Genomic DNA, 53,691 nt, shown 5'->3' with positions numbered 1-53,691 from the left:
TAATTCCTATTGGAATCATCAAGGGCTCAAAAGTTTATCATCACGTTATGAAGTTTTGCGTCATCAATCTTAATTGAACCGCCGTATACCGAACGGTACGTACGGTGGTGTGAGAGGTCGGGAGTTAATCACTCCCTCCTACTCGATTCCTTCAATTTTTACGAGTTGATATATTCCTTAGTGTGCCTTATGTATAAAGGGAACGAGGATCAACAGCGTTACCTGAATTATAGTGTATGCAACAGGGCTGAGGAATTACTTATTATGTTATGTCAGGAAATTAACGTAGCTCTGGAAATGAGGATCCGTTTATTCGTTGGAATCTCCTGATGCATTCTCTTTCTAACATGACACCTAACGCAACTTGGCGTTCGATTGTTGCTGGAGAAGCATCTAGGTCAATAGTTTGATTGAATTCCATGTGAACCAAACATCCCTTTTGGCTTTTTTCAAAATTTATAATAGCATGAAGAAATATCCAGACATTTTGGTCGGATTCTGCTGACATCATTGGTAAAGCTATAATCGGCAATCCATTATTGTATGCGACTATAATTGGCAGTTTGTGTCGATTTTTCAGGAATTTTTTCGAAATGTTGCTGGTTCCGCGATATGAGGTCCCGTAGTGTCGACAAGATTTATAAAGGTAGTGTTTTGGTTTCAGTGGGACATTATATACTTGGTGCCTTTCATAGATCCGCGTAACTAATCTACTTTCAATTAAAACAGGTTCTAGTACAAGAGTATCATAAGAAATAACAGATGATGAAATACGAATATTATCGTACAAGTTTAACCACCCCTTACTAATATTTTTAATGCAAATCTAAATATATATGAATCTTCTGAAAAATACAAGTACTTTCGACATAATATTTACACTATTATAAAAAATGGGTGATGAATATTGATCATTTGATAGCTGAAAAGTAATGAAAAAAGCCCTTCCCCGCTATGAAGGGAAGGGCTATACTACCTAATTTAATTTTGGGAATCAATTGCCGCTGCGCCAAGTAATTTAGCGGCGGTTAGCATGGCATTTTCATCAAAGTCGAATTTTGGGTGATGATGCGGATAAGGTTCGACAGGTTTTGCGCCGGTGAAGAAAAATGTACCGGGCACCCTTTCAAGAAAATAACCGAAGTCTTCTCCACCCATATGCGGATTTGTTTCAAGGACTTTATCAGTACCTAGAATTTCTTCCGCAACTGTTTTTAGAAACAAAGTTTCATCTTCGTGATTTACAACAGCTGGATACCCTCTTTGATAGTTAAAGTTGATTGTGCAATCATTTGATAGTGCGGTACCCTCAACGATTCGTTTCATTTCGCGTTCTATTAACGTGCGAATTTCCGGATTGAATGTACGAACAGTCCCGGATAATTTGGCTGAGTCTGCGATAACGTTAAAAGCATTTTCCGCGACGAAAGAGCCGACAGACAATACCGCAGATTCAGTAGGGGTCGAACGACGTGAAACAATTTGCTGCAAGTTCATGACAAGTTGAGCGCCGATTACAACCGCATCTTTAGTCTCGTGTGGAGATGCACCGTGTCCGCCAGCACCTTGGACGGTAATCTCGAATTTATCGGCAGCAGCCATGGTTGGCCCAACTCTATATTCGATCGTTCCCATCTCTGTCTGCGACCAAAGGTGAGTTCCGAAAATAACATCGACACCGTCAAGACAGCCATCTTCAATCATCGGTTTAGCGCCACCTGGTGCAGTCTCCTCAGCATGTTGGTGAATAAAGACATATTCACCCGCCAAATCCTCTTGCATTTCATGAATTGCTTTAGCAAGTTGTAGAAGTGTTGCTGTATGTCCATCATGTCCGCACGCATGCATGACACCAGGCACAGTAGATTTGTAAGGTACATCTTTTTCATCTTGTATTGGAAGAGCATCGAAATCGGCCCGCAGCGCGACTGTTTTACCAGGTCTTCCGCCTTTTACGCGTGCGACCACACCATTGCCGCCAACACCCGAGCGCACCTCAACGCCTAAATCTGCGTAGAAATCAACAATATATTTGGCAGTGTTTTCCTCTTGAAACGATAATTCTGGATTCATATGAAGGTACCGGCGGATAACAACCATATCTTCATAGGCGCTTGTCAGTTTCTCGAATAATTTTTCTTTCAAAAATATACCCCTCTCGGAAAATAAAGTAGTTTGCAAGTTAATTGTAGCAATGTAACACCGTTGGGGCAATATAAAGAAAACTCGGTGATTGCCGAGCCGAAGGCGAAAGCAGAGCCGTAGTTGCGCTTATAAGGTCGCCATTGAACTAGAAATCACTTGACGTTATAAAGAAAACTCGGTGATTGCCGAGCCGAAGGCGAAAGCAGAACCGTAGTTGCGCTTATAAGGTCGCCATTGAACTAGAAATCACTTGACGTTATAAAGAAAACTCGGTGATTGCCGAGCCGAAGGCGAAAGCGGAGCCGTAGTTGCGCTTATAAGAAAACCATCATAAGGAAATAAAAAAAGTGACTCAATTAAGAGTCACAATTCGACAGTGCTTATTTTTTTTCGTCTTCTTTAATTGTTTTATAAGTCGTAACGTAGGCGGCGCTAGAAAAAATATGGGACATCTTATCTAGTCCGGCTCCACTTTGATTGCTCTCATGTACTTTCTTGTAACCAGATGAATCTTTCCAAGAATTGAACACCTGTTGATTTGTCCACTGCGTTAATAGGATATAGGTATCCGAGTCGAGCGGACGGAGTAACCGGAATGCTATGAAGCCTGGTTCGTTCTCGATTACGTCGATTCTACTTAAGAGACGGTGTTCAAAAATTGGGCGGCCTTCATCAGTCACCGGGATATTGTTAAAGGCGAAGAATCCTTTTTCCTTCAGTGTTCCGGACGAACTAATTACTTCAAATCGACGAGGTGTTTGGAAAGCTGTTTTTCCCTCTGTTTCATGCAGCAAGATAGAGTTACCAACACCATTCATGACAATCATCGTTTCATTAGGATGCCGTTTTTTTACTGTTTCCATAAAGTCCATTGTTCCAGACGTTAAATAAATATTCATCCTAAAAACCTCCTTAGTCTTACTAGTATTTTCCCTTATTTCGAAAATTAAAACAAACATTGTCGAAAATGTGGCGAGAACAAATTACAATTGTATGACACTTAAACCATTCGTCTATACAATGAACAGTAAAAGAACTACTATTTAAGATGGATATAGACGAAATTTAAAAATGAAAGCGGGAATAGCGATATGACTAAATTCAATGATACACTTTTACGTGCAGCACGTGGCGAGAAAATAGATCACACACCAGTATGGTATATGAGACAGGCAGGTCGTTCACAACCAGAATATTTGAAAGTTAAAGAAGAACATGGTTCGTTAGAAAATATTGTACGAAACCCGGAACTTTGCGCATACGTTACAAAACTTCCAGTCGATCAATATAACGTAGACGCAGCAATTTTATATAAAGACATTGTGACACCACTTCCAGCCATTGGAATCGATGTAAAAATCAAGGCTGGGGTTGGTCCGGTTATAAGCAATCCAATCCGTTCAGTACAAGATGTTACTAATCTTGGTGAAATTTCCCCGGAAGATGACATCCCATATGTGTTAGAAACAATTAAGATCTTGACACAAGAACAATTAAACGTTCCATTAATCGGTTTTGCAGGTGCTCCGTTTACACTTGCGAGCTATATGCTTGAAGGCGGTCCTTCAAGAACATTCAACTTGACGAAATCGTTCATGGTGTCAGAACCGAAAGCATGGTTTGCATTAATGGACAAACTTGCGGATATGACTGTGACATACGTTACTGCACAGGTTAACGCAGGAGTGAAAGCAATCCAAATATTCGATTCATGGGTAGGCGCGCTAAACGTTGAGGATTACCGCATTTTCGTTAAACCGGTTATGACACGTTTGTTCACTGAGCTTCGTGAATTAAATGTACCACTTATTACATTCGGCGTTGGTGGAAGTCACCTTGCGAATGAATGGCATGACCTTCCAGTCGACGTTGTTGGTCTTGACTGGCGTCTACCGATTGCAGAAGCATCAGGCAAACGCGGCATGACTAAGCCTTTACAAGGGAACTTAGATCCTTCATTGCTACTTGCGGACTGGAGCGTTATTGAAGAACGCGCAAAAGTAATCATTGAGCAAGGGGTAGAACACGGTAGCCATATCTTTAACCTTGGTCACGGCGTATTCCCAGATGTAAAACCTGCAACACTTAAAAAACTAACTGAATTAATTCACACGTACAGTGCAGAATTGCGAAAAGCACGCGGTTAAGTTAACTTTTTTCGATGTATGATAGAAAAATTATAGAGGTGAATAACATGACGAAGAAGAAAATGGGTTTATTGGTAATGGCATACGGGACACCTTACAAAGAAGAGGATATTGAACCGTATTACACACATATTAGACGCGGTCGACCGCCAGCACAAGAACAGCTGGAAGACTTGCAAAATCGATATGCGGCAATTGGCGGTATTTCTCCACTTGCAAGAATTACCGAAGACCAAGCCAATGCGCTAGGCAATCGTTTGAATGAAGTGCAGGATGCGATTGAATTTAAAGTATATGTTGGGTTAAAGCATATTACGCCATTCATAGAAGACGCAGTCCAAGAAATGCATAATGACGGCATAACTGAAGCAGCGTCAATCGTTCTTGCACCACACTTCTCAACGTTTTCAGTCAAGTCGTATAACGGTCGTGCGAAAGAAGAAGCGGAGAAATACGGCATTAAAATTGCATCTGTTGAAAGCTGGTACAAAGAGCCGAAGTTCATCCAGTTTTGGGTGGATAAAGTACGCGGAACCTATGACGGCATGAGTGAAGAAAATCGAGCGGGCGCATGTCTAATCGTTTCTGCACATTCACTTCCTGAAAAGATTATCGCGGCGGGCGATCCTTATCCAGAACAATTACAAGAAACAGCGGATCTAATCGCAGCAGCAGCTGGCATTGAAAATTACGAGGTTGGTTGGCAAAGTGAAGGACAAACGCCTGATCCATGGCTTGGTCCTGATGTACAAGATTTAACACGTAATTTGTTCAATGAAAAAGGTTACAAAACGTTTGTTTATATACCAGTAGGATTTGTTTCGGACCATCTTGAAGTACTTTACGACAATGATTATGAATGTAAAGTTGTTTGTGATGAGGTGGGCGCGAACTATTATCGTCCAGAGATGCCAAACACAGATCCACTATTTATCGATGCGATGGCAGATACTGTACTAGCGAAAATCGAAGAAGAGAAATAAGGTCGAAGGAATGTGATTAGGGCATGAACGAACAACGTAAAAAAGTCGTCATTATCGGCGGGGGGATAACGGGGCTTTCTGCGGCATTTTATTTGCAAAAAGAAGCACGCGAAAAAGGACTCCCGATTGATGTTCTTCTCGTTGAAGCAGCGAATCGTCTTGGTGGAAAAATTCAGACGGTTCGTCGTGACGGTTTTATCATTGAACGCGGTCCTGATTCATTTTTAATACGGAAGAAAAGCATTGGAATTCTCGCGAAAGAACTTGGCATTGAGGATCAACTAGAAAAAAACGCGACGGGCCGGGCATATATCTTTGTTAATGGTAAACTCCATCCAATTCCAGGAGGTTCCATTATGGGAATTCCTACGGAAATAGGTCCGTTTTTAAAAACTGGTTTGTTTTCCTTGTCAGGTAAACTTCGTGCAGCAGGCGACTTGGTCTTGCCGAGTAAGCCTGTCGATGGCGATCAGTCACTCGGCAAGTTTTTCCGCAGGCGTTTAGGTGCGGAAGTTGTTGAGAATTTGATAGAACCGCTGTTGTCTGGGGTTTATGCAGGTGATATTGATCATATGAGTTTGCAGTCGACGTATCCTCAGTTTTCTGAAGTAGAGAAAAATCATAGAAGCCTTATACTTGGGATGAAAAAAACAGCACCGAAAAAAGTGCCAACAACGAATACTTCTAGCGCTAAAAAAGAAGGGGCTTTCCATACATTCCGTAATGGACTTGAAACGTTAGTTGAAGCAATTGAGCAGAAACTTGAACCGGGAAGTGTGCTCAAAGGAGTTAGACTCGAATCGATTGAGCGTATCGGGGACAAAAACTACCTTGAATTGAATAATGGACAAAAAATCGAAGCGGATGCTGTCATTATGACGACAGGACATGCGATGGCTAGCCGTTTATTTGCCCCGCATGGCTTGCTGCAAGATTTAGGGGAGATTCCATCGACTTCTGTTGCGACAGTGGCATTGGCATTTCCTGAAGAGTCCGTTGTGCAAGATAAAGAAGGAACTGGTTTTCTCGTTTCCCGAAGCGGTGATTACTCAATCACGGCTTGTACATGGACACATCGAAAATGGCCCACGTCAACGCCGGAAGGTAAAGTACTGATTCGTGCATTTGTGGGGCGGGTTGGCGATGAGGCGATTGTCGATCTTCCGGACGCTGAGATTGAGAAAATCGTCCTCTCCGATTTGAGTAGTATTATCGATATTAAAGGGGAACCAGATTTCTCTGTAATCACACGCTGGAAGGAAGACCGACCACAATATAGGGTAGGTCACAAACAACGGATTGAGTTGGCCCGAAAAGAGCTAGCCGAGAACTTTCCGCTTGTGAAGCTAGCCGGAGCTTCTTATGCAGGTGTGGGTTTGCCTGATTGTGTTGATCAAGGAAAAGCAGCAGTAGCAGAAGTAATAGAAGAATTATTTTGATTGAGGAAAGGGCCATTTCGCCAAGTTGCATTTATTTGCGGCCAAAGCGGAATGGTCTTTTTTTATTTATATATAAACAAAAAAAGAGCAACTGTCGGATAGTGTTAATCTCCACAGTTGCTAATAATTTTTATAACCCATTACATTTATCACACTTATTGCCGTAGCATTCATGTTGCTCGACAATGTTGTCGCCACAAGTCGCACATTTTTTTGGCGGCAAGTTTTTAAAGAATTCGATGATGTTTACAAGCATTCGGTTCATCTCCCTTTTCATTTTGTACTAATGGTCATATGGCATAGGACAATCTCTATGTTCTATAATACGTTGCACTTGTCGCATTTGTTACTGTAACAATCGTGTTGTTCAGTTATTTCTTCACGACAAGTCGCACAAGTTTTAACTGGTAGGTTCTTGAAAAATTCGATAACGTTAATTAACATTTATCCACATCTCCCTTTTTATTGTACTAGTACTGTACGTTGTAATAACAGTGTATTATAACAGGCAATCAAATGTCAACACAATTCCGAACTTTTAAGTTAAAATAGTAAGTGAACTAATTGATGAGGAGCGATTTAGATGCATTTCGTAGATAATAAAGGCATTACAGATCCACAAATTAACTTAGCAATTGAGGAGTATCTGTTGCGGACGATGGATACGGAAGAGGATTCATTTCTGTTGTTTTACATAAACGAACCATCAATCATTATTGGGAAAAACCAAAATACAATTGAAGAAATTGATACAGACTTTGTCGAAGAGAACGGCATTAAAATTGTGCGTCGCTTATCTGGGGGAGGGGCTGTCTTCCACGATCTTGGAAATTTAAATTATAGTTTTATTACAAAGGATGACGGCGAGTCATTTCGTAATTTCAAGAAATTTACTGAACCGGTCGTTGCAGCACTCGCGAAAATGGGGGTAAAAGCTGAACTAATTGGTCGTAATGATCTTCTCGTTGACGGTCGTAAGATTTCAGGGAATGCACAGTTTTCAACACAAGGCCGAATGTTTAGCCACGGAACACTGATGTTTGATACAGAAATAGATACAGTTGTATCAGCGCTTAAGGTTCGAAAGGATAAGATTGAGTCTAAGGGAATTAAATCTATCCGAAGCCGCGTTGCAAATATTACTGAATATCTAGAAACACCAATGACGATTGAAGAATTTCGTCTAGAAATTTTGAAATCGATTTTCGATGGCGAAGAAAATATTAAGTACAAAGTGTTAACAGATGAAGACTGGGATAATATCCATGCATTGTCGAAAGAACGCTATGCAAACTGGGATTGGAACTACGGAAAATCTCCGAAGTTTAATATGCAACATTCGCACCGATTCCCAGTTGGCGGCATCGATGTACGGTTGCAAGTAAATAAGGGGATTATTGAAGATGTCGTTATTTTTGGTGACTTTTTCGGTGTCGGAGAAATTGATATTGTGACCGAGAAATTGAAAGGTATCCAATATGATCGCAAATCAATTAGCGACGCGCTTGAGGAGATGGATATTCCAACGTATCTCGGTGGCATTACGAAGGAAGAGTTTTTACAGCTGATTTATTGATTAATGTGAAGGCATAACTAAGGGAAGCTGCTGGAAAGTTCTATATAACTTCGATCATGTTGATTTCCGTTCCGAGCGGCGCTTTCCGTGGGGCGTGAGGAAATGCGGAAAGATACAGTTCAATCTTTCCCTACCGCTTCCTTCGCTTCGCTACGTCCAGGGTCTTACCTGTCACGCTTCATCCCACAGGAGTCGCCGCTCTGCACTACAATCAACTAGGTTTGTTATATATATAATGGGAGTTTTATGTGACCTGACTATCGTCGGGTCTTTTTTGTTGTGTTGAAGGTTAATTGGAGAATAATATGTAGCCCGAAGGTCACGACTTGCAAGCAAATTTACTTGAGTGCAAGCAAACCGCTAACGAGTGCAAGGAAAAAGGTGGTGGGTGCAAGCAGATTCATTTGAGTGCAAGCAAATCACCAACGAGTGCAACCAAATAAAAAAAGTGGACAATTCTTTAGTTAATTGTGAAAGAAGCATTTGTTTATAGCGTTCCACGCCCGTAGATTCGATGCGCATTTTACCTTACTAAGTTATACTTAACGTAACGACGAAAGGGGAATGCCGGATGGAGAAACACCGAATATTTATAGTTGAAGATGATCGAAAGATTGCTCAGTTGCTCGCAGACACGCTACGGAAATACCAGTATGACGTTGCCATGGTTGAAGACTTTGACCAGGTAACTAATGAATGCCTCGCCTTTGATCCACATCTTATTCTTCTAGACATTAACCTACCTTCGTATGACGGTTATTATTGGTGCCGCCAATTGCGTACACATACGACGTGTCCAATTATCTTTATATCCGCACGTTCCGGAGATATGGATCAGGTATTTGCGCTTGAAAATGGCGGTGACGACTTCATTACGAAACCTTTCCACTATGAAATCGTCCTTGCTAAAATAAGAAGCCATTTACGCAGATCATTTGGTGAATACGCGTTAACACAGTCAGAACGTACGATAAAACTTGGTGCATTGAATTTATATGTTGAACGGATGGAGTTGCATATTCAGGATGAAATTGTGCCACTTCAGAAAAAGGAGTGTGTCATCTTGGAATTATTACTTGAAGCTTCGCCAAAAATTGTGTCACGAGAAGTATTATTGGAAGAGTTATGGGACGATCAGTCGTTCGTAGATGAAAACACATTAAATGTAAATATGACGCGTGTTCGAAAAAAACTTGCGGATTACAACATCAAATCAACCATCGAAACAGTTAGGGGCGCTGGTTATCGCTTTATTCCCGCCCCGGAAGAATTATGAAATCCATCCGGCTTTACTTAAAAGACCATGTATCATTTCTATTGTTTCAAGGGGTACTCGTTTTGTTTCTCCTTCTGTTATTCTGGTTGGATGGATTTCGAAATTATGATACAGCGATATATGCAATCATCATTAGCTTCATATTAACGATGGGATTTCTCAGTGCAAAATTTATCATGCGGCGCTATTTTTACAAGGCAATAACTGTGAAGCCAAAAAAGATGGAAGACGCACTTATTCGTCATACACAAGGCCCTGAACATATAAGAACAGCGGTGTTTACAAGAAGTTTATATAGGATTTATCAAGATGAAGTCCAAACTTTATATTCTGCACAAAATAGACAACTTCAATTTATGAATCATTGGGTCCATCAAATGAAAACGCCTATTTCAGTCATTAATCTTTTATTGCAGGAAGAGGACCTTGACCGCGAAAGTATAGCAGAGGAAATCGAGCGGATCAAAAGTGGGCTCGATACGGTCCTTGTCAATGCGAGCCTAGAAACATTCGAACGGGATATGAGAATTGAACGGGTGGTATTGAAGAAACTAGTGCAAGAAGTTGTGAACAGTAATAAAAAGTTGTTGATTACGAATGGTGTATTTCCTGTGGTTTCCGTCGAAGAAGACTTTATTGTGGCGACAGACGAAAAGTGGCTTAGGATTGTACTTGAACAATTTATTACGAATGCGGTGAAGTATACATTTGAAAAAGGAAAGAAGGTTTATTTAACTGCAGAGCGAACGGGAAAAGGTATTGTGCTTACTGTACGTGACGAAGGTATCGGCATTCGGCCCTCGGACTTAAAACGTGTTAGGAATGCATTCTTCACCGGTGAAAATGGCAGACTAACGGGTGAGTCTACGGGTATGGGGTTGTACATTGCTTCTGAGGTGTGTCGTAAACTCGGGCACGGCTTAGATATCGATTCAGAGTTAGGCGTTGGAACGACGGCTACCGTACTGTTTGAGAATGGTGAATCAGGAGGGGATGAGTGACGGTGAAAACAATTGTAGAGTTGAATGAAGTAACGAAAATCTATGAAGGGAAAGTAATGCACCGTGCTTTGAATAGGCTTAGTTTTGAAGCGATGGAAGGCGAATTTGTCGCTGTCATGGGACCCTCGGGAAGTGGGAAAACAACGCTTCTCAATTTGATATCGTCAATAGATTTGCCAACGTATGGTCGACTGGTGATTGGGGGAATTGAACCCGAATTATTGTCTGAAAACAAGTTAGCTTTATTTCGTAGACGAAACTTAGGTTTTGTATTCCAAGAATTTAACTTGCTGAATATGTTGACCGTCGAGGAGAATATCATATTGCCGCTCACGCTTGATGGCTTACCGCTCGATGAAATGGAAAAACGTCTTGCAGTATTATCTGAAAAACTTGGATTAGCTGAATTTCTCGATAAGCGTCCAGATGAATTATCGGGCGGACAAGCACAGCGCACAGCAATCGGACGGGCACTCGTACATAAACCAAAAATTATTTTGGCAGATGAACCGACTGGAAATTTGGATTCAAGGTCTGCAAAAGAAGTGTTAGAGTTGTTGAGTGAAATTAATGAAGTCGAGCGAACGACTATCATTATGGTGACACATGATCCGATAGCTGCAAGTTATTGTGACCGGGTGTTGTTTATTAAAGATGGAGAATTTTTCAACGAAATTTATAAAGATGAGCAAAGGCAAACATTTTTTCAACGCATATTAAACGTACTTTCGCTACTGGGGGGCCACCATGACCTTTCGTCAGTTCGCTTACCGTAACGTTGTTCGTAATCGGCGTATATATGCCGCATTTTTTATGGCCAGTGTTTTTTCGGTCGCAGTATTCTTTATCTATTCGATGCTGTTGTTTCATCCATCGATTGAAGACCGTTTTATTCAAGAAGTAGCCATTATGGGTATGGGTGTCGCAGAAGTTTTATTATATATATTTACTGCATTCTTTTTATTTTATTCAATGCGGGCATTCCTCCAAGCACGGTCAAAAGAATTTGGTGTCCTTCTCCATTTGGGTATGAGTAAGCAGCAATTAAATCGCCTAATATTTACTGAAACGATGTTAATTGGAATTACGTCAATTATTGTTGGAACGGTAATTGGCTTTACCTTCTCCAAGTTCTTTTTCATGATTGTACGCGAAATCGTAATGTTGCCTGCGTTACCACTTTATATGTCCTGGAAGCCATTTGCGCTTACGATTGGGGCGTTTTTGAGTTTATTTATTATTATATCTTTCGTTGCGCCAGTGTTTATAAAGTCGGGGAAAATCGTGGATCTTATTCACGGTGATGTAGGTGGGAAAGAAGTTTACGGGTACTCGAAAATACGAGGCTATATGGGGCTTGTTTTTTTAGGACTATCCTATACTATGGCTACCCTAACGTCCAATTCCATTATTATTACGCTTGTATTGTTCTTGCCGCCACTTGCAACAATAGGGACATTTTACTTTTTTAAAGATTCTGTCCCGATGCTGCTAGATTTAATAAAGGGCCGTCGACGAGTATATTGGCGAAATCTTCGTTTGCTGTCGGTGTCAACGTCAATTGTTCGCTTGCGTGAAAATGCACGTATGTTTTTTATCGTAACGATTGTGTCAACAGTGGCATTTATGTCTGTCGGCACACTAGCTTCGCTTACATCATTTGCGTCTCAATATCGCGAAGTGAATCCACTAGGACTAGTGTATATTAGCGAAACGGAAAACGAACTTGAGGCGGAGCATATCGCTCAACTTACGGACGAACTCCATGAAAAAGAGATTGACTATGCGCTAACGGAAATACAGATTTTGCAGCAGGTGTCATCGTTTACTGGGAAATCCGTCGATATACTGAACCTGTCGGATGTTAATAAGCTGGCAAAGGAGTTTGGTCATCCCTCATTAGAGCTGACTAAAGGGGAGGGGTTGTTTTTACCACCATCACCTTCATCTTATGAGAGTTTGAAAAACCGAATTGTTCGGACGACACTCGAAGAAAGTGATGTAAGTATTACGATTGATGGTGCCTATCCTTATCAGCTATTTGCCTCTTATTCAATTGCTACGAATGCCATTATTTTGAACGATGAAGATTATAAAACCGTATTAGCGGATGAATCAAAAAGTCATGTGGAGTCCTTTATGTATTACGCATTTTATGTTCCTGAATGGCAATTGACAAAAGATGTAGGGCTGTCAATTGATGAGACAATTAATGAATCATTTATTTCGAGCAAGATTAATGTATTACCCTATACATTTGATAACCCTGGGCTAAATTACTCGATTATCCGCACAACCTTTTCACTGTTACTATTTATAGGGTTATTACTTGCGGCTGTCTTATTTCTAGCGGCGGGAAGCTTTATTTATTTCCGGTTGTATACAAGGCTTGACCAAGACCGAAAACAGTTCAATGTATTAAAACGCTTGGGGCTAACGGATCGTGAATTGAAAAAGGTTGTAAATCGTCAATTAATCCCACAATTTTTCTTGCCATGGGGTGTTGCGATGCTTCATAGTGCGTTTGCATTTTTAACGTTGCAAGTCATTTGGGATTCGCTCGCGGAAATCTCTATTGTGAAAGAGCTTGTCATTGTTCTGGCTGGATTTACATTGATGCAGTTGCTGTACTTTTATTTAATTCGCTGGCGTTATCTAGCTCATATTAAATCGCCGAATTAGATCATTAAAAGTCCGAATTCCTTCAATCACGTTGATTTCTGTTCCGATCGGCGCTTTCCGTGGGGCGGGAGGTAAGCCTCCTCGTCGCGAAAATCGCGCTCCTGTGGGGTCTAACCTGTCCCGCAAATCCCACAGGAGTCGCCGCTCTGCACTCCAATCAACTAGTTTTTGTTGAGTACAGGCTATTTTTCAGTGGCAGAATTAAAAGCGTTTGAAATCTACTAAAATGAATACTCCTAAACTCTCACTTGCAACGACTTGATAGTCCTTTTCGCTAGATATGTTGATGTTTCCGTCAATATAGATTGTAATATCCAAACTATTCTTATATAATAAACATTGACAACTAAATGAATAGTCATTCATTTAATAGTGAAGGGGATGGGAAGTATGAATTTAGTTTCAAGTGTTCACGAGATGGCTACATCGCAACCGGAGAAAACGGCTTATCATTTTATGGGGAAAGATACATCGTATGCAGAGTTCGATGATTCGGTGTCGAAGTTTGCATCAGCGCTACAAGGGTTAGGGATTGAAAAAGGGGACCATGTGGCATTTTTATTGGGGAATTCTCCACATTTCCTCATATCTCTTTATGCGACGATCCGTGTTGGGGCAATCGTAATACCAGTCAATCCAATTTATACGCCGGCTGAAATTTCATACATCATACATAACAGTGATGCCAAAGCGGTTATTGCGCTAGATGCACTGTTACCACTAGTTGAACAAGCGTCGGGTGCATTTCCGACTGTAACAAGTTATATTATTTGTGAAACAGATCCTTCGGCAGCGGAAAAAATGGCCGCATTGCCTGCTGGACTGCAAGAGAAAGTGCATTCCTTTACACAGCTTCTCGCATCTGGGAAATCAGATGTAAAGCCTGCTGCTGTCGATGAAAATGAAACCGCTATCATTTTGTATACTTCAGGAACAACGGGAAGTCCAAAAGGTGCGATGTTGACGCATAAAAATATTTACTCCAACGCTCGAGATGTTGCTGACTATTTAGGGTACGCCAATGATGATCGTATTGTCGCAACGCTTCCTGTGTTTCATGTATTTGCGCTAACAGTTGTTGTCAACGCACCATTGTTAAGTGGGGCAACAATATTACTTGTTCCGCGATTCAGTCCGGGGGATGTATTTAATATCGTCAAGGAACAAAAGGCGACAATATTTGCTGGAGTTCCAACGATGTACAACTTTATGAATCAATTCCCAGGAGCAGTATCCGAGGATTTTGATACGGTTCGATTATCAATATCCGGGGGATCGGCAATGCCAGTCGCGCTACTTCATAGTTTTGAAGAGAAATTTAAGGTTCGGATTTCTGAGGGCTACGGGTTATCTGAAGCATCGCCAGTTACATGTTTTAACCCGTTTGACCGTGAGCGTATTCCAGGTTCAATTGGGACAAGTGTCACAAACGTTGAGAATAAAGTGGTCAATGAACTAGGCGAGGAAGTCGGCGTTGATGAAGTGGGAGAACTTATTGTCCGCGGGCCAAACGTTATGAAGGGTTATTACAAAATGCCTGAAGAAACGGAAGTTGCATTACGAAATGGTTGGCTGTACACGGGTGATATGGCCCGTCGAGATGAGAATGGCTACTTTTACATCGTCGACCGCAAAAAAGATCTTGTCATTGTGGGGGGCTATAACGTCTATCCCCGCGAAGTGGAAGAAGTTTTGTTTGAGCATAGAGATGTCGTCGAGGCGGCGGTTATCGGTGTGCCAGACGCTGATTTTGGCGAGGCAGTCCATGCATTTGTCGTATTGAAAGACGGTGCAGAAGAGGATATTGAGTCACTAGAAAGATATTGTGCTTCAAAACTCGCGAAATATAAAGTTCCGAACAAGTTCGAGTTTTTGGATGAACTACCAAAAAACACAACAGGTAAGATATTAAGACGCTCATTGAAAGAACATGTCACAATCTAAATAGAAGAAGGACCTTCCCGGTTGTAGTGGGGAAGGTCCTTTTATAATCTGCGTAGTGAAATGGGTTGAACAAATCGTTGTTTGGTTTCCTTACGATTAGAACCAGAAGTTAGATCCGAAGAATGAATTTCTACGTCTGTGGCAGTGGTTATAATGCGAGTGGTGATGAACTCGGCATGTACATTTTAGTTGCTGGCTAGTACAACACTCTCTAGTTTCGTGGCAGTGAGAGTCTTGATGGGTCGGATACCAAATAGTACCTCTTCCTATCTCTTTACAATAAAAAACATTTGAATGTTGATGATGACAACTAGAGCGATGTTTGCAGGAGTCACATCCACAATTGTGTTTGCGGTTTTGATTACAAGAAGACTTTTGACATTTGCATTTGTCTGAGCCTCTGTGATTTTGAGAATATCCTGACATAGTAAAAACCTCCTTTCTTAATAAGTTGAGAAAGTGGTTCAATCTTTTGATGTTCAAATTATACCTTTCCCTCCTTATACAATACGCAAGAGGACGCGCCCAGGAAGGGACAACCGCTTACTTTTGAATAATAAAGGCAGTAAAATATCGTTTATTGTCAATCAGCTGTATGTTAATTAGAGCGAAAGGGTAAAGGTTCAGAGAGGATACGTGTGAACCTAGAGATAAACATATTAAGATACCAGTATTTATATAGAACCATAGAAATTAGGGTATAATAGTGAACAATTAGTAACGTTAGCATGACTTGGAAAACTATTTATCTCTAAAATTAATATTTATTTTTCACTTAAATAAAGGGAAAATTCTACGGTTGTCGAAATAATTTAAGGTGTACGATTTGAAGGGGGAATTATAGTTGGGTAAACGCAAATTAGAGGTAAAGGATTTATTTAAATTAAAATCCGTGACAAATCCGCATATATCGCCAAATGGCAAGGAAGCGGTATTTGTCCGCACGCATATTGAGGAAGAAGACAATAAATATGTCGCGAATTTATATCACGTAGAACTTGAGACGAGCGAAGTAACGCAGTGGACGCATGGGAAAGATCGTGTATCTTCGCCAACATGGTCAGCAGATGGGACGCAATTGGCCTTTTTGTCGAACCGTGAAGAAAAGAATCAAGTGTACATATTATCTGCCAAGGGCGGGGAAGCAAAGCAACTGACATCGTTTGAAAATGGCGTATCCAGTTTTCTATGGTCGCCTTGTGGGAAGAAAGTGTGGGTCAATGCTGTTGTTAAAGAAGGCAAGACATTCACAGATACAGAAGAAAAAAATGAACAGAAAAATCCTGAAGTGTATCGTGTGACTACAATGAAATATCAGATGGATGGAATTGGCTTACTTCCGCAAGATTCTTATCAACAAATAGGTATTGTGGAGATTGAAACGGGAGAGGTCACACAGTTTACAGAAGGAAACCATCATTATGGACTTCATGCCGTTTCGCATGACGGAAAAAAACTGGTTATGGGCGTAAATCGTAAAGAAAATCACGACTTCGAGTTCAGCCAACCCCTTTACATAGTTGACATTGAGACGAAAGAGGAAACAGTACTGGTTGACGAAGATGGCTTTTACGGAGGTGCTGCATATTCCTATGATAATCGGTACATAGCCTATGTCGGTGCACCTCCAACATATCAAAATGTGACGCAACCGGAACTCTATATATACGATACGGAAGATGGAAGTCGTATGTGCTTGACGGAGGGGGTTGATGCACCGGTTGGTGATCATGTCGTTGCGGACCATCAACAGGGCGACGATGCACCGGCTGTTGTCTGGACAAAAGATAATCATTTGTATTTCCAACTGTCAACGATGGGTGATGTTCGGCTTTACTTTGCTTCACTTGACGGTGGAGTTTATCCAGCATCTCAGGAAAATGAACATATTTACGGTTACGATGTGTCGATGGATGGTGAATTTGCAGTTGTTGCAGTAAGCAATGCAGTGAGCCCTGGTGAGTTATTTAAGCAGACAATTGCAACTGGACAGCGTGAAGCACTTACTTCTTTCAATGAAAAGTATTTAGAAGAAGTGGCTCTCATTGAACCTAAAGCGATTGCTTATAAGGGTGCGAAAGATTGGGGTGTGCACGGATGGTTAATGAAACCGGCGGGCTATGAAGCAGGGCAGAAATATCCGCTAGTTATTAATATCCATGGTGGTCCATTTGCGATGTATGCGAATACGTTTACCCATGAAATGCAGTTGTTGGCGGCACAGGGATATGGTGTCTTATATGTAAATCCACGTGGGAGCCACGGCTATAGTCAGGAATTCGTAAACGCAGTTCGTGGCGATTACGGCGGTGCGGACTATGAAGACCTTATGGCGGGGCTTGATTATGCCATTGCTGAAAATGATTGGATTGATACGGACCGGCTAGGAGTTATCGGTGGCAGTTATGGTGGTTTTATGACGAACTGGATTGTCTCCCATACAAATCGCTTTAAGGCGGCGGTAACGCAACGTTCAATTTCCAACTGGATTAGTTTCTTTGGTGTATCTGATGTCGGTTATTACTTTAACGATTGGCAGCACGGTGCAGATATGAATGATGTAGACAAGTTATGGGATATATCTCCACTGAAATATGCGAAGGACATTGAAACACCGCTACTAATTATACACAGTGAAGATGATTATCGTTGTCCAATTGAGCAAGCAGAGCAGTTATATATCACTTTGAAAAGTATGAAAAAAGAAACAGAATTTGTACGGATTCCAAATTCTGATCACAATTTAACACGGTCCGGTCTCCCAAATTTGCGCGTAGCAAGTTTGAATGAAATTACAAACTGGTTGGCAAAGTATTTATAAGAGAGATAAAAAAAACAGCAATTCCACTAAATCGGAATTGCTGTTTTTTACTTTATTTATTAAACGTACGCATGAATACTGCTGGTACCTTTGATTCGAAACGCATCTTCTCGCCACTTGTTGGATGTATGAAGGCAATGGCATGTGCATGAAGGCCAAGGCGACCAAGCGAATTATTACGTGAACCATATTTTTTATCGCCGACAACTGGGTGATCGATATCCTTCATATGAACACGGATTTGGTTTTTGCGGCCGGTTTCTAAATTAACTTGCAGCAACGAAAAATTACGATTGGACTGAAGCACTTTATAATGAGTAATGGCTTTTTGACCATCGTTCTCGCGTTGGCTTGAGTAAACCATAAATGTTTTATTTTCCGTTAACCAAGATATCACCGTACCATCTTCTTTAACAGTACCTTCAACAAGCGCGACATAGGCCCGTTCGGGAACGGATTCCTGCCATGAATTTTGTAGGGTTTGTTGGACTTCCTTATTTTTGGCGAAAATCATGATGCCAGAAGTATCTCGGTCCAACCGATGGACGACAAAGATTCGGTTTTCAGGACGAACGTTTCGTACATAGTTTGTCAGTTGGCGGTAAGCCGTCAGATGCTTCTCGTCATTGGAGGCAATGGATAATAATCCTGCTTCCTTTTCAATTACAATCAAATCTTCATCTTCGTGGATAATTGTGACACCTGTCATAGATACGCTTTCAGTAGCAACGCGCGTGTGAATTTGAACACGATCACCGGGCGCTAACGGATCATTAAACTGTGTGGTTACTGTGCCGTTGACGATAACTTGTCCGCGATTTAATATTGCTTTGACAGAATTACGGCTTCGACTCGCCATCACTTCATATAAATACTTCAGTAATTCTGTTGATTCTTCGACAATCCATTCATCATTTCTAGTCATATGCAACATCCTTTTTCGTTTGATAAAACTGTTCGGCAGTCATAGATACTATACAGGCAATGTTATAGTGCTGAAGAAGATATTACAAATCATTATCTATTATGGTACAGTTTATTTATTAAATAATTTATTAAAGGCGGAATGAATAATGGACTTTTCACAAATAAGTATTTTCGCAATTTTACTCGCTGTTATTGCAAATATGATTATCGGGGCGCTTTGGTACTCTCCCGTTTTATTTGCGAACGTGTGGCTTAAAAGCCTAGGGAAGAGCATGGAAGAACTTCAAGAGAGCAGCGCAAATATTGGTTATGCCTACACGACTATTGCTGGCGTCATTTCCGCTATTGTATTATCGTTATTTATTTCGTTGTTAGATACGGTCACAATAGGCGAAGGTGCCCTGATTGGATTTTTGGCAGGTGCTGGTATTGCGAGCGCACGAGAATTGTCTCCAACCTTTTTTGAAGGTAGAAAGTACACACTGTTTTTCATTAGCGCAGGCTACCATATTGTATCTTTAACTGTGATGGGTATTATCATTGCATTCTTTGCAAAATGAAAAAGAGAGGGAATGAAAACCCTCTCCTTAAAGATTTATTTTCCTTTAAATATAGGTTTGCGTTTCTCCCCAAAGGCAGTTAACGCTTCAATACGATCTTCTGTCGGAATTGTAATTTCATAGGCTTTCCGTTCAATTGCGAGACCGGTATGTACATCTGCGTTCATACCTTGTTTAATCGCAAATTTCGCTTGTTGCAATGCAATCGGAGCGTTTGCTAAAATAGATTCCGCAAAATCCGCGGTTACTTCGGTTAAACTTTCAATAGCGACAACTTTCGTCAATAAACCAAAGTCGAGTGCTTCTGCTGCGGTTAACCGACGGGCTGTTAAAATAAGTTCAAGGGCTTTCGTTTCTCCAATTAGTCTTGGAAGACGCTGTGTTCCACCTGCGCCTGGAATAATGCCAAGGCTTGTTTCAGTTAACCCCATTACTGCCGAATCAGCTGCAATGCGGAAATCACAAGCCAGCGCAAGTTCCATACCCCCACCAAACGCAAAGCCGTTCATCATCGCAATTGTTGGTTGTGGCAACGCGGCAATTGCTGAAAATACTTCCCCAATTTTATAGAGATTTCGTTTCACTTGTAAATCGGTCAAGGTCTTGCGCTCTTTCAAGTCAGCCCCCACACTGAATGCACGATCCCCTGATCCCGTAAAGATGACAATGTGAATATCTGGATTGATTCGAATAGAATCGGTGATTTGACCCAATTCGACAAGCATGTCATAATTAAAAGAATTCATAGTCCCTGGACGGTTTAGTGTCACGAAAGCAAGATTCTTCTTTTGTTCATAGCTGATTAATTCCATACATAATTCCCCCTAATAGAAGCTATTGATTGAATAAAACATACCATTAATTACACCCTTATGCTATTTAAAATAATCTTTCTCGTGCAAAATTACTTAATCAATCGGTGCAAGAGAAGGGACTGTACCTATTAATTTCACTTTGTACCAACTTTCCGAAGAAGCAAATCGGTGGTCACATGCATAAAATGATTGTTTTTCCTAAATAACTATATTCCAATTTCCATTGAAGTTAGGTAGAATGGAAATAGGAGTTGAATGACACGAGATGAAAACAGCAATTGTTACAGATAGCACAGCTTACTTGTCGCCAGATACAATGAAAGAGTTAACAATCCACATGATTCCGCTAACGGTCACATTTAACGGTGCTGCATTTGATGAAGAAATCGACATCACTTCAATAGAATTTTACGATAAGGTACGTGGCGATGGGCCTCTTCCTAAGTCATCACAGCCGCCAATCGGTAAATTTGTTGAACTGTTTGAGACATTGTCTAAAGAGAGTGATGCAGTTATTTCGATTCATCTATCCAGCGGAATTAGCGGCACAATCGCGGGAGCCGTGCAAGCAGGTGAGATGGTAGAAGGTCTGGACGTTCGTGTATTTGATTCGGAAGTATCCTGTTATATGCAAGGGTTCTATGCAATTCGTGCAGCAGAGCTTGCGAGTGAGGGCGTATCCACAGACGAAATTATGGACGAATTAAATGATATGAAAAAGACCATGCGTGCCTATTTCATGGTGGACGACCTTGCGCATCTACAACGCGGGGGTAGGTTATCTAGTGCACAGGCGCTCATCGGTGGAATGCTTCAAATAAAACCGATACTTCATTTTGAAGAAAAAGTGATTGTTCCATTTGAAAAAGTGCGTACACGTAAAAGAGCGATGCAGCGGATTGTCAATATGTTAGAAGAGGATGCGGCACGGATGGAGCTAGATGTCGCAATCATTCACGGCAATTGCTTAGACCGTGCGGAGGCGTTGCAGGCAGAATTATCCGCAAAGCTACCAAACGTTAACTTTACAATAAGCCATTTTGGTCCAGTGATCGGCACTCATTTAGGTGAAGGCGCCATGGGACTAGGTTGGGTGAAAAGAAGAACCAGTTAAATAAGAGCAGCTTGAAAGGGGTGTTGTAGTTGACGAATACAGGTGATCCTGCGGTTAGAGATTTTTTAACAGGGCGTATTTGGCTACGTGAACATACCCCTTTTCCAGCTGAACTAATCGATTCACAAATTGATCAAGGCACAATATCTATCCTCCCCGGTATTAAAAGCACCCCTTCTTTCCTTCATCAATCCAAACATTTCTGTAACCGCTGTGAGAATACTACCCAAACCAGATTTACAACATTTACTTGTGCTAAATGCGAAGGCGATTGCACCTACTGTAGGCATTGTCTCAAGATGGGGCGCGTTTCGTCGTGCACAGATCTCATCATATGGACCGGCCAGCCATCGATATATCCAGTGACTCATTCAATCGCATGGGCAGGCATCCTTACCCCGCGCCAACAAAAAGCATCAAATGAGCTCGGTGAAAGCACTACCCTCCAAAGACCCCATCTGATTCATGCCGTTTGCGGGGCAGGTAAAACAGAAATTCTATTTGAGCCAATCCACAAACAACTTCAAGCTGGAAAGCGTGTTTGCATCGCTGCTCCGCGTGTGGATGTCATCCTTGAACTAGAACCCCGTTTCCGCGCAGCATTTCCCACGACGACAATCGAAGCGTTATACGGGGGTGCAAAACCGAGTCATGCGTCAGCCCAACTGATTCTAGCCACAACACACCAACTCTACCGATTCCGAAAGGCGTTCGATGTCATATTTGTTGACGAAGCGGATGCATTCCCTTATACCGCAGACGAAACACTTCGCCGCGCTGTTAAAAAGGCAGCTAAACCACAAGCGCCCATCCATTCCGTCACCGCAACTCCATCTAAGAAACTCATTGCTACCATGAAACAAACAGGAGCCATTTCAACTATCAACCGGCGTTATCACGGGCATGCACTTCCAGTCCCGCGTTATGAAACTTTATGGAATTACACCCGTCACATTAAAAGGGGTAGACTCCCTGTAAAACTTAGGAAATGGACAGAACAACGGCTTGAAAGGAAAGAACCTTTTCTAATCTTCTTCCATAATATTTTACTAATGGAGGAGGCCGAACCTTTAATTCAAAAACTAGATGGTCGTATTAATGCTGTTCACGCCGCACATCCAGATCGTAAAGTATTTGTCCAAGCACTGCGTGATGAAAAAATACCTGGTCTACTGACAACGACAATATTAGAACGGGGCATTACCATTCCCAATGTGCAAGTTGCAGTCATTGGGTCCGAACAACAAACCTTTACTAGTGCAGCACTCGTCCAAATCGGGGGACGCGTCGGTAGGTCATCCGAACATCCAACAGGTGACTTTGTGTTGTTTCACCACGGTATTTCTCATGCGATGGATGATGCCAATCGGGAAATTATCCGGCTGAATAAAGGTGGTGCGCCAATTTGAACGAATGCCTTCTTTGTGAAAAAGAACTGTCATCAAAACCATCTTGGAAATCACTCCTTGCCCTAGAGGAAGAAACTTTCATTTGTCTGGATTGTTCAAAAAAGTTCAAACATGCCGATACTAGTAATGAAGCTACAACACTTGATGGCCTAGTGTCACTCTACACATATAATGAAGCGATGAGAGATTACCTACACCAATTCAAGTTTTTACAAGACGTTGCACTTGCAGACGTATTTGCTAATGAACTGCGGACGGTGCTGAAGTCAAAAGTGAACATCGTTCCAATCCCGATGCATCCTAATAAAAAAGTCGCCAGGACATTTGCGCATGTCGAAGAATTATTAAAGAGTGCACAAATTCCATATATCGATATACTCGAAAAAATTGACGAAGAATCGATGGGAGAAAAGTCTAAACAAGAACGACTGGCGATGTCACCCTTATTTAGATTTAAACAGAGCACGGTAATAAAACCGGAAACATACTTGCTGATCGATGATATTTACACAACAGGTACGACACTTAATCACGCAGCGCGTCTATTAAAAGAAGCGGGTGCAGCAAAAGTTGAAGCCGTCACGCTAATACGGGCGATATTAAATGATTGAAGTACTTGGAAATCAAAGCATGTAAAACCAGAGAGAGTTAAGTGATAGTCAACAATGCCGTTCGGTTTTGTTGAGTCTTCCGGGGGAGCGCGGTGTTTTAATACTCTAATAGTGATAAAAATAGAAGTTAATTAGGAATTCGTACAAGTATCGAAAAAAGCGCCTAATACATTTAAAACGACAATCGGCTTAAAGTGCTGAATTTATAATAGATTTTGTCTCATTCAATACTAGAAAAGAGGAAAATATCTTGAAACTATCAACGGAACTAGACTATACGCAACTTAGTCACCTTAAAAAAGAAATAACGAGATTCATGCTGGCCTATAAGTTTTCATTGGATGAAATGAGCACCAAAATTAATATTTTAGAACAAGAGTTTCAAACAATCCATGAGTATAACCCCATCGAACATGTTAGTACTCGATTGAAATCGCCAGAAAGCATTATGAGAAAGGCACTTCGTAAAAACATTGAACTGTCTCTTCCTATTATTAAAGAAAATATGAAAGATATCGCAGGTATTCGCATTAACTGCTCTTTTAACTCCGACATTTATAAAGTAAGTGAAATGATTCAAAAGCAAAAAGACGTTGAAGTAGTGGAGTGCAAAGACTATATAAAAAATCCAAAACCAAATGGCTATCGAAGTCTTCATTTGATATTAAAAATACCTGTCTTTTTGTCAGATAGGGTGGAGCATGTTTTCGTGGAAGTACAAATTAGAACAATCGCCATGGATTTTTGGGCGAGTTTGGAACATAAGATTTTTTATAAATACAATAACGCCGTACCTGAAAAAATAACTAGAGAATTAAAAGAGGCCGCGGAATCTGCAAATGAACTGGATCGAAAAATGGAAAATCTCCATAAGGAAATTAATGAAATTAAACAAATGGAAAAGAAGTCTATGCAGACAAAGTTAACTGGCGATAATGACCTCACAATACCACTTAACTTTTTGGAAATGATTAATGAAAGTCGTAATATTATTCCCGACTAAAGTTTAGTTAGAAAAAATTACATAAAAGTAACTGCCAATATAGAATTAAAACACCGGCTACCCATTCGAACCTTGAATGGGTAGCCGGTGTTTTTAAAAGTTGTATTTAAGGATTTTATTGTTTAGTAAAGTTGAAAATTATTTTGTGTTTTTCTTTTTGGCGGCATCTTCCAGCTTTGTTTTAGGTTCTTGAGCGAATTCGGTATCACCATACCCTTGTGGTGTTACGCTAGTTGCCTTCTTTCCCTTGTTGCTATTTTTCTTTTTCGTCATGTCATTTACCTCCATTATTTATAGTCCAAATTGTAGTATGTCCAAAGTGGTTGTATGTATGCGAAGTAGGATGTTTACGCAAGAAGAGAGGTTAATAAATTATTGGATGCATACACTTTAGTTACATCTACTTCAGCCACTTCATTGAAGATAGAACTGAATTACACGAAGGATAACTAAACATTGAAAATAATAAGCAGCTTTATAATATGTACAAACGAAATGGTTCGAGAATAGACGATGTATTTTGTCGCGACTATCGGAGAACTGAGTGCGTTGCTTACAGTGGTGATAGGTGAACAAAATCAACTAGCTCGTTATATTAGTGGCACTTATGAGGAACCGATTCATCTTAGTAAATAAATATAAAAAAATTCAGCTTAATGTTTATTGAATAGTCTAATCTTTGCTATACTATAGATAAGCAAAGATACTGCCGCGGATTGGAGGGTGTAGAAAATGCTTATTGCAATTGGGTCAAATAAAGCCGGAATGTCCATGCGGTGGAAAAGTGTTTGAAACCGATACCTCCATGTATACAAGCCAACAAAGTCGGACAAAAACCAAAAAAGTAAAAAAGAAATAATGGGATAATGCTGTTACAACAACGTTTCGTCATAGTTCGACAAATTAATTTAATTTATTTATGTTTTTAAAAGGGTTTTTACGGGAACGTATAGAAGTAGAACGTATAGGTTAATTAAAGGAGGAGTTCATATGCTAAACTTTAACATTCGCGGCGAGAACATAGAGGTGACTCCAGCGATTCGTGATCATGTTGAGAACAAAGTAAGAAAGCTCGAAAGGTATTTCAATGATGGAGCGAACGCAACTGCAAACGTAAACCTGAAAGTCTATAATGACAGAGAAACAAAAGTGGAAGTAACAATTCCAATGAAAAACTTAACATTACGGGCAGAAGAACGCCATAACGATTTGTACGCTGCAATTGACTTAATCGTCGATAAGCTAGAGCGACAAATCCGTAAATACAAAACAAGAGTAAATCGTAAATTCCGTGAACGCGAAGGCGTCGCAGCATTTTTTGCTTCTGTTAACAAAAGCAAGTCAGGTGAACCATCAACATCTACTGAAGATGAGGAAGAGTTCTCTGTCGTTCGAACTAAGCGATTCGATTTAAAACCAATGGATGAAGAAGAAGCAATTCTTCAAATGAACATGCTTGGCCATAGTTTCTTCGTCTTTACTGACGCAGGTTCAGATGAAACTAATATTGTCTACAAACGCAAAGACGGTAAATACGGTCTAATCGAAACTAACTAATTTATATAAATGAGTAAACCAATCCTCCAAGTGGCGAGACTACTTGGAGGGATTTTTTTTGGATTTATTTTTTTGATTGTATACCTAAACCTAGTTGATTGTAGTGGAGAGCGGCGACTCCTGCGGAATTAGCGAGACAGACAAGACCCAGCAGGAAGAGCCGTCACGAAGAACGGCTTTTGCGACCTAAAAGCGACAGCGTTTGGGAGCACAGTTTCGTGAGTTCAAAACATCTGTATAATTTCTGCACAGTACGCAAAAATTATACAAACCGAACCCTTCGCTGTTCGGCTCGCTCGGAACGTAAATCGACGTGATAGTAATTGTACTCAATCAGGTTCTAAAATTATGGACTTATACCGGAGTTATTTATTTACCGTGATTCTTTATTTCATCATAAATAGTTGGGACATTTGCACCGTGCATTTTGCAGTGGTAAAATGTAAAGTGAACTTAATGAGGATGTGACCTGAATGCTAAGCGTGTTAAGCAAAATATTTGATTCGAATAAAAGAGACTTAAAACGACTTGAAAAAATCGCTGATCAAGTCGAAGCACTAGGTGCAAAAATGGAAACAATATCGGATACTGCACTCACAGCGAAAACAGATGAATTTAAAGAACGGCTTGATAAAGGCGAAACACTTGATGACCTTCAAGTAGAGGCATTTGCAGTTGTTCGCGAAGCATCACGCCGTGTATTAGGCATGTATCCATTCCGCGTGCAAATTGTCGGTGCGGCTGCATTACATGAAGGTAATATTGCGGAAATGAAGACGGGTGAAGGAAAGACCTTGACGTCAACACTTGCCGTTTATTTAAACGCGCTTGCTGGTAAGGGCGTTCATGTTGTAACGGTGAACGAATACCTTGCAAGTCGTGACGCCGCTGAAATGGGCCAACTTTATGAGTTTCTAGGTTTATCGGTTGGACTGAACTTAAACAGCATGTCCAAAGAAGAAAAAGCTGAAGCATATGAAGCAGATGTTACGTATAGTACAAATAACGAACTCGGTTTCGACTACTTGCGTGATAATATGGTTCTTTACAGCAATCAGAAAGTGCAACGACCGCTATTTTACGGCGTTATTGATGAAGTGGATTCTATCTTAATTGATGAAGCACGTACGCCACTCATTATTTCTGGGCAAGCTGCGAAGGCGGCTGATCTATACAGAATGGCAAATATGTTCGTCAAGACGTTAAAAGAAGAAGAGGATTTTTCATACGATGAGTCGACGAAAGGCGTCGTTCTGACCGAAAGTGGCGTTGAAAAGGCAGAAGCTTCGTTCAATGTTGATAACTTATTTGATTTAAATAATGTCACACTTCTTCACGGCATTAACCAAGCGATGAAAGCCAATGCGAGTATGCATATTGACATCGATTACGTGGTTGAAGATGGAAATGTTGTTATTGTTGACTCATTCACGGGTCGACTTATGAAGGGCCGTCGTTATAGTGAAGGACTGCATCAAGCAATTGAGGCAAAAGAAGGTTTGGAAGTTCAAAACGAGTCGATGACACTTGCGACAATTACTTTCCAAAACTTTTTCCGGATGTACGACAAATTATCTGGAATGACAGGTACGGCAAAAACGGAAGAAGAAGAATTCCGTAATATTTATAACATGAACGTAATTGAAATTCCGACGAATCGTCCTTTAGTCAGAGATGATCGCGCGGATCTTATTTACTCGTCTATGGATGGTAAGTTTAAGGCCGTTGCGGAAGATATTAAGGAGCGTAATGCTACGGGGCAACCTGTACTTGTCGGGACGGTAGCAATTGAAACATCGGAAATAATTTCAAGTTATTTAACAAGATTTGGCGTAAAACATGATGTGTTAAACGCGAAGAATCATGGGCGTGAAGCTGAGATTATTTTAGGTGCAGGTCAAAAAGGGGCTGTTACCATTGCGACGAATATGGCTGGACGTGGAACGGATATTAAATTAGGCGAAGGTGTCACTGAAGTAGGTGGCCTAGCGGTGCTAGGTACCGAGCGACATGAGTCCCGTAGAATTGATAATCAATTACGTGGACGTTCTGGACGTCAAGGGGATCCGGGTGTGACGCAATTCTATCTATCGCTTGAGGATGATTTGATGCGTCGTTTCGGATCGGACCAAATGAAGTCAATGATGGCGAAGCTCGGGATGGATGATACAACGCCAATTCAATCGAAGATGGTTTCACGTTCTGTGGAGTCGGCGCAAAAACGAGTCGAGGGGAATAACTTTGATTCGCGGAAACGTCTACTTCAATATGACGATGTACTACGTCAGCAGCGTGAGATTATTTATAAAGAGCGAGATGAAGTGCTCGAGTCAGAAAACATTCGAGGGATTATTGAGAAGATGCTGACTGATGTTGCTGAACGAACAGTTGCCAATTATACGATGCAAGAAAATCCCGAAGAGTGGAACCTAAAAGGGCTTGAAGATAACCTTGGGGCAAATTTACTTCCAGAAGGTCGCTTAACGAAGAGCGATTTTGAAGGGAAGTCAGCTGAAGAGATTTCTGCACTTGTATTATCGGCTATTTTTGAGCGTTATGATGAAAAAGAAACTGAAATGACAGAAGAACGCATGCGTGAATTCGAGAAAGTTATTTTACTTCGCGCAATTGATACAAAATGGACCGATCATATAGATGCTATGGATCAGCTACGTCACGGGATTCACTTACGCGCGTATGGTCAAACAGATCCACTCCGTGAATACCAGAGCGAAGGTTTTGAGATGTTTGAGGAAATGGTATTGGCCATCGAAACGGATGCGGCCAGATTTGCAATGAAGGCCGAAATACGCAATAATCTAGAACGTGAAGAAGTTGTAAAAGGCCAAGCGGTTAATCCGCAAGAAGAAGGCGAAAAAGTTACTAAGAAACCAGTGCGGCGCGCAGTAAATATCGGTCGAAATGATCCGTGTACATGCGGTAGCGGTAAGAAATACAAACATTGTCACGGCCAAAACTAATTAACAGGTAACATATTTCAGGAGGAATTTATAATGATGGAACTATCCGATGTACGCAACGAGCTTGACACTACGGCTAAGAAATTAGTCGATTTCAGGGGGTCTCTTTGACTTAGAAAACAAAGAGGCACGAATCCAAGAGCTAGATGAACTGATGTCAGAACCAGGTTTCTGGGATGACCAAGACAAAGCGCAAACCGTTATATCCGAATCCAATGTATTAAAAGATGTTGTTGAAAATTACATGGGGATGAACGATGCACAGGAAGACCTTGAAATGACTCTTGAATTACTTCGAGATGAATTCGACGAAGAAATGCAAGATGAGCTAGGAACTGATTTAAAAGCGTTTAAAAAAAGGCTTGAAGCATTCGAATTACAAATGCTATTGAGCGGTGAATTTGACCGCCACAATGCTGTGCTTGAACTTCATTCGGGTGCGGGTGGAACTGAGTCCCAGGACTGGGCCTCGATGCTTTTACGCATGTATACGCGTTGGGCTGAGGGCCAAGGGTTTAAAGTCGAAACACTCGATTACCAGGCGGGCGATGAGGCTGGAGTTAAATCAGTCACATTGGCGATTAAAGGGCATAATGCATATGGCTATTTAAAAGCTGAAAAAGGCGTTCACCGCCTTGTTCGGATTTCACCTTTCGATTCATCGGGTAGACGTCATACATCGTTTTCCTCAATTGAAGTGATGCCTGAATTTGATGGCGACATCGATATTGATATTAGAACTGAGGATTTGAGAATAGATACGTATCGTTCAAGTGGTTCAGGCGGTCAGCACGTTAACGTAACCGACTCTGCTGTACGAATCACGCATCTTCCGACTGGCGCGGTTGTTACGTGCCAAACAGAGCGTTCACAGATCAAGAACCGCGAACGTGCGATGAACTTGCTACGATCAAGGTTGTATCAAATCAAAGTCGAGGAAGAAGAAGCGCGTCTGCTTGAAATACGTGGCGATCAGAAAGAAATTGGTTGGGGAAGTCAAATACGTTCATACGTATTCCATCCTTATTCAATGGTAAAAGATCACCGTACAGATGCTGAAACAGGAAACGTCGGCGCGGTTATGGATGGCGATATCGATTTGTTCATTAATGCTTACTTACGTTCACAAATCGACTAAAAGGTTTAAAAAAACTGAATAAGTGTATATATATAGTATGCGCGTATTCGTGAAGTTTACGTAAAGTTGTTCCTAACGTTTGTTCACAAATATGTCATATGTTCTGGAAAAGGTTGTCATGGTAAGATTATCCGTTAAATTTTAATTTTACGGAAAACTTGTTTAAGATTCAAATCAACAATTTGTTGGTATACTTAAGTGGCAAGGAATGAATGTATTCATATCTTTGTAACATACTACGACAATAAAGGAGGTAACAAGATGAAGAACAAACTTTTAGTAGCAATATTTGGAGCGGCACTTGTCCTTGGTGCATGTGGCGGGGGCGATAAAGCTAAAGAAGAAGCGCCAGCAACTGGCGGCGACGTAGCAACTGTTGACGCAGAAGCAGTCGTTCAAACGTCATGTATTACTTGTCATGGCGGAAACTTGGAAGGTGCAAGTGGTCCAGCATTAGACGAGATTGGTGCTAAACTGTCAGAAGAAGAAATCCATGATGTAATTATCGATGGACAAGGCGGAATGCCAGGTGGCATCATTAAAGGTGACGATGCAGCCGCTGTAGCTAAATGGCTTGCAGAAAAGAAATAAGTAATTAATTATAAAGAATCGCTACGGGCTCAGTTCCGTGGCGTTTTTTTGTTGTGAAATACAATTGGATTGATAATTCATTGTAATCGAAATGAAGCGTTAATCGAGATTTATGATATCCTACTAGGCTATGTGTCAAACAAATGAAATATAACTGTAATAATTGAGAGCATAAAACATGCTATACTAATCTTGTTGAAAAAAATCTAAACAAAAGAGATTCAGGTGGTTTTACAATGATAGTGATGAAAAATGTTTATAAAAAATATAGCAATGGTGTCGTTGCATCAAACGGCATTAATGTAGAAATAAAACCTGGCGAATTTGTATTTGTCGTCGGCCCAAGTGGTGCAGGAAAATCAACCTTTATAAAAATGATGTATCGTGAAGAAGTACCGACTAGCGGTGATGTCGTTATTGATGGTGTCAATCTTGCAACGATGAAAAAAAGACGTGTCCCACATTTACGACGAAATATAGGCGTTGTATTTCAGGACTTCAGATTGTTACCTAAACTCAATGTGTTTGAAAATGTGGCATTTGCACTTGAGGTAATTGAGGAAACGCCTGCTAATATACGCACAAAAGTGAGAGACGTATTAGAACTCGTTGGATTATCTCAAAAAGCCCGAATGTTTCCGGATGAATTGTCAGGTGGAGAACAACAGCGTGTGTCTATTGCACGCTCAATCGTAAATTCACCTCAAGTTGTAATCGCAGATGAACCTACAGGAAACCTTGACCCAGAAACATCATGGGAGATTATGAAAGTATTAGAACGAATTAATGCACGCGGTACAACGATAGTAATGGCTACTCATAATAAAGAGGTCGTTAATAGGATGAAACACCGTGTCATTGCGGTAGAAGACGGACTAATCACTCGCGATGAATATGGAGGTGTGTACGACGATGAAATTTAGAACACTCAGGAGGCATTTTAGCAGTAGTTTTAAAAGCCTTGGACGGAATGCTTGGATGACATTTGCATCGGTCAGTGCAGTAACAGTTACACTATTACTTGTTGGTGTATTTATCGTAATAATGATGAACTTAAATCAACTAGCAGATAACATCGAAAATGATGTTGAAATAAAAGTGATTGTAGATTTGGCAGCCAGTGAAAAAGAAGTGGCTGAACTAGAGAAGAAAATAAGTGAGACACCTGGTGTACTCGAAGTGGAGTATTCCTCAAATACACAAGAACTAGATAAAATGATGAAGGGATTCGGAGATGAACTCGATTTATACAAGCAAGATAATCCCCTCCGACATGCAATATTTGTAAAAGCAGAAGATCCACAACAAACAGCGCCAATATCTAAGGAAATCGATTCCTTTGACTATACTTATGAAGTTATCTACGGAGAAGGAAAAGTAGAGAAGTTATTCAATGTGCTAAATACCGGTCGAAACATAGGTATTATACTAATTGTAGGACTACTACTTACGGCAATGTTCCTAATCTCAAATACGATACGAATTACGATAGCAGCTAGACAGACTGAAATTGGCATTATGAAACTCGTAGGAGCAACAAATAACTTTGTGCGAATCCCGTTTCTAATAGAGGGCGCATGGTTAGGTGTTCTCGGAGCAATCACACCGATGGTAATAATTACACTAGCATATTACAATTTATATGAACTAGTCGCTCCAAAATTTGCAGGGGAGCTTTTCCAACCTCTTGAAATGACGCCATTCCTTTATCAGTTGAATGGACTAATCTTAGGCCTCGGTGTCTTAATCGGTATCTGGGGTAGCTTTATCGCGGTTCGTAGATTCTTAAAAGTTTAAATAAAGATAATTAGAGATAAATAGAGAGAAACATATTTGAAAGGGGAAATATTCCGTTGAGAATTAGTAAATTGGTGCCAGGATTTTTGATAGCATTATTAATATTATCATCCGTGGTAATAGATACAGAGGTTTCAGCAAGTACGTTGAAGGAAATGGAACAAAAAAGAAACGTTTACGAGAACAAAAAAGTTGAATTAAATAACGGTATTAACAATAAGGTAACTGAATTAAACACAAATGAATCAAAGGTTGACGAAATTAGTGGACAAATTCAGGCATTAGATACTAAATTTAAAGAAACAAATGATAAAATTAGCCAGGTTGAAGATGAAATATCCGAGACAACAAAAGAGGTAGAGGAATTACATAGTTCAATTGCAGAACTTGAAAAAAGAATCGAAGAGCGTGATATTGTCTTACGTGATCGCGTACGTGCACTACAAGTGAACGGTGGATCTGTAAATTATATAGACGTATTACTTGGAGCAAGTAGCTTTTCAGATTTCATCGATCGATATTCCGCAGTAAGTACTCTTTTGGATGCCGATAAAAAAATCATGGAAGAACAAAAAGCTGATAAAGATCAATTAGAAGTTGAGAAAAAGCTTGTTGAGACAAAATTAAAAGAACAAGAAGAAAGAAAAGATGAGCTTAGCAGTTTAAAAGCATCTCTTGATTCACAGAAAAAAGAAAAAGCTAAACTTGTTGATGCACTTAAAGTAGAGCAGAAAAAGTTAGCGAGTGAGAAAGCTAACCTTGAGGGTGAGCTAGATGAAGTATATGAAATTAGTAGAGCAGTAGAGTTAGAAATTGCAGCTGAACAACAACGCCAAATAGAAGCTGCTAGGAAATTAGCAGAAGAGCAAGAGCGTAAAGAAGCAGCAGCAAAAGCTGCAGCAGAAAAACAGGCTGCACAAGCAGCAAAAGCAGCACAAGCAAGTAAACCAGCAACACAGTCGAAAGCACCAGTAACAGCAGCGAAACCATCTAGTGGAGGTCAATCAACTCAAGCTTCAAAACCAGCACCACCGGCACCATCGATGTCAGGTGGAAATTGGACAAGACCAGCAAGCGGAAGATTTAGTTCGAGTTTCGGATATCGTACGCATCCTATACATGGTGGACAACGATTACATGCAGGTGTAGACATTGCTAATAGTGTAGGAACTGGCATTTACGCAGCAGGTAGTGGAGTTGTATTCCGTGCGGGATGGCATTCTTCATATGGTAATCACATAATGATTACTCATTCAATTAATGGAAAAACATACACAACAGTATATGCACATATGACTAGTCTAAATGTTAGCGTGGGACAAGCGGTTAGTAAGGGACAGGCTATTGGTACAATGGGAAGTACAGGAGCCTCGACTGGGTCACATCTTCACTTTGAATTGCATAATGGAACTTACTCAAGTTCAAGTGCGATTAACCCAGTTGGAATTGTACCTCTATGATAGATTCATTGTGAATAAGAAAAGATTCGCCCCGATATCGGTGGCGAATCTTTTTTTGCTTTAAAGTGATACTGAACCGTCAATTTCTATGGGCAAAATTATAGCTAACCGGGTTGCGATTCGATAGGATAAAGAAGGTTGGGAAAGTAAGGGGGCATCTAGTAAGATGAACGTAACAAATTTTATTATTATAGCTAATACGACGGTACCTGCAACGTGGATTGCGCTTGTTGTTGCCTTCGTGGTTGCATATTTTGCAATACGCCTTAAGTTTGGAAAACGAATTTCCGGGGTTCTGTCTGACTCGATATTTTATTTTATCATCGTATGGAAATTTAGTGTCATATTGACTGATTTTCAAAATGTCATAAAGGCGCCATTATCAATTATTTATTTCAATGGCGGGCGAATCGGCTTTTATCTAGGGCTACTTGCAATCATAATTACAATATTAATCGAATTAAAAAGAAAAACTTTACATAAGTTTGACCTAGTGCCATTATTTGTCGGGGTTATTACAATTCAAACAATCTATCAGATCCTGATGGCGTTTTTAAATGACGGATCACTCGTTGCCAAAATCATGACGGTACTTATTTTCTCAACGTTTACTTTACTAGTTTGGGGCACAATGAAAAAGTTTGAAAAGACACCTATTCAACTAGCGCTGTTATTTACGGCAGTCCATATATTTGCAGCTTCCTTTCAGCCGGTTGGAATCTTTGGTATACCTGTGTTCACAACGCTGATAATTAGTTTGTTTTTTATAATTATTACGATTAAGGAAAGTAAAATTGTATCGGAGGATATTTTATGACTAAAAAGAGTATGGGTTATATCATATCGATATTACTTATCACGGCGATGATCGTCATGATGGTGAAGTCGAATATTGATGATGCGAAGCCTAGTGATGCACTTGCAGAACTAGATACAAATGAAGTGGTAGGACTTAATAAAGGAGATACACCGCCTGATTTTGAACTGAAAACAATGGACGGGGATATTGTGAAGTTATCAGACTTAAAAGGAAAGAAAGTTATCCTTAATTTCTGGGCATCATGGTGTGGTCCATGTAAAGCGGAAATGCCTCATATGGAAAAGTATTATCAAAAGCATAAAGAATCTGCCAATGTGGAGATTATTGCAGTAAATTTAACTACGGCAGAAAGAAGAGGACTTGAAGGTGTTACTGAATTTATCGAAACTTATGGGTTAACATTTCCAATCCCTTTAGACGAGGATGGGAAGGCTAGCGAGGACTATTCGGTCTTTACGATTCCAACGACCTATTTACTTGGAACTGATGGAAAGTTGGCGCAAAAGTTTATGGGACCAATGGATGAAAACATGATGGAAGAGCTAGTTGATAATTTGAAATAAGCGAAGCCGGTTTCTGCTGTCGTAATGTTCAATTCTCGTTCATATAGTGAACTGAGGAGGGGGCATTATGCGCAGAAGCCGGTTTTTGCTATTTGTGGTACTTGCAGTAGTCGCAATTGCAGTTTTGTTCATGTTTGATAGGTGGAAGGGCGAGACCCAAGAAACCAAAGAAGCGGTAAATTCATTTGAAATAATCGATGAAGCCTACGAAATCATTAAGGAAAGAGGTGTCTATCCAGTTGAGGGGAAACTTTTAATTGAAGGAGCACTTCGTGGGATGACAGATGTCATAGGGGACCCCTATTCGACGTATTTAACGAAAGATGAGGCCGCCGCTCATAAAGAATCGCTTGCAAGCGAGAGAGTTGGTATTGGAGCCGAACTTACTAGATCCAATGGAAAGTTTATCATTGTGGCTCCGGTGAAATCATCCCCGGCAGATAAAGCCGGACTCCGGCCCTACGATGAAATTGTTCGGATCGACGGAGAAGGACTTGCTGAAGATTCATTACAAGATGTAGTTAAACGAATTCGTGGTAAGGAAGGCACGGCGGTCTCGATGACAATTTACAGGCCCGATTTGAACAAACACCTGGAATTGTCTGTCGTCCGGGAAAAGATGGCTGTAACGACGGTGACCGGTTCTGTAATTGAGGAAAAAGAACGGAAAGTCGGTTACATATCGATTACGACGTTCGGTGAAGAAACAGCGAAGGAATGGGGCGTTGTTACAAATGATTTGCTCGATAAAGGAGCAGAGGCATTAGTTATTGATGTGCGTGGGAACCCGGGTGGTTACTTACTCAGTGTGGGAAATATTTTAGGGAGTATATTAGCAGAAGATACAATTTATGCGTTTCTGCAGGACGTGGACGGTTCACTTGAGCCGCTTACTGCCGGACCATCTGAAAACGTCGAATATGACGAAAAGTTGAAAAAGATTCCACTCGTTTTATTGCAGGATAAAGGGAGTGCATCAGCGAGTGAAATGCTAAGTGGTGCTATTAAGGATTTACAAAGAGGCTACATCGCCGGGACGGAGAGTTTTGGAAAAGGAACAGTTCAGGAAACGATTCATTTAACAAATGGTGGAAATGTAAAATTATCCACAGCTAAGTGGCTAACACCAAATGAAAAATGGATCCATGGAAAAGGTGTGGGAACAGATATTGAAGTTCAGCAGGATGGGTTGTTTGATGAACACATTCGGTTAGTTACTATGGAATACAAGGAAGGTAGTTTTGCAGATGATATCGGATACGCACAGCGATTACTCAAAGGGCTTGGATATAGTGTAGACCGTGATGATGGTTACTTTGATGATATAACGGCAAATGCGGTGGAGAAATTCCGTAAAGATGCCAAAGTTGAAAAAGGTAATGAAATGGATAGGATTTTCTTTGCAACACTGAAAGATCAGGTGGAAGTATTCCGAAAAGATCGAGAGAATGACAATCAACTTCAAATGGCGCTCGATTATATATTGCATGTCGTAGAAGAAAAATAAGTAAACTAAAGAAGCTATTGACAATGTGGGTACTATAACCTACTTGTTAATAGCTTCTTTTACTAGTTGGATTGTGAAGTTTCTGAAAACAATTATTAACTATTCGCATTCTAGCCTCTATATTTGATACAATGAAGAAAGAGAGTGTAGTAAGGAATTGGATGGTGATAGTTAATGAGAGAAGATATTTTGTTGGACATGCTAACTGCTGTATTGTTATTTTTTCTAAATCCACTTTTCGTGGGCGCATTACTTGTAGCAGTGTTAATAGGTTATTTCAGAGTGAAGCGGGAGCGTCGTAGTTTTAGGGTACGCCTAATGCCTGGAGTGACAGAGTTAAAGCGTCTATTATCAGAGTCATGGCTATTTGCGCTTGTGCTATCAATACTTATATCGGGGATTGGTTTACTGGTTGACGTTGGATGGCTTGTACTATTTTGTGTAGCTTCGTTTATTGCACTTATTTCATTATATTATAAAATTGCATCGCCAATTTATTTTGCGGCAGCAGCCTATGCAACAATTTATTTAATGGGTAGTTATGCAGAAGGCTTTACCTTTATGGGATGGAGCCCTTCAGAAGTAGACTTGTTTGGTGATTTAGCGGTAACAGTTGCGATTATTGCGGGACTATTGTTAATCGTGGAAGGCCTGCTTATTCGCAGATATGCGGGTAAAGACGCTTCTCCTTATATGAAAAATACAAACCGTGGATTACGGGCTGCCGTATTCAAAGGGAAAAAACTTTGGTTATTACCTGTGGTTTTCCTTGTTCCTGGGGATATGATTACTGCTTTTCTTCCGTATTGGCCACAGTTCACATTCAGTGAACAAGCCTTTACATTTGTGCCTGTACCCCTTGTTATTGGGTTTTCTCAAGTGGTTCGCTCAACTTATGCGGAAACTTTATTCCCTAAAATTGGTCGCGGAGTTGCTTACCTTGGCCTTGCGGTGCTAGCTATTGGTGTAGGCGCAATTTGGATGCCTATGTTGGGCGTATTGGCACTCGTAATTGGGGTGGTAGGAAGAGTAGTCCTATCAGTGCTAGTATCGCTTAGAGATAGAAACAAAGGCTATGTAGCCGCTCCTAGGTCGCTTGGCGTTGTAATAGCCGGGGTTCTTCCTGATTCACCAGCTGAGAGAATGGGGCTTATTTCAGGAGAGTGCATTCGTTCGGTGAATGGCCAAAAAGTAAAAAATGAAAAAGAATTGTATGATGCAATTCAAATTAATGCAGCACATTGTCGCTTACAGGTGCTTGGACGTGATGGTGAAGTACGTCTCACACAACAAGTAATTTATCGCCATGATCATCATCGACTTGGAATTTTGGTTGTTGGATGAGGCTTGAGTAAAGTAGTAGTTTGGAAGGATTGTTTAAATGGATTTGTATATAACAAAACTAGTGCTTGCGATCTTTGCGCCTGGGCTACTCGTCGTGTTGTTTACACGGGTTACGTTTAACCACGTTGTTGGGCTTTTCTTAACGGTGGGGCTTATCGCAGCATCGGTTTATGTAGGATTTACACACGACTGGTTCTTGTACGTGGTAGATGCTTTATCGCTGACGGTAGGTTTTTGGTACGCTGGTAGCATGGTAAAGAGAACACGCAAACAATTAGATATTGAATAATAACAAAGGGGCGCTTCCAAATTTATCTGGAAGCGCCCCTTTGTTTGGATGAAAAGACAGTGGATATGGTGTTACATAAATAAGCTATAAATAGCGAGTACACCGATTGTACCAAGAACAACGGACATGACGCCGCCACCTATGATTGCAATTATGAAAGCAGTTGCAGCCCCAATTACCCCGAAGAGGATATTACCTTCCTGTACAAATAAAATAGCAGGAAAAATGAGTGCACCCAGTACCGCGTATGGAATGTTTCGAAGGACTCCTGAGACGACGGGGGGTAACTCTTTTCCTTCGAGTAATGTGAGCGGAATCATTCGTGGGATATACGTCGCTAACGCCATTCCCAAAAGCATCCACCAATAAGTTGCGCCCATTATAACCCCTCCTCCCGCGTATACGTTGTTTCGGCTGTTTTATTTCGTTTGGCGTATATTATTTCAATAAATATTGCAGATCCCAGTGTAGAGAATAAAATTGCCCAACCTGTTGATAAAAGTCCTGTGAAATAAAAAAACGAATGAATAGCAGCAGCCGTCCCCGCTAGCATGACGACTTTACGATTACCTTTCATGGAAGGGACCAACAACCCAACGAACATCGCGTAAAGAGCAATGGACATTGCGGCTTGCAGAAATAGCGGTAGATTCGCACCGATGATATGACCGATAGCTGTAAAAACAACCCAACTTGCGTAGGCAATAAGTGTAACGCCGAATGCAAATGGGCTAGATACCCGATCTTTTTTACTTGTGGCTAAGACTGAGAAAGACTCGTCCGTAATCCCAAACGAGTAAACAGCTTTAATCCACCGTTTTTCGGGCATCATCTTTTCGTTCAAAGAGGCAGTCATGAGAAAATGTCGAATGTTTACGATAAATGTATTCATGATAATGAGCAAGGGATTAACAGCGGCGGTAATTAGGCTAAGCGCAATGTACTGTGAAGCACCCGCGTAAACTAATAGACTCATTGCGGTCGCTTCAATAATAGAGAGACCCGCTGTTTTTGCGAGCAGACCAAATGTCAATGCAACAGGGAAATAGCCTATCGCGATGCTCATCCCAGCCTTTAAACCGGAAGAAAACTCGTTATTTCTCATATCTGTCACATCTTTCTAATGTAGTTCACTGATTATACTATACTTTCAAGTATTATCGTGTATTAATGTCTATTTTGGTGATAAACTTAGATTATTGGGTATACTTGTAAGTATAAACTGTAACGTTGCGAGGGTGATTTGGATGACTGTTTGGTTTGAAGTTGATAACATCATTGAATTGTCAAAACATTATAGAGCGCTAGGCCCACTAGTAGGTTTGTTTTTTCCATTTATAGAATCATTTCTACCGTTTTTACCATTATTTGTATTCGTAGTTGCCAATGCAAGTGCTTATGGATTGTGGTTGGGATTTCTATTGTCATGGGCCGGAACATCGGCGGGATCCTATGCGGTTTTTCTCTTAATAAGAAAATATGGTCATAATCGCTTGCTTCGATTTTTAACGAAAAGTGTCCGCGTACAAAAGTTGATAAAGTGGGTAGATCGAAATGGTTTTGGCCCGTTGTTTTTATTTATTTGTTTTCCATTTACACCTTCGGCACTTGTAAACCTTGTTGCTGGACTGTCTGGTATGAAAAAAACACATTACTTGTTTACATTATTGGCTGGTAAACTAGTAATGATATTTACTGTTAGTTATATTGGCTCTGATTTGAAGGCGTTGTTTACGCAACCGATTAGAACGATTATTGTCGCAATTATCGTCATCTTACTTTGGGTTATCGGTAAACGAATTGAGCACCGTTTTAATAAAAAAGTGGATGCCGAGTTTAGCCATGTAGATAAAATCCGTAAAAGAAACTAAATTTTATTGAAACATTTCCTGTCGACCCTTTCTTCTTATACAATAAAGAGAGAGTGTGGCAGGTTTTTTATATTTATTGGACTTTAATTATTAACTAAATGAATAAATTTCACAATACAGTACTTAGTATTAAAATCCGAGGAGTATAGATTTGCGTTCCAGGCGGACAGTGCGGAAAGTTACAGTTCAATCTTTCCCTGACGCTTTCCGTGGGGCGGGCGTTGAGCCTCCTCGTCGCAAAAAACGCTCCTGTGGGGTCTCAACTGTCCCGCTAATCCCACAGGAGACGCCGCCTTCCACTCCAATCAACTAGTGAATAAACCTTATCCATAGTAGATGAATAGTTAGCGGTAAAAAGTCTTAACTTTCGTCTTTGTAAGTAAAATGAGAAATTCTAATTATCAACAAAGGAGGAGATTATTTTGTCGTTACGTTTTATTACGGGTAGGTCGGGTTCTGGGAAGACGTCTTTCATTCAACGAGAGATTGCGGATGAACTTGAGCGGGATCCTTTAGGTGCGCCAATTTTTGTGATTGTACCTGACCAAATGTCCTTTTCAGTAGAGCATAGTTTAGCGGTCAATTATGGATTAAAGGGAATTATACGAGCGCAGGTATCAACATTTAAACGGTTGGCATGGCGTGTTCTTCAAGAAGCGGGTGGCATTACTCGACAAGAAGTAGACGGTTTTGGATACCGGATGCTTGTTCGAAGTGTGCTGGAAGAAAATCGTGAGGAATTCAAGTTATTCCGACAAGCTGCTAGTAAACGAGGGTTTACGGAACAAATAGGCGACTTACTAAAAGAGTTTAGTCGATATTGCCTCGACTTTGAGACGATGAATGATCTTCACGGCCAGTTGAAATCGGCCAATGCACCGCAAATATTACTAGACAAAGCGAGTGATTTGTCACTTTTATTAACGAAAATCGAAGAGAAGTTAGGTACATCTTATGTCGATAGTGAAGGGCATTTGTCGATGCTTGCCGCGCAAATTAAACACGCGGACTTTATCTTAGGCGCGGACATTTACATCGATGGTTTTGAGAATTTTACTACGAGAGAATATGAAATTATTACCGAGTTAATGAAGTACGGAAACCGTGTGACTGTGGCCTTACCGATGGAGTCAAATTTATCGGGACATGCGGATCATGAGTTATTCTTTAATCCTGTTCGTACGTCACTAAGTTTGCGTGAGCTAGCACACTTGGAATCTATTGAAATCGAAGAAGGTTTGCATTTAAAGGAGGCGCTGCGTTATGAAAATGAGGATTTGAAGCATTTAGAGTTCGCATTCGACCATTATCCTGCGAATCCGAAACCATCGGAAGGTAACGTTTCCTTTATCGAGGCTGCGGACCGGAGAGCGGAAATGCATGCAGTCGCGCGAACCATTCGCGAATTAACGACAGCTGGCAAACGCTATAAAGACATTGCGATTTTGTATAGACAACCTGAAAAGTACGATGAGTTAATTGAAACGATATTCCCACATTATGATATTCCAGTATTTATTAGCCGGAAAAAACCAATGTTGCACCATCCGCTTATTGAGTTTTCGCGTTCAGTTCTAGAAGCTGTGACATCGGGATGGTCTTATGAATCGGTATTTCGTGCAGTGAAGACAGACCTCTTTTTTCCACACGGGGGAGATAAGTTGTTGTGGCGTGAACGCGCGGATCGACTCGAAAATTACGTACTTGCACACGGGATTTATGGCTCGCGTTGGTTTGATGATACGCGTTGGCGTGTGAAACGGTACAGAGGGCTTGAATTACATACAGATGTTCAAACAGATGAAGAGCTTGCGATGGAACTAGATATGCACCGGATTCGGGATATCATTCGAGAGCCGCTGACACAATTTGAAAAGCGGATGAAACAAGCGAAAAATGGACGGGAATTTGCGGAGGCATTGTTCTTATTTATGGAACAGCTGAATGTCTATGACAAAATCATTGACCTTCGTGCTGAAGAAGAGCGTGCAGGGCGATTACTTGGTGCAACGGAACATGAGCAAGCATGGACAGGCTGGATTAAAGTACTTGATCAGTTTGTACTGATGTTTGGTGATAAAGCGATGAAACCCCTGGAAGCTGCCCGTATTTTGGACGAAGGGTTTGATTCACTGGAATTTACACGCATCCCACCATCCCTCGATCAAGTGACGGTTTCAACGATTGAAATTTCGAGTTTGACGAACATCGATGCGGTATTTGTGCTTGGTGTGAGTGACGGTGTTCTTCCGCAACGGATTGATAATGAGGGGATTTTGTCAGATGTCGACCGTGAGTGGTTTACGGAAATTGGCTTTCAGCTCGCCCCAACCTCGAAAACGAAGTTGATGGATGAAACTTATATGGCGTACCGGGCATTTACTTCGGCTAGGGAAAAACTATACGTGTCGTATCCAGTGGCTGATGAAGAAGGAAAAGCAGTTATTCCGTCCATGTATATTTCGCGAATTTCGCAGCTATTACCTGGTATTCAAACGACATATGCGGTTATGGATCCATTCGACTTACCAGAGGAAGGTGACCGATTTGCATATATTAGTCATCCGCGTGCTGCACTTCCGTTCGCCGCAATGGAACTAAAAAAAACGGAACGGTCAAATCAATTAACACCGGAATGGCAAGCAGTTCTTAATTATTATGAAGAAGACCCTTACTGGAAGTCGGTTATTGGTCGAATTCGTCGACCAATGGAAGTGGGTAATAAAACAGATAGACTGCATGCGGATATGACGACGGGCTTGTACGGGCAATCATTTGTGTCGAGTGTATCGCGCATAGAGTCTTATTACAGCTGTCCATTTCAGCATTACGCATCATTCGGACTGGGGCTGCGAGAGCGGTCAGAATACACGCTAGAAGCACCCGCGATTGGCGATCTATTTCACGCTGCACTTAAATGGGTATCCGATGAAACGATGCGTCTTGGAAAGTCATGGGATGAACTGACGAAAGAAGAGTGTTGGTCAATTGCCAAGGCTGCTGTAGAAGATATTACGCCCTATTTCTTCAATCGAATTCTATCATCGACGAGCCGATATTTATATATTAAGCGTAAATTAACGCAAATTATTCAACGCACGATTTATTCATTAAGTACACAGGCGAAATCGACGCTCTTTAAACCAATCGCGATTGAAGCTGGATTTGGTCCGGGAGAAGAATTGTCTTCATTAGAAATACCTCTTATGACGGGAGAAACAATGAAACTTCGTGGTCGAATTGACCGAATAGATAGTTCTGAAATTAAAGGCAGAAACTATCTCCGTGTTGTCGATTACAAATCATCTGCCCGTGAACTTGATTTGACCGAAGTGTATTACGGATTATCGCTACAAATGATGACCTATCTAGATGTTGCCCTGGAACATGCGATTGACTTACTAGGGGTTGAGGCAGATCCAGCTGGATTGTTGTATATGCATGTTCACAATCCGATGATTCGACCCGGAACTGAACTGTCGCCTGCTCACTTAGAAACTGAGATTGCAAAATCATTTAAGATGCGCGGGTATTTACTAGGAAGTCCGGATGTTGTCGAAGGAATGGATTTCGATATTGGACGATCGTCTATGATTGTTCCAGCGGCACTGAAAAAGGATGGCGATTTTACAAAGGCCTCGAAAGTATTGGCTTCGGAAGATTTGCAGATGATGCGTTCTTATGTGAGAACCCGACATCAAAAAGCAGGAAATGCGATGCTCGCAGGAGATACGCGCGTCTTTCCATATAAATTACGTGATAAGATGCCTTGTCAATTTTGCCCGTATCAATCTGTTTGTCAGTTTGATCAATCGGATCCAGCACAAGACTATCGAAAATACGATGTATTAGATGCAGAAACATCACTCGGAAAAATGCGCAAGGAGGTGGCAGTGGATGAATAATATACCTGTGAAACCAGAAGGACTCACGTTTACAGATGATCAGTGGAAAGCAATATGGGCGTCGGGGAGAGATATTCTCGTTTCGGCTGCCGCTGGTTCTGGAAAGACCAAAGTACTCATTACACGAATGATTGAAAAAGTTATTAATGAAAAAGACCGCATAGACATTGATGAATTACTTGTCGTTACGTTTACCAATGCCGCTGCTGCTGAAATGAGACACCGAATGGGAGAAGCACTACAAGAAGCGATTGCAGACAAACCAGATTCGGTCCATTTGCGCAGGCAACTAAATTTGTTAAATAAAGCACAGATTTCTACACTTCACTCGTTTTGCCAAAACGTCGTAAGGCAATACGCTTATTTACTGGATATTGATCCGGGTTTCAGAGTGGCCGATAGTACTGAGGCGGCGTTACTTCGGGATGACACGATTGGTAGAGTGCTCGAGGAAGCGTATAGCGCAGAAGACCCCGAAGCAATTTACCGTCTTGCGGATAGTTTTACTTCGGACCGAGATGACCGTTCGATAGAAACATTAATAAGCCGGTTATACGATTATTCACGTGTTCACCCGGCACCTGAAAAGTGGCTGCGCCTAATTCCGCAGCAATATGCGATTGACAGTGCACAGACCATTGATGACCTTGATTTTATTGGGCCGCTTAAAACAACGATTCGCCATACGCTGGAAGAGGCGCAGGCGCTTACGGCAGACATGCGACGTATTGCGCAAATGCCAGATGGGCCTTCACCACTTGAGGCGACTGCAGAGGCGGACCTATTATGGATAGATGAGGCGATTCGCCGTATTACAATTGGCAAATGGGAAGAAACGTTTGAATTTTTTGGTACGCTTAAGTGGGCAAGAGCCGGCGCTATTAAGAAAGATTCTTGCGATGAGGAACTTGCAAAGCGGGCAAAAGGGATTCGGGACACAGTGAAGAAGATTATTAATGATCTAAGTGAGACTTATTTCATTCGAACACCAACCAGATTACTGGATGAAATCAAGCTGATGGAGCCTGCAATGCATACGCTTGTTGAACTCGTTATTGATTTCGATAAACGCTTCGAAAAAGGAAAAATTGAGCGGGGTATTGTCGATTTCTCGGATTTGGAACATTATGCACTGCGCATTTTGTCAGAAGAAAAAGACGGGGAGCTTGTCGCCTCTGATATTGCACTTGATTATCAACGTCGATTTTCGGAAGTACTTGTCGATGAGTATCAAGACACGAACGTGCTGCAAGAAACGATTGTTGGGTTCGTTAAAAAAGGCAATGTCGAAGACGGAAACTTATTTATGGTTGGCGATGTTAAGCAATCCATTTACGGATTTCGCCTTGCAGAACCGAAATTATTCCTTGGGAAATATAACCAGTTTACTGAAACAGGAGATAGTACCGGATTGAAAATCGACTTAAATGCCAATTTTAGAAGTCGTAAAGAAGTATTGGACGCAACGAACTTTATATTTTCACAAGTGATGGGCATGCGTGTTGGTGATATTAATTACGATGATGCAGCCGAGTTAAAATATGGTGCGAAATATCCTGAAAAGGACATGCCGGCAGAGTTAACCGTTTTGTATGAAGACGGCGAAGACGATTTTGATGAGACAGAAGTGGAAGTTGCAGGACAAACCTTAAAGAGTTCGCAGGCAGAAGCACGTTATATGATTAATAAAATTCAAAGCTTAATGGCCTCGGGTGCAGAAGTGACGGATGCCTTTACAGATAAACGTCGTCCGCTGGAATATCGAGACATTGTTATCCTTATGCGCTCGATGACATGGTCGGGCGAAATAGTAGAAGAGTTTAAGCTAGCGGGGATACCAATTTACGCAAACTTATCACGGGGCTATTTCGAAGCCTTAGAAGTGATGATCACCTTAAATACATTGCGCGTCATAGACAATCCTTATCAAGACATACCGCTCGCATCAGTACTACGGTCTCCGTTTATTGGGATGACAGAAAATGAACTTGCTGGCGTTCGATTAGCGGCTAAAAATGAACCTTTTTATGAAGCACTGAAGCAATTTATGGCAACGGGTGGATCAGGTATAGCGCCCGAGACGCAGGAGAAGTTGCAGCGTTTTTTCACTCATTTTGAAGAGTGGAGAAACTTGGCGAGACGGGGTTCTTTGTCAGATTTAATATGGCAAGTATATACAGACACGCATTATTATGAGATGGTCGGCGCGATGCCGAACGGAAAACAGCGTCAGGCAAACTTACGTGCTCTTCACGACCGTGCAATTGAGTATGAAAAAACATCGTTTAGAGGACTATTCCGATTCCTGCGCTTTGTGGACAGGATGAGAAAACGCGGAGACGATCTTGGTGAAGCGCGCTCACTCACTGAAACGGAAGATGTCGTACGTTTAATGACAATCCATTCATCAAAAGGTCTAGAATTTCCGTATGTATTCATTTCGGGGATGGGTAGGAAGTTTAATAAGATGGACTTTAATGAAGCCTACTTGTTCGATCAACATTTTGGGTTAGCTGTCAAAGCAGTAGATCCAGAAAAACGAATTACGTATACATCGTTACCATTTTTGGCGATGAAGGAAAAGAAAGAACTCGAAATGCGAGCAGAAGAAATGCGTATTTTATACGTTGCGATGACAAGAGCAAAAGAACATCTTGAACTTATTGCTACGGTTAAAGATGTTGAAAGAGAGATAGGGAAGTGGCAAGATTCCCAGCTTGTAGACCCTTTATTAATGCTTCCTGAATATACCCGTTCAAGGGCAAATAGTTATTTGGATTGGATTGGTCCCGCAATTGCACGGCATACTGATTTCGGTAAATTTGATATCCTTCAAGGTGGCCAATTTGTCGAGGATCCATCGAGGTGGGAAATTAACGCATTGCCATTCTCGTCGGTTGTAGATGTTTCGCGGGTTGAGTCGGAAGATATTGAGGATGTTAAGGATGTTCATTTATCCTTGCAGGATAAAGAACTTGCTGAATTACCTATTGAGGAATTAGAGAAACCTAAGAATCTTATGGGGGAGAAAGAAGCTCTTGTAGAGGTGAAGCGTCGGTTTGATTGGTCTTATCCTTATGAGGCGTCAACTTTGAAACGGTCAAAGCAAACGGTGAGTGAGTTGAAACGGCTGGCAATCCTAGGGCAACAAGAAGAAGAGGACCCCTATATGGATGTTCATTTCTCCTTGCAGGAGAAAGAACTTGATCAGGTAAGTACGGCTTATCTTCATAGTCGACCAGCATTTATGCAGGAACGTGCGCTTTCGTCGGCAGAAATAGGGACGGCTATGCATACGATTATGCAGCATATCGACATTAAGGTAGCTCAAAATGCGGCGGATGTGGAAGAACTACTTGTGACGCTCGTTGACAGACAATTGTTGACGGCTGAAGAGGCTAAAGCGGTAAACGTTAATGCGGTGGTACAATTTTATGATACTGACATTGCAAAGCGGTTAATGGCATCAGAAAAGGTGTTTCGTGAGTTGCCGTTTACGTATGCGCATGAAGACGACGGGGATTATCAAATTATGCAAGGTATTGCGGATTGCTTGTTCAAAGAGGACGACGGTTGGGTTCTCCTGGATTACAAAACAGACCGTGTTCGGGGGCGTTTTAATTCCGATACCGAGGCTGATAAAGAAATGCAAAACCAGTACGGTATTCAGTTGAACTTATACAGGCGCGCAATTGAAGGAATTGTTAAAATCGACATTAAAGAAATGGTTCTCTATCTGTTTGACGGGGAGAGGACTGTGAATATTCAGGGGGAAGAAGACACGTGAAATTATCACCTACAGCACTCGATGGTCGGATTGAATCACTAGATATCATGCGCGGATTTTCATTACTAGGAATCTTTATTGCAAATATGTTGGTGTTCCATACGCCATATATGCACTTGGATCCCTATACATGGTTTAGTTCAAATAGTGATGAAATAACATTTCGGTGGATTGATATATTCGTTCAAGGAAGTTTTTATCCGATTTTTGCGTTTCTGTTCGGGTACGGCATAAACATGCAGTATGAAAAATCACTGGATAGAAAGACACCATTCGCACCTTTAATGGCTAAGCGACTCAGTATTTTACTAGTAATAGGGCTACTACACGCCCTATTACTATGGTCTGGTGATGTACTATTTGCGTATGCATCACTAGGTTTCTTACTGATATTATTCGTTCGAATTCCTGCAAAATGGCTTATTCCATTCGCGGGAGTTTTGTATATTATTCCAGTTGGATTAATTTACTTTACTATGAGGCTTATTGCGAAAACCAGTCCGGATCTATTGCTAGAAGATTTCGCAGATGTGGATAAAGTTGAAAGTTCTATCCAAATATTTGCTAACGGGACATTCGGAGAAATATTTACATTTCGGTTTTTTGAGTGGTTAGTTGTCGGGCTTGGCGGCGCATTTATGGGCATATTTATAGTGCTGCCTATCATTATGCTAGGCGCGGCATTATCGAAATTGAAGGTCATTGAACGAGCTTCGGAGTTAAAAGGTAAAATTGCGATAGTCACTATCGTTGGGTTTGCACTTGGACTTTGGATAAAAGTGCTACCGCATCTAGGAAATCCAACGTATGATCTTGTACTATTACAAGATACATTCGGTGGGGTCATACTAGCGGCAGGCTATGTGGGGTTGCTGTTGCTATTTTGCACGAATCCTATATTCCGAAGGGTATTTAGACCTGTCGGAAAAGCTGGTAGAATGTCGCTGACGACGTATATTACGCAATCGATTGTTGCGACAACGATATTTTATTCTTACGGGTTTGGTTTATATGGAAAAGTGGATCTTATAACTGGAACATGGATTGCAGTAGGGGTCTTCATCCTTCAAGTGTTATTCGCCGAATTATGGCTCTCGAAGTTTAGAATGGGACCATTGGAATGGCTCTGGCGAAGGGGGACTTATGGAGGGAATTCGTCGAAATAGAAGGAAAACAGTCAGTGATTGTCGTAATAGACTAAGTATAAAGAAAACAAGTAAAAGGGAGATGGGCAAAAGGTGAAGCTATTATCATTCAAATATGAAGGTAAGACGTTGTTCGGACCAAAAGTGAAGAGAGAAGAAGCGGTGTGGGACGTGTTATCGATAGCAGCCCATTATGAAAAGACTGATTTTCCAACAACGATTATAGAGGGCGTTGCGTCTGGTTTAGATTTTGTTGAATCTATTCGCAAGCTCGTTATTAAAGCAGAACAAGATAAGGATGCCAAGAAATTTAAATACGCATTTAGTTCAATAGAGTGGCTTGCTCCAATTCCAAGAACGCCGAAAAATGTGCTTTGTGTCGGAAAAAATTATCTTGATCATGCAAATGAAATGGGTGATGATACACCACCGGAAAAGTTGATGGTTTTCACGAAATCACCAACTACAATCGCTGCTGATGAACAAGATTTACCAATACATGCGGAGCTGACCGAAAACCTGGATTATGAAGGTGAACTGGCTGTTGTAATTAGTAAAGGCGGGCGCAATATACCGAAGCAACTCGCATATGATCATGTTTTTGGGTATACAATCGCCAACGACATTACTGCCAGAGACGTTCAAACTGCTCATGGGCAATTTTTCCTTGGAAAGAGTTTGGACGGCTCGTGTCCTATGGGACCTTATCTTGTTACAAAAAATGAACTTCCAAATTCGGATAACTTGTCTGTCGTTACAAAAGTGAACGATGAAGTAAGACAAAATGGCAATACAAAGGCAATGATTTTTAAAATTGATGAATTAATTGCAGAAATCTCACGTTTTGTCACGCTCGAACCAGGTGATGTTATTTTAACGGGAACGCCAGCTGGTGTTGGCAAAGGGATGACCCCACCGACATACCTAAAAGAAGGGGATACGGTTAAAGTATCCATTGAAGGTATCGGTACGCTGTCGAATCGTTTTGTATGAGTATGATTACTTATGCAAAATAGCAATTTATGATAAGCTTACTAGAGAAAGTTACTATACTGAAGGAGTGAATCTTTAAATGTCATTTTTAGCAAGTACACATTTTCATATTTTTACATGGGTTGTTGGGATTATTTTCTTCCTCGTAGCCGCAGTCCTCGCAAGGGGTTCGAAAGGCCAAAAAATCACACATATGATAGCGCGTCTATTTTATGTGTTAATACTATTTTCAGGTGTTATGTTATTTATTGAAGGTATGAAGTACGATGAAGGTGCGCTTTATGGCGTTAAGTTTTTATTAGGACTTCTAACAGTTGGATTTATGGAAATGATTCTAGTTCGTTCGAGTAAAGAAAAAAGTGTTACGACGTTATGGATATTCTTTTTCATCGCGTTATTTGGAGCAATGTTCCTTGGGTTTAAATTACCTATTGGATTCACCTTCTTTATGTAAGAATAATATGATGACAGAAAACCCGTTGGCCTCATCGCCGGCGGGTTTTTTCATCTTTCATAGGAGAGACAGTCTTCACATGTTTGCCCCATTTCAATCGATAGTGGTGCATTTATCACAGAAAGAATAGCGGCATATCGAATCATTTGGTAAAATGACAAAAGATAGCTTTAGTAAGAGGAGGATTTTCTTGTGAAGGTAAATAGGTGGTTTGGAATTATTTTATCAGCAGTATTGACTTTGTCTATCATCAATCCAATGGGTGTTTTAGCAGAAAATAATCGATCATTCCAAGATGAAAGTATATATGATCTTCTTGTGGACCGATTTAATAATGGTAATTATAATAACGACGAAGGTACTAATCCACAAGATCTGAGCGCGTTTAGCGGAGGAGACTTTGCCGGCATTCATGATCGTGTCGATTATATTATGAAAATGGGTCTTACAATGGTTTCGTTAGGACCAATATTTAGTACAGCAAAATATGACGGTAGTGAAGTGCTCGATTATGAGAAACTTGAGCCGAATTTTGGAACAGATGAAGATCTGGCTAAAATGATAGACAAGTTACACGAAAATGAATTAAAGGTAATTGCAGATTTTCCGCTCAGCGGTGTAAGTGAAGATCACGTATGGGCCAAAGATGGATTATTACCTTCAACTCCAGCAGGTGATGGAATCATAAATTGGGATAGTTCAGATGCTGACGTGCAGAAAAAGTTGAAAGAGGCAGTCATTTCATTTGTTAAAACATATGAGTTAGACGGGATTCGGTTAACAAAACTTGCTGATTTTGATGATACTTATCTAAATGAAGTAATTGCTGAGCTTAAAGAAGTAAATGACGATATTTATGTAATATCAACTGAACAATCCACAGCGAATTTTGACTCTGTACCAAATATAGAAAAGATGGATGTATTAAAACAGGCATTCGTGCAAGTAAATCCAGCGACTGCACCGCTAGCATTGTTTGAAGAAAATACGGGAGCAGATATCATTCAATTTGATGAGTTATCAGGACCAAGGTTTACGTATGAAATGTTTGAACTAAGAATGTTTCCACCAACGAGATGGAAATTAGCAGCTACTGCTTTGTTCATGTTCCCTGGGGTTCCTGTAATGCCTTACGGAACTGAAATTGCGGTAAACGGTGAGAAAGCGCCCGAGAGTCATCCGATTTCAAACTTTAAAACGGACGAGGAACTAATTGAATATATTGGCGACCTAAATAAATTAAGAAATGAATCAGAAGCGCTTCGTAATGGTGATATTGAAATGCTTCATAACGAAGACGGATTCACCATTTTCAAACGGTCAAATGATCAAGAGACATGGATTGTTGCCTTAAATAATACATCAGGGACAGTGAACGTTAAGTTACCCGAAGAGGTAATCGGAGCAGATAAGAAGCTTCGTGGAGTGGTTGATGGTGACTTAATCAAACAATCTGATGATGGTTCTTACAATGTTATTTTGGACCGGGAAGTCGCTGAGGTTTATATATCTGAAGAAGATACCGGGTTCAATACACCGTATCTTATCGCATCAATCATGGTCTTAGTTTTATTCTTTGGATTTATGATTGCTGTTAAGCGCAGGGGAAAGAAGAACGCAGCTGAATAATAAATAAGAAAAATCCTAAGATGTGAAAGTTCACATCTTAGGATTTTTTGTTTTTGATTAGACGATTCAAAGATATTCAGTAAATCGATATAAATAATATTACTTCACAAATTTAACATCTTGTAATTGATAGATACCTGAAGTATCGATAGAGAAGCCTTCGATATCATTACTAATACCAACCAAATACTCTTGGTGATGAACATAAACCATTGGTGCATCTTCGATTAGATGTTCTTGAATCTTGTTGTAAATATCTAGACGCGCATCTGGATCTGCTTCACGACGTCCTTCATCAAGAAGTTTATCAACGTCTTTGTTTTCATAGAATGAACGGTTTCCGGCATCACCTTGTTGAGTTGAGTGGAAAAGGGCATACATACCATAGTCCGCATCACCTGTAGGATTAGACCAGCCTAGGATGAACATATCATGTTCTCCTTGTGCAGTTTTATCTAGGTAAGTTCCGAATTCCATTTGTTCGACTGCTACTTCAATATTAAGTTCTTTCAAACTGTTTTGAAGAATAATAGCCATATCTACACGTTGTGGATTATCATTCGTCCAAACAGTAGTTTTGAAACCGTCTTCATAGCCTGCTTCTTTCATGAGCTTTTTCGCTTCTTCGACATCGTATTCGATAGGTTTTGCATCGTCATTAAATCCAAAGATTCCAGGAGCAAGAGGTCCTTTTGCTGGAATTCCGAATCCCTCATAGACGCCTTCAATCATTTCTTCCTTGTTGACCATCATAGAAATTGCTTGACGTACTTTCGGATTATCAAATGGTTCTTTTTTCGAGTTAAATCCGATGTAAGATAGACTAGATGATGGCTTTTGAAGTACTGTTGCGTAATCACTATTGTTAATTTCAGCCACTTCAACTGGCTGAATAGGATCTGCGATCTGTACAAATCCTCGCTCAAGATCTGCGTTACGTGTAGTACTTTCAGGAATAACTTTAAATGTTACAGAATCAAGATGAACTTTTTCGCCCCAGTAGTCATCATTTTTTACAAGCTTGATTTCGCTACCTGGATTCCAACTTTCGAATTTGAAAAAGCCTGTTCCAATTGGATTATTCGAGATAACTGATCCTGCATCTTTTCCATCTTTCATAGCTGCATAATCATCTTCGATAGATTTCGGACTTACCATTGCGCCGCCGTTATGTGAAAGGTGGGCAAGTAGTGGTGCAAATGGATATTCAGTTGTGATGCGAACTGTATGCTCGTCCACAACTTCTACATTAGAAATCATTTCGAACAGGAAGTATCTTGGTGATGCTACTTCTGCATCTAAAATACGATCAAGGTTTGCTTTTACTACATCAGCCGTGAATGGCTCTCCGTCGTGGAATTTTACACCTTCACGTAGTTTAAACTCATAAGTGCTATCATCGACTGC

At 40.8% G+C, this 53,691-nt stretch carries 45 protein-coding genes (1 of these 45 cut by a window edge); 34 read left to right on the top strand and 11 right to left on the bottom strand.

What is annotated here, in order from left to right; all coding sequences use genetic code 11:
* Positions 1-280: 280 nt before the first annotated feature.
* The 3 genes from KSU66_RS02125 to KSU66_RS02115 form a co-directional block, all read right to left on the bottom strand.
* Complete coding sequence (locus KSU66_RS02125) at positions 281-790, bottom strand: competence protein ComK (RefSeq protein WP_269049746.1); 510 nt, start codon at positions 788-790, stop codon at positions 281-283.
* A 191-nt stretch (positions 791-981) separates the two neighbouring features.
* On the bottom strand, positions 982-2,145 hold the full coding sequence (locus KSU66_RS02120; RefSeq protein WP_329958759.1) for a M20 metallopeptidase family protein: 1,164 nt from the start codon (positions 2,143-2,145) through the stop codon (positions 982-984).
* A gap of 380 nt (positions 2,146-2,525) precedes the next feature.
* Positions 2,526-3,044: an antibiotic biosynthesis monooxygenase family protein gene (locus KSU66_RS02115; RefSeq protein WP_269049745.1), complete on the bottom strand. Its 519-nt coding sequence runs from the start codon at positions 3,042-3,044 to the stop codon at positions 2,526-2,528.
* 192 nt (positions 3,045-3,236) lie between these two features.
* On the opposite strand from KSU66_RS02115, the gene hemE reads away from it, so the two are divergent.
* From hemE to hemY, 3 genes are read left to right on the top strand one after another with little or no spacing between them, the layout of a single operon-like run.
* Positions 3,237-4,292, top strand: coding sequence for a uroporphyrinogen decarboxylase (hemE, locus tag KSU66_RS02110; protein WP_269049744.1), 1,056 nt, complete (start codon positions 3,237-3,239; stop codon positions 4,290-4,292).
* 47 nt (positions 4,293-4,339) lie between these two features.
* Positions 4,340-5,275, top strand: coding sequence for a ferrochelatase (gene hemH, locus KSU66_RS02105; protein ID WP_269049743.1), 936 nt, complete (start codon positions 4,340-4,342; stop codon positions 5,273-5,275).
* Positions 5,276-5,298: 23 nt separating this feature from the next.
* Complete coding sequence (gene hemY / locus KSU66_RS02100; protein WP_269049742.1) at positions 5,299-6,714, top strand: protoporphyrinogen oxidase; 1,416 nt, start codon at positions 5,299-5,301, stop codon at positions 6,712-6,714.
* A 130-nt stretch (positions 6,715-6,844) separates the two neighbouring features.
* On the opposite strand, the gene yhfH (KSU66_RS02095) is transcribed toward hemY, so the two are convergent.
* Together yhfH (KSU66_RS02095) and yhfH (KSU66_RS02090) are read right to left on the bottom strand one after the other, a co-directional pair.
* Complete coding sequence (gene yhfH / locus KSU66_RS02095) at positions 6,845-6,970, bottom strand: protein YhfH (RefSeq protein ID WP_269049741.1); 126 nt, start codon at positions 6,968-6,970, stop codon at positions 6,845-6,847.
* A gap of 62 nt (positions 6,971-7,032) precedes the next feature.
* Positions 7,033-7,158 (bottom strand): protein YhfH, encoded by a 126-nt coding sequence (yhfH, locus tag KSU66_RS02090; RefSeq protein WP_269049740.1) that lies wholly within the window; start codon positions 7,156-7,158, stop codon positions 7,033-7,035.
* Positions 7,159-7,297: 139 nt separating this feature from the next.
* Between yhfH (KSU66_RS02090) and KSU66_RS02085 the strand changes: the two genes are divergently transcribed.
* The 7 genes from KSU66_RS02085 (at position 7,298) to KSU66_RS02055 (ending at position 18,014) form a co-directional block, all read left to right on the top strand.
* A complete protein-coding gene (locus KSU66_RS02085) occupies positions 7,298-8,290 on the top strand; it encodes a lipoate--protein ligase (protein ID WP_269049739.1) in 993 nt (330 codons plus the stop codon).
* A 571-nt stretch (positions 8,291-8,861) separates the two neighbouring features.
* Positions 8,862-9,566: a response regulator transcription factor gene (locus tag KSU66_RS02080; protein WP_269049738.1), complete on the top strand. Its 705-nt coding sequence runs from the start codon at positions 8,862-8,864 to the stop codon at positions 9,564-9,566.
* Between the two features lie 86 nt (positions 9,567-9,652).
* Positions 9,653-10,567: a sensor histidine kinase gene (locus KSU66_RS02075; protein ID WP_269049737.1), complete on the top strand. Its 915-nt coding sequence runs from the start codon at positions 9,653-9,655 to the stop codon at positions 10,565-10,567.
* Between the two features lie 56 nt (positions 10,568-10,623).
* A complete protein-coding gene (locus KSU66_RS02070) occupies positions 10,624-11,343 on the top strand; it encodes an ABC transporter ATP-binding protein (protein ID WP_269049773.1) in 720 nt (239 codons plus the stop codon).
* Complete coding sequence (locus tag KSU66_RS02065) at positions 11,315-13,249, top strand: FtsX-like permease family protein (RefSeq protein WP_269049736.1); 1,935 nt, start codon at positions 11,315-11,317, stop codon at positions 13,247-13,249. Before KSU66_RS02070 ends, KSU66_RS02065 begins: the two co-directional genes overlap by 29 nt.
* A 390-nt stretch (positions 13,250-13,639) precedes the next feature.
* Entirely contained in the window at positions 13,640-15,193 is a 1,554-nt protein-coding gene (locus tag KSU66_RS02060) for a fatty acid--CoA ligase family protein (protein ID WP_269049735.1), read from the top strand.
* A gap of 844 nt (positions 15,194-16,037) precedes the next feature.
* A complete protein-coding gene (locus KSU66_RS02055) occupies positions 16,038-18,014 on the top strand; it encodes a S9 family peptidase (RefSeq protein WP_269049734.1) in 1,977 nt (658 codons plus the stop codon).
* Between the two features lie 52 nt (positions 18,015-18,066).
* Here the strand turns inward: KSU66_RS02055 and KSU66_RS02050 are convergent, their stop codons facing one another.
* Positions 18,067-18,939, bottom strand: a complete 873-nt coding sequence (locus KSU66_RS02050; RefSeq protein ID WP_329958758.1) for an RluA family pseudouridine synthase — start codon at positions 18,937-18,939, stop codon at positions 18,067-18,069.
* Positions 18,940-19,087: 148 nt separating this feature from the next.
* Here KSU66_RS02050 and KSU66_RS02045 point away from each other — a divergent pair, with 148 nt between their 5' ends.
* The gene (locus KSU66_RS02045) at positions 19,088-19,501 is read left to right on the top strand and encodes a DUF1761 domain-containing protein (protein WP_269049732.1); all 414 of its coding nucleotides are present in this window, start codon (positions 19,088-19,090) and stop codon (positions 19,499-19,501) included.
* 35 nt (positions 19,502-19,536) lie between these two features.
* Here KSU66_RS02045 and KSU66_RS02040 read toward each other — a convergent pair whose 3' ends face one another.
* A complete protein-coding gene (locus KSU66_RS02040; RefSeq protein WP_269049731.1) occupies positions 19,537-20,313 on the bottom strand; it encodes an enoyl-CoA hydratase-related protein in 777 nt (258 codons plus the stop codon).
* A gap of 268 nt (positions 20,314-20,581) precedes the next feature.
* On the opposite strand from KSU66_RS02040, the gene KSU66_RS02035 reads away from it, so the two are divergent.
* The 4 genes from KSU66_RS02035 to KSU66_RS02020 all read left to right on the top strand — a co-directional run bounded on the left by KSU66_RS02035 (position 20,582) and on the right by KSU66_RS02020 (position 24,453).
* Positions 20,582-21,430 (top strand): DegV family protein, encoded by an 849-nt coding sequence (locus tag KSU66_RS02035; RefSeq protein ID WP_269049730.1) that lies wholly within the window; start codon positions 20,582-20,584, stop codon positions 21,428-21,430.
* Positions 21,431-21,459: 29 nt separating this feature from the next.
* The gene (locus tag KSU66_RS02030; protein WP_269049729.1) at positions 21,460-22,839 is read left to right on the top strand and encodes a DEAD/DEAH box helicase; all 1,380 of its coding nucleotides are present in this window, start codon (positions 21,460-21,462) and stop codon (positions 22,837-22,839) included.
* Complete coding sequence (locus KSU66_RS02025; RefSeq protein ID WP_269049728.1) at positions 22,836-23,450, top strand: ComF family protein; 615 nt, start codon at positions 22,836-22,838, stop codon at positions 23,448-23,450. Before KSU66_RS02030 ends, KSU66_RS02025 begins: the two co-directional genes overlap by 4 nt.
* A gap of 316 nt (positions 23,451-23,766) precedes the next feature.
* A complete protein-coding gene (locus KSU66_RS02020; RefSeq protein WP_443028926.1) occupies positions 23,767-24,453 on the top strand; it encodes a GTP pyrophosphokinase in 687 nt (228 codons plus the stop codon).
* Positions 24,454-24,591: 138 nt separating this feature from the next.
* On the opposite strand, the gene sspL is transcribed toward KSU66_RS02020, so the two are convergent.
* Positions 24,592-24,726 carry a small, acid-soluble spore protein L gene (sspL, locus tag KSU66_RS02015; RefSeq protein ID WP_269049726.1) on the bottom strand — a complete coding sequence of 45 codons (135 nt, stop codon included), beginning with the start codon at positions 24,724-24,726 and terminating at the stop codon, positions 24,592-24,594.
* Between the two features lie 717 nt (positions 24,727-25,443).
* Between sspL and hpf the strand changes: the two genes are divergently transcribed.
* The 12 genes from hpf (at position 25,444) to KSU66_RS01955 (ending at position 38,500) form a co-directional block, all read left to right on the top strand.
* Positions 25,444-26,010 carry a ribosome hibernation-promoting factor, HPF/YfiA family gene (gene hpf / locus KSU66_RS02010; RefSeq protein WP_269049725.1) on the top strand — a complete coding sequence of 189 codons (567 nt, stop codon included), beginning with the start codon at positions 25,444-25,446 and terminating at the stop codon, positions 26,008-26,010.
* A gap of 473 nt (positions 26,011-26,483) precedes the next feature.
* Positions 26,484-28,991 carry a preprotein translocase subunit SecA gene (secA, locus tag KSU66_RS02005; protein WP_269049724.1) on the top strand — a complete coding sequence of 836 codons (2,508 nt, stop codon included), beginning with the start codon at positions 26,484-26,486 and terminating at the stop codon, positions 28,989-28,991.
* 36 nt (positions 28,992-29,027) lie between these two features.
* A protein-coding gene (gene prfB, locus KSU66_RS02000) for a peptide chain release factor 2 (RefSeq protein WP_269049772.1) occupies positions 29,028-30,129 on the top strand; the annotation gives its coding sequence in 2 pieces (ribosomal slippage) (positions 29,028-29,099 and positions 29,101-30,129; 1,101 coding nt in all).
* A gap of 261 nt (positions 30,130-30,390) precedes the next feature.
* Entirely contained in the window at positions 30,391-30,720 is a 330-nt protein-coding gene (gene cccB / locus KSU66_RS01995) for a cytochrome c551 (RefSeq protein WP_269049723.1), read from the top strand.
* Between the two features lie 236 nt (positions 30,721-30,956).
* A complete protein-coding gene (gene ftsE, locus KSU66_RS01990; protein WP_269049722.1) occupies positions 30,957-31,643 on the top strand; it encodes a cell division ATP-binding protein FtsE in 687 nt (228 codons plus the stop codon).
* The gene (gene ftsX, locus KSU66_RS01985; protein ID WP_269049721.1) at positions 31,633-32,517 is read left to right on the top strand and encodes a permease-like cell division protein FtsX; all 885 of its coding nucleotides are present in this window, start codon (positions 31,633-31,635) and stop codon (positions 32,515-32,517) included. Before ftsE ends, ftsX begins: the two co-directional genes overlap by 11 nt.
* A 56-nt stretch (positions 32,518-32,573) precedes the next feature.
* Positions 32,574-33,977, top strand: coding sequence for a murein hydrolase activator EnvC family protein (locus KSU66_RS01980; RefSeq protein WP_269049720.1), 1,404 nt, complete (start codon positions 32,574-32,576; stop codon positions 33,975-33,977).
* Positions 33,978-34,143: 166 nt separating this feature from the next.
* A complete protein-coding gene (locus KSU66_RS01975; RefSeq protein WP_269049719.1) occupies positions 34,144-34,794 on the top strand; it encodes a hypothetical protein in 651 nt (216 codons plus the stop codon).
* Positions 34,791-35,360: a peroxiredoxin family protein gene (locus KSU66_RS01970; protein ID WP_269049718.1), complete on the top strand. Its 570-nt coding sequence runs from the start codon at positions 34,791-34,793 to the stop codon at positions 35,358-35,360. Before KSU66_RS01975 ends, KSU66_RS01970 begins: the two co-directional genes overlap by 4 nt.
* Positions 35,361-35,427: 67 nt before the next feature.
* Positions 35,428-36,867 carry a S41 family peptidase gene (locus KSU66_RS01965; RefSeq protein ID WP_269049717.1) on the top strand — a complete coding sequence of 480 codons (1,440 nt, stop codon included), beginning with the start codon at positions 35,428-35,430 and terminating at the stop codon, positions 36,865-36,867.
* Positions 36,868-37,041: 174 nt separating this feature from the next.
* Positions 37,042-38,211 carry a PDZ domain-containing protein gene (locus tag KSU66_RS01960; protein ID WP_269049716.1) on the top strand — a complete coding sequence of 390 codons (1,170 nt, stop codon included), beginning with the start codon at positions 37,042-37,044 and terminating at the stop codon, positions 38,209-38,211.
* 37 nt (positions 38,212-38,248) lie between these two features.
* The gene (locus KSU66_RS01955; protein WP_269049715.1) at positions 38,249-38,500 is read left to right on the top strand and encodes a CsbA family protein; all 252 of its coding nucleotides are present in this window, start codon (positions 38,249-38,251) and stop codon (positions 38,498-38,500) included.
* A 71-nt stretch (positions 38,501-38,571) separates the two neighbouring features.
* Here KSU66_RS01955 and KSU66_RS01950 read toward each other — a convergent pair whose 3' ends face one another.
* Together KSU66_RS01950 and KSU66_RS01945 are read right to left on the bottom strand one after the other, a co-directional pair.
* Positions 38,572-38,880, bottom strand: a complete 309-nt coding sequence (locus KSU66_RS01950; RefSeq protein WP_269049714.1) for an AzlD domain-containing protein — start codon at positions 38,878-38,880, stop codon at positions 38,572-38,574.
* Entirely contained in the window at positions 38,880-39,605 is a 726-nt protein-coding gene (locus KSU66_RS01945; protein WP_269049713.1) for an AzlC family ABC transporter permease, read from the bottom strand. The genes KSU66_RS01950 and KSU66_RS01945 overlap by 1 nt, the downstream gene beginning before the upstream one ends.
* 142 nt (positions 39,606-39,747) lie before the next feature.
* Here KSU66_RS01945 and KSU66_RS01940 point away from each other — a divergent pair, with 142 nt between their 5' ends.
* The 7 genes from KSU66_RS01940 (at position 39,748) to KSU66_RS01910 (ending at position 52,284) form a co-directional block, all read left to right on the top strand.
* A complete protein-coding gene (locus KSU66_RS01940) occupies positions 39,748-40,371 on the top strand; it encodes a TVP38/TMEM64 family protein (RefSeq protein ID WP_269049712.1) in 624 nt (207 codons plus the stop codon).
* Positions 40,372-40,793: 422 nt separating this feature from the next.
* Positions 40,794-44,276, top strand: a complete 3,483-nt coding sequence (gene addB, locus KSU66_RS01935) for a helicase-exonuclease AddAB subunit AddB (RefSeq protein ID WP_269049711.1) — start codon at positions 40,794-40,796, stop codon at positions 44,274-44,276.
* Complete coding sequence (addA, locus tag KSU66_RS01930) at positions 44,269-48,063, top strand: helicase-exonuclease AddAB subunit AddA (RefSeq protein ID WP_269049710.1); 3,795 nt, start codon at positions 44,269-44,271, stop codon at positions 48,061-48,063. The genes addB and addA overlap by 8 nt, the downstream gene beginning before the upstream one ends.
* The gene (locus KSU66_RS01925; protein WP_269049709.1) at positions 48,060-49,229 is read left to right on the top strand and encodes a DUF418 domain-containing protein; all 1,170 of its coding nucleotides are present in this window, start codon (positions 48,060-48,062) and stop codon (positions 49,227-49,229) included. The genes addA and KSU66_RS01925 overlap by 4 nt, the downstream gene beginning before the upstream one ends.
* Before the next feature lie 72 nt (positions 49,230-49,301).
* On the top strand, positions 49,302-50,201 hold the full coding sequence (locus KSU66_RS01920) for a fumarylacetoacetate hydrolase family protein (RefSeq protein ID WP_269049708.1): 900 nt from the start codon (positions 49,302-49,304) through the stop codon (positions 50,199-50,201).
* 79 nt (positions 50,202-50,280) lie between these two features.
* Positions 50,281-50,655, top strand: a complete 375-nt coding sequence (locus KSU66_RS01915; RefSeq protein ID WP_269049707.1) for a YisL family protein — start codon at positions 50,281-50,283, stop codon at positions 50,653-50,655.
* Positions 50,656-50,847: 192 nt separating this feature from the next.
* Positions 50,848-52,284: an alpha-amylase family glycosyl hydrolase gene (locus KSU66_RS01910; RefSeq protein ID WP_269049706.1), complete on the top strand. Its 1,437-nt coding sequence runs from the start codon at positions 50,848-50,850 to the stop codon at positions 52,282-52,284.
* Between the two features lie 99 nt (positions 52,285-52,383).
* Here KSU66_RS01910 and KSU66_RS01905 read toward each other — a convergent pair whose 3' ends face one another.
* Positions 52,384-53,691 carry the 3' portion of a glutathione ABC transporter substrate-binding protein gene (locus KSU66_RS01905; RefSeq protein WP_269049705.1) on the bottom strand. It continues 306 nt past the right edge of the window, so 1,308 of the gene's 1,614 nt are visible here — the last part of the coding sequence; its start codon lies off the right edge, out of view; the stop codon is at positions 52,384-52,386.

It is taken from the genome of Sporosarcina sp. G11-34, assembly GCF_026931025.1.
This window is presented reverse-complemented; position numbering and strand designations above follow the sequence as displayed.

Bases quoted from the DNA above. Each gene is read 5' to 3' on its own strand.
- KSU66_RS02115 (WP_269049745.1), bottom strand. From the start codon at position 3,044: ATGAATATTTATTTAACGTCTGGAACAATGGACTTTATGGAAACAGTA.
- hemE (WP_269049744.1), top strand. From the start codon at position 3,237: ATGACTAAATTCAATGATACACTTTTACGTGCAGCACGTGGCGAGAAA.
- hemH (WP_269049743.1), top strand. From the start codon at position 4,340: ATGACGAAGAAGAAAATGGGTTTATTGGTAATGGCATACGGGACACCT.
- hemY (WP_269049742.1), top strand. From the start codon at position 5,299: ATGAACGAACAACGTAAAAAAGTCGTCATTATCGGCGGGGGGATAACG.
- yhfH (WP_269049741.1), bottom strand. From the start codon at position 6,970: ATGCTTGTAAACATCATCGAATTCTTTAAAAACTTGCCGCCAAAAAAA.
- yhfH (WP_269049740.1), bottom strand. From the start codon at position 7,158: ATGTTAATTAACGTTATCGAATTTTTCAAGAACCTACCAGTTAAAACT.
- KSU66_RS02085 (WP_269049739.1), top strand. From the start codon at position 7,298: ATGCATTTCGTAGATAATAAAGGCATTACAGATCCACAAATTAACTTA.
- KSU66_RS02080 (WP_269049738.1), top strand. From the start codon at position 8,862: ATGGAGAAACACCGAATATTTATAGTTGAAGATGATCGAAAGATTGCT.
- KSU66_RS02070 (WP_269049773.1), top strand. From the start codon at position 10,624: ATGCACCGTGCTTTGAATAGGCTTAGTTTTGAAGCGATGGAAGGCGAA.
- KSU66_RS02065 (WP_269049736.1), top strand. From the start codon at position 11,315: ATGACCTTTCGTCAGTTCGCTTACCGTAACGTTGTTCGTAATCGGCGT.
- KSU66_RS02060 (WP_269049735.1), top strand. From the start codon at position 13,640: ATGAATTTAGTTTCAAGTGTTCACGAGATGGCTACATCGCAACCGGAG.
- KSU66_RS02050 (WP_329958758.1), bottom strand. From the start codon at position 18,939: ATGACTAGAAATGATGAATGGATTGTCGAAGAATCAACAGAATTACTG.
- KSU66_RS02045 (WP_269049732.1), top strand. From the start codon at position 19,088: ATGGACTTTTCACAAATAAGTATTTTCGCAATTTTACTCGCTGTTATT.
- KSU66_RS02040 (WP_269049731.1), bottom strand. From the start codon at position 20,313: ATGGAATTAATCAGCTATGAACAAAAGAAGAATCTTGCTTTCGTGACA.
- KSU66_RS02035 (WP_269049730.1), top strand. From the start codon at position 20,582: ATGAAAACAGCAATTGTTACAGATAGCACAGCTTACTTGTCGCCAGAT.
- KSU66_RS02020 (WP_443028926.1), top strand. From the start codon at position 23,767: ATGCTGGCCTATAAGTTTTCATTGGATGAAATGAGCACCAAAATTAAT.
- sspL (WP_269049726.1), bottom strand. From the start codon at position 24,726: ATGACGAAAAAGAAAAATAGCAACAAGGGAAAGAAGGCAACTAGCGTA.
- hpf (WP_269049725.1), top strand. From the start codon at position 25,444: ATGCTAAACTTTAACATTCGCGGCGAGAACATAGAGGTGACTCCAGCG.
- secA (WP_269049724.1), top strand. From the start codon at position 26,484: ATGCTAAGCGTGTTAAGCAAAATATTTGATTCGAATAAAAGAGACTTA.
- cccB (WP_269049723.1), top strand. From the start codon at position 30,391: ATGAAGAACAAACTTTTAGTAGCAATATTTGGAGCGGCACTTGTCCTT.
- ftsE (WP_269049722.1), top strand. From the start codon at position 30,957: ATGATAGTGATGAAAAATGTTTATAAAAAATATAGCAATGGTGTCGTT.
- ftsX (WP_269049721.1), top strand. From the start codon at position 31,633: ATGAAATTTAGAACACTCAGGAGGCATTTTAGCAGTAGTTTTAAAAGC.
- KSU66_RS01975 (WP_269049719.1), top strand. From the start codon at position 34,144: ATGAACGTAACAAATTTTATTATTATAGCTAATACGACGGTACCTGCA.
- KSU66_RS01970 (WP_269049718.1), top strand. From the start codon at position 34,791: ATGACTAAAAAGAGTATGGGTTATATCATATCGATATTACTTATCACG.
- KSU66_RS01965 (WP_269049717.1), top strand. From the start codon at position 35,428: ATGCGCAGAAGCCGGTTTTTGCTATTTGTGGTACTTGCAGTAGTCGCA.
- KSU66_RS01960 (WP_269049716.1), top strand. From the start codon at position 37,042: ATGAGAGAAGATATTTTGTTGGACATGCTAACTGCTGTATTGTTATTT.
- KSU66_RS01955 (WP_269049715.1), top strand. From the start codon at position 38,249: ATGGATTTGTATATAACAAAACTAGTGCTTGCGATCTTTGCGCCTGGG.
- KSU66_RS01950 (WP_269049714.1), bottom strand. From the start codon at position 38,880: ATGGGCGCAACTTATTGGTGGATGCTTTTGGGAATGGCGTTAGCGACG.
- KSU66_RS01945 (WP_269049713.1), bottom strand. From the start codon at position 39,605: ATGAGAAATAACGAGTTTTCTTCCGGTTTAAAGGCTGGGATGAGCATC.
- KSU66_RS01940 (WP_269049712.1), top strand. From the start codon at position 39,748: ATGACTGTTTGGTTTGAAGTTGATAACATCATTGAATTGTCAAAACAT.
- addA (WP_269049710.1), top strand. From the start codon at position 44,269: ATGAATAATATACCTGTGAAACCAGAAGGACTCACGTTTACAGATGAT.
- KSU66_RS01915 (WP_269049707.1), top strand. From the start codon at position 50,281: ATGTCATTTTTAGCAAGTACACATTTTCATATTTTTACATGGGTTGTT.